The 57,671-nt window shown below is 68.9% G+C and carries 41 protein-coding genes (2 of these 41 running past the window's edge); 11 read left to right on the forward strand and 30 right to left on the reverse strand.

Annotated elements, in window-relative coordinates:
• The 3 genes from ACIP1U_RS13555 to ACIP1U_RS13565 all read right to left on the reverse strand — a co-directional run.
• Positions 1-2,836: the 5' portion of an amino acid adenylation domain-containing protein gene (locus tag ACIP1U_RS13555; protein WP_400315550.1), read on the reverse strand. Its footprint begins 296 nt before the window's first position; 2,836 of the gene's 3,132 nt are visible here — the first part of the coding sequence; it begins with the start codon at positions 2,834-2,836; the stop codon falls past the left edge of the window.
• Positions 2,829-12,248, reverse strand: coding sequence for an amino acid adenylation domain-containing protein (locus ACIP1U_RS13560; protein WP_400315553.1), 9,420 nt, complete (start codon positions 12,246-12,248; stop codon positions 2,829-2,831). Before ACIP1U_RS13560 ends, ACIP1U_RS13555 begins: the two co-directional genes overlap by 8 nt.
• Positions 12,249-12,374: 126 nt before the next feature.
• On the reverse strand, positions 12,375-13,442 hold the full coding sequence (locus ACIP1U_RS13565) for a TauD/TfdA family dioxygenase (protein WP_400315556.1): 1,068 nt from the start codon (positions 13,440-13,442) through the stop codon (positions 12,375-12,377).
• A gap of 274 nt (positions 13,443-13,716) precedes the next feature.
• On the opposite strand from ACIP1U_RS13565, the gene ACIP1U_RS13570 reads away from it, so the two are divergent.
• The 4 genes from ACIP1U_RS13570 to ACIP1U_RS13585 are packed head-to-tail and all read left to right on the forward strand — an operon-like array spanning position 13,717 to position 16,968.
• Positions 13,717-13,923, forward strand: coding sequence for an MbtH family NRPS accessory protein (locus ACIP1U_RS13570; RefSeq protein ID WP_209775599.1), 207 nt, complete (start codon positions 13,717-13,719; stop codon positions 13,921-13,923).
• On the forward strand, positions 13,920-14,753 hold the full coding sequence (locus tag ACIP1U_RS13575; protein WP_400315559.1) for a thioesterase II family protein: 834 nt from the start codon (positions 13,920-13,922) through the stop codon (positions 14,751-14,753). Before ACIP1U_RS13570 ends, ACIP1U_RS13575 begins: the two co-directional genes overlap by 4 nt.
• Positions 14,740-15,489: a 4'-phosphopantetheinyl transferase family protein gene (locus ACIP1U_RS13580; RefSeq protein WP_400315562.1), complete on the forward strand. Its 750-nt coding sequence runs from the start codon at positions 14,740-14,742 to the stop codon at positions 15,487-15,489. The genes ACIP1U_RS13575 and ACIP1U_RS13580 overlap by 14 nt, the downstream gene beginning before the upstream one ends.
• 54 nt (positions 15,490-15,543) lie before the next feature.
• Complete coding sequence (locus tag ACIP1U_RS13585; protein WP_400315564.1) at positions 15,544-16,968, forward strand: diaminobutyrate--2-oxoglutarate transaminase; 1,425 nt, start codon at positions 15,544-15,546, stop codon at positions 16,966-16,968.
• 625 nt (positions 16,969-17,593) lie between these two features.
• Here ACIP1U_RS13585 and aliA read toward each other — a convergent pair.
• From aliA to badH, 4 genes are all read right to left on the reverse strand, one after another.
• A complete protein-coding gene (gene aliA / locus ACIP1U_RS13590; protein ID WP_400315567.1) occupies positions 17,594-19,246 on the reverse strand; it encodes a cyclohexanecarboxylate-CoA ligase in 1,653 nt (550 codons plus the stop codon).
• Between the two features lie 94 nt (positions 19,247-19,340).
• A complete protein-coding gene (gene aliB / locus ACIP1U_RS13595; RefSeq protein WP_400315569.1) occupies positions 19,341-20,492 on the reverse strand; it encodes a cyclohexanecarboxyl-CoA dehydrogenase in 1,152 nt (383 codons plus the stop codon).
• Positions 20,493-20,519: 27 nt separating this feature from the next.
• Positions 20,520-21,302: a 2-ketocyclohexanecarboxyl-CoA hydrolase gene (gene badI, locus ACIP1U_RS13600; RefSeq protein ID WP_400315572.1), complete on the reverse strand. Its 783-nt coding sequence runs from the start codon at positions 21,300-21,302 to the stop codon at positions 20,520-20,522.
• 37 nt (positions 21,303-21,339) lie between these two features.
• On the reverse strand, positions 21,340-22,107 hold the full coding sequence (badH, locus tag ACIP1U_RS13605) for a 2-hydroxycyclohexanecarboxyl-CoA dehydrogenase (RefSeq protein WP_400315574.1): 768 nt from the start codon (positions 22,105-22,107) through the stop codon (positions 21,340-21,342).
• A 139-nt stretch (positions 22,108-22,246) separates the two neighbouring features.
• Here badH and ACIP1U_RS13610 point away from each other — a divergent pair, with 139 nt between their 5' ends.
• Both ACIP1U_RS13610 and ACIP1U_RS13615 read left to right on the forward strand, forming a co-directional pair.
• The gene (locus ACIP1U_RS13610; protein ID WP_400315577.1) at positions 22,247-22,768 is read left to right on the forward strand and encodes a MarR family winged helix-turn-helix transcriptional regulator; all 522 of its coding nucleotides are present in this window, start codon (positions 22,247-22,249) and stop codon (positions 22,766-22,768) included.
• A gap of 265 nt (positions 22,769-23,033) precedes the next feature.
• Positions 23,034-23,327 (forward strand): GYD domain-containing protein, encoded by a 294-nt coding sequence (locus ACIP1U_RS13615; protein ID WP_400315579.1) that lies wholly within the window; start codon positions 23,034-23,036, stop codon positions 23,325-23,327.
• An 84-nt stretch (positions 23,328-23,411) separates the two neighbouring features.
• On the opposite strand, the gene ACIP1U_RS13620 is transcribed toward ACIP1U_RS13615, so the two are convergent.
• The 14 genes from ACIP1U_RS13620 to ACIP1U_RS13685 all read right to left on the reverse strand — a co-directional run bounded on the left by ACIP1U_RS13620 (position 23,412) and on the right by ACIP1U_RS13685 (position 41,051).
• Positions 23,412-24,428: a zinc-binding alcohol dehydrogenase family protein gene (locus ACIP1U_RS13620; protein ID WP_400315582.1), complete on the reverse strand. Its 1,017-nt coding sequence runs from the start codon at positions 24,426-24,428 to the stop codon at positions 23,412-23,414.
• 197 nt (positions 24,429-24,625) lie between these two features.
• Positions 24,626-26,125: an aldehyde dehydrogenase gene (locus tag ACIP1U_RS13625; protein WP_400315584.1), complete on the reverse strand. Its 1,500-nt coding sequence runs from the start codon at positions 26,123-26,125 to the stop codon at positions 24,626-24,628.
• Positions 26,122-27,036, reverse strand: coding sequence for a DMT family transporter (locus tag ACIP1U_RS13630; protein ID WP_400315586.1), 915 nt, complete (start codon positions 27,034-27,036; stop codon positions 26,122-26,124). The genes ACIP1U_RS13625 and ACIP1U_RS13630 overlap by 4 nt, the downstream gene beginning before the upstream one ends.
• Positions 27,033-28,280 carry a Zn-dependent hydrolase gene (locus ACIP1U_RS13635; protein ID WP_400315588.1) on the reverse strand — a complete coding sequence of 416 codons (1,248 nt, stop codon included), beginning with the start codon at positions 28,278-28,280 and terminating at the stop codon, positions 27,033-27,035. Before ACIP1U_RS13635 ends, ACIP1U_RS13630 begins: the two co-directional genes overlap by 4 nt.
• Positions 28,281-28,328: 48 nt before the next feature.
• Positions 28,329-29,402, reverse strand: coding sequence for a histone deacetylase family protein (locus tag ACIP1U_RS13640; protein ID WP_400315591.1), 1,074 nt, complete (start codon positions 29,400-29,402; stop codon positions 28,329-28,331).
• A gap of 33 nt (positions 29,403-29,435) precedes the next feature.
• Complete coding sequence (locus ACIP1U_RS13645) at positions 29,436-31,166, reverse strand: thiamine pyrophosphate-binding protein (protein ID WP_400315593.1); 1,731 nt, start codon at positions 31,164-31,166, stop codon at positions 29,436-29,438.
• Positions 31,163-31,495 (reverse strand): cupin domain-containing protein, encoded by a 333-nt coding sequence (locus tag ACIP1U_RS13650; protein WP_400315595.1) that lies wholly within the window; start codon positions 31,493-31,495, stop codon positions 31,163-31,165. The genes ACIP1U_RS13645 and ACIP1U_RS13650 overlap by 4 nt, the downstream gene beginning before the upstream one ends.
• Positions 31,492-32,973 (reverse strand): NADP-dependent succinate-semialdehyde dehydrogenase, encoded by a 1,482-nt coding sequence (gene gabD / locus ACIP1U_RS13655; RefSeq protein ID WP_400315597.1) that lies wholly within the window; start codon positions 32,971-32,973, stop codon positions 31,492-31,494. Before gabD ends, ACIP1U_RS13650 begins: the two co-directional genes overlap by 4 nt.
• 43 nt (positions 32,974-33,016) lie before the next feature.
• On the reverse strand, positions 33,017-34,279 hold the full coding sequence (gene gabT, locus ACIP1U_RS13660) for a 4-aminobutyrate--2-oxoglutarate transaminase (protein ID WP_400315599.1): 1,263 nt from the start codon (positions 34,277-34,279) through the stop codon (positions 33,017-33,019).
• A 52-nt stretch (positions 34,280-34,331) separates the two neighbouring features.
• A complete protein-coding gene (locus ACIP1U_RS13665; protein WP_400315601.1) occupies positions 34,332-35,969 on the reverse strand; it encodes an ABC transporter ATP-binding protein in 1,638 nt (545 codons plus the stop codon).
• A 32-nt stretch (positions 35,970-36,001) separates the two neighbouring features.
• A complete protein-coding gene (locus tag ACIP1U_RS13670) occupies positions 36,002-36,841 on the reverse strand; it encodes an ABC transporter permease (protein WP_029044537.1) in 840 nt (279 codons plus the stop codon).
• Entirely contained in the window at positions 36,838-37,842 is a 1,005-nt protein-coding gene (locus ACIP1U_RS13675; RefSeq protein WP_400315603.1) for an ABC transporter permease, read from the reverse strand. The genes ACIP1U_RS13670 and ACIP1U_RS13675 overlap by 4 nt, the downstream gene beginning before the upstream one ends.
• Positions 37,843-38,000: 158 nt before the next feature.
• Positions 38,001-39,605 carry an ABC transporter substrate-binding protein gene (locus tag ACIP1U_RS13680; RefSeq protein WP_400315605.1) on the reverse strand — a complete coding sequence of 535 codons (1,605 nt, stop codon included), beginning with the start codon at positions 39,603-39,605 and terminating at the stop codon, positions 38,001-38,003.
• A gap of 90 nt (positions 39,606-39,695) precedes the next feature.
• Positions 39,696-41,051: an ArgE/DapE family deacylase gene (locus tag ACIP1U_RS13685; RefSeq protein ID WP_400315607.1), complete on the reverse strand. Its 1,356-nt coding sequence runs from the start codon at positions 41,049-41,051 to the stop codon at positions 39,696-39,698.
• 172 nt (positions 41,052-41,223) lie between these two features.
• Here ACIP1U_RS13685 and ACIP1U_RS13690 point away from each other — a divergent pair, with 172 nt between their 5' ends.
• Together ACIP1U_RS13690 and ACIP1U_RS13695 are read left to right on the forward strand one after the other, a co-directional pair.
• Complete coding sequence (locus ACIP1U_RS13690) at positions 41,224-42,819, forward strand: PLP-dependent aminotransferase family protein (protein WP_400315609.1); 1,596 nt, start codon at positions 41,224-41,226, stop codon at positions 42,817-42,819.
• A gap of 146 nt (positions 42,820-42,965) precedes the next feature.
• Positions 42,966-44,384: an FAD-binding oxidoreductase gene (locus ACIP1U_RS13695; protein ID WP_400315611.1), complete on the forward strand. Its 1,419-nt coding sequence runs from the start codon at positions 42,966-42,968 to the stop codon at positions 44,382-44,384.
• A 171-nt stretch (positions 44,385-44,555) separates the two neighbouring features.
• Here ACIP1U_RS13695 and ACIP1U_RS13700 read toward each other — a convergent pair whose 3' ends face one another.
• The 5 genes from ACIP1U_RS13700 to gtdA all read right to left on the reverse strand — a co-directional run bounded on the left by ACIP1U_RS13700 (position 44,556) and on the right by gtdA (position 50,046).
• Positions 44,556-45,896 carry an MFS transporter gene (locus tag ACIP1U_RS13700; RefSeq protein ID WP_400315614.1) on the reverse strand — a complete coding sequence of 447 codons (1,341 nt, stop codon included), beginning with the start codon at positions 45,894-45,896 and terminating at the stop codon, positions 44,556-44,558.
• 379 nt (positions 45,897-46,275) lie between these two features.
• Positions 46,276-47,502 carry a 3-hydroxybenzoate 6-monooxygenase gene (locus ACIP1U_RS13705; protein WP_400315617.1) on the reverse strand — a complete coding sequence of 409 codons (1,227 nt, stop codon included), beginning with the start codon at positions 47,500-47,502 and terminating at the stop codon, positions 46,276-46,278.
• A 28-nt stretch (positions 47,503-47,530) separates the two neighbouring features.
• Positions 47,531-48,172, reverse strand: a complete 642-nt coding sequence (maiA, locus tag ACIP1U_RS13710) for a maleylacetoacetate isomerase (RefSeq protein WP_400315619.1) — start codon at positions 48,170-48,172, stop codon at positions 47,531-47,533.
• 36 nt (positions 48,173-48,208) lie between these two features.
• A complete protein-coding gene (locus tag ACIP1U_RS13715) occupies positions 48,209-48,907 on the reverse strand; it encodes a fumarylacetoacetate hydrolase family protein (protein ID WP_400315622.1) in 699 nt (232 codons plus the stop codon).
• Between the two features lie 92 nt (positions 48,908-48,999).
• Positions 49,000-50,046, reverse strand: coding sequence for a gentisate 1,2-dioxygenase (gene gtdA / locus ACIP1U_RS13720; protein ID WP_209757498.1), 1,047 nt, complete (start codon positions 50,044-50,046; stop codon positions 49,000-49,002).
• A 154-nt stretch (positions 50,047-50,200) separates the two neighbouring features.
• On the opposite strand from gtdA, the gene ACIP1U_RS13725 reads away from it, so the two are divergent.
• On the forward strand, positions 50,201-51,142 hold the full coding sequence (locus ACIP1U_RS13725) for a LysR family transcriptional regulator (RefSeq protein WP_400315626.1): 942 nt from the start codon (positions 50,201-50,203) through the stop codon (positions 51,140-51,142).
• 234 nt (positions 51,143-51,376) lie between these two features.
• Here ACIP1U_RS13725 and ACIP1U_RS13730 read toward each other — a convergent pair whose 3' ends face one another.
• A complete protein-coding gene (locus ACIP1U_RS13730; RefSeq protein WP_400315629.1) occupies positions 51,377-52,729 on the reverse strand; it encodes a serine hydrolase domain-containing protein in 1,353 nt (450 codons plus the stop codon).
• A gap of 264 nt (positions 52,730-52,993) precedes the next feature.
• Between ACIP1U_RS13730 and ACIP1U_RS13735 the strand changes: the two genes are divergently transcribed.
• The gene (locus ACIP1U_RS13735) at positions 52,994-53,182 is read left to right on the forward strand and encodes a YjfB family protein (RefSeq protein ID WP_115712842.1); all 189 of its coding nucleotides are present in this window, start codon (positions 52,994-52,996) and stop codon (positions 53,180-53,182) included.
• A 100-nt stretch (positions 53,183-53,282) separates the two neighbouring features.
• The gene (locus ACIP1U_RS13740; protein ID WP_400315632.1) at positions 53,283-54,194 is read left to right on the forward strand and encodes a YihY/virulence factor BrkB family protein; all 912 of its coding nucleotides are present in this window, start codon (positions 53,283-53,285) and stop codon (positions 54,192-54,194) included.
• A gap of 24 nt (positions 54,195-54,218) precedes the next feature.
• Here ACIP1U_RS13740 and ACIP1U_RS13745 read toward each other — a convergent pair whose 3' ends face one another.
• The 3 genes in view from ACIP1U_RS13745 to ACIP1U_RS13755 are tightly spaced (at most 24 nt apart) and all read right to left on the reverse strand, a layout consistent with a single transcriptional unit that may run on beyond the window.
• Entirely contained in the window at positions 54,219-55,190 is a 972-nt protein-coding gene (locus ACIP1U_RS13745) for a CobW family GTP-binding protein (protein WP_400315635.1), read from the reverse strand.
• Positions 55,187-56,845, reverse strand: coding sequence for an amidohydrolase (locus tag ACIP1U_RS13750; RefSeq protein ID WP_400315638.1), 1,659 nt, complete (start codon positions 56,843-56,845; stop codon positions 55,187-55,189). Before ACIP1U_RS13750 ends, ACIP1U_RS13745 begins: the two co-directional genes overlap by 4 nt.
• A gap of 24 nt (positions 56,846-56,869) precedes the next feature.
• On the reverse strand, positions 56,870-57,671 hold the 3' portion of the coding sequence (locus ACIP1U_RS13755) for a sodium:solute symporter (protein WP_400315641.1). Its footprint extends 581 nt past the window's final position; 802 of the gene's 1,383 nt are visible here — the last part of the coding sequence; its start codon lies off the right edge, out of view; its stop codon occupies positions 56,870-56,872.

Raw genomic sequence — 57,671 nt, forward strand, 5'->3', positions numbered from 1 at the left:
CATCAGCCGCGGGGGCTGCGGCGGGGGCTGAGGGCGCACTGCCGGCGGGAACCAGTTCGCGCAACGCGGCGCGGTCGGTCTTGCCGTTGGGCAGGCGCGGCAGTGCAGGCAGCGGCATGAAGCGCGCCGGCACCATCGCGTCGGGCAGCATAGCGGCCAGCACGTGGCGCAGCGCGGCGGCGTCGATGGTGCTGCCTGCCGCAGGCACAAGGAAGGCGCACAGCACGGCCTCGCCACCAGGCCCCGCCACCGCGCTCACGGCGGCCTGCGCAACCGCCGGCTGCGCCAGCAGCGCGGCTTCGACTTCCGCGGGCTCGACGCGGATGCCGCGGATCTTGACCTGCTGGTCGGCGCGGCCCAGCAGTTGCAAACCGGCGGGCGTGGCGCGCGCGAGATCGCCGGTGCGGTACAGGCGCTCGCCGGCAACGAACGGATCGTCGACAAAGGCCACGGCATCCAGGTCCGCACGGCCGAGATAACCGTGTGCGAGCTGCGGGCCGCCTACGTAGAGCTGTCCGGCCACACCGGCCGGTACCGGCCGCAGCGCGTCGTCCAGCACACGCACGCGAGTCGCGCCCAGCGCCCGGCTCAGCGGCGCCGTGCCGGCGGGCCACGCCGGCGCATCCGCGCCGAGCGCATGGACCATCACGCCGATGGTGGTTTCGGTCGGGCCATAGTGGTTGAAGATGCGGCACGCGGGCGCATGGCGGCGCAGCGTGCCAACCAGGTTGGCCGGCAACGGCTCGCCGCCCAGGATGACGGTAGACGGCACCGCGGGCGACTCCGTTTCCAGCAGCGCCGCCAGGTGCGACGGCACGATCTTGACGGCATCGACCGCGCGGCCGCGCAGGTAGCGCGCAAAGGCCGCGGGATGGGCCATGTCGTCATCGCTGGCGACGACCAGGCAGCCGCCCTGCCACAGCGCGGCGAACAGCGTGGTGTTGCCAAGGTCGGCGGCCACCGACGACGTCAGCCCGAAGCGTTGGCACGACGACAGCGACAGCGCATCGCAAACCGCCGCGGTGTAGTGGCTGATCTGCGCGTGGCCGATCACCACGCCCTTGGGTTCGCCGGTGGAGCCTGAGGTGAACAGCACATAGGCAGCGGCAGCGGGCGGTACGGTCACTGCATCCTCTGCCGCCGCCGTCTCCGTCGCCGTCGCCAGCAATGCATCGGCACTGATGAGCCTGTCGTCGTCCGGCGAAGCCTGTTGCGCAATCGTCAGTACCGGAGCGGCCTGCGCCAGCACGCTGCGGCGCCGCGCCTGCGGCCAGGCCGGGTCGAGCGGCACGTAGGCACCGCCCGCGGCCCAAACCGCCAGCAGGCTGACCACCAGCGCGCCGCTGCGCGGCAAGGCCAGCGCCACGCGCGTGCCGGGGCCGACGCCCAGCGCGCACAGCCGTTGCGCGGCGGCATGCACCGTGCGCTGCAGGCCGGCATAGTCGAGCATGAGGTCGGCGGCATCCAGCGCAGGCGCCATCGGCGTGCTATGCGCATGCTGCGCGATGCGATCCAGCAGCGAACCGCCCGCATCCGTCGGCTTTTCACCGGTCCAGCATTGCGGCACGCGCAAGGTATCGTCGGCCGGCCACCACAGCGACGACAGCGGCGCGTCCAGTGCAGCCGGCAGCGCGCCGATCAGCGCAGCGAGATGAGACAGCAGCCACGGCGCCACCCTCGGATGCAGCGCGCCGGCTTGCGCATGCAGCGCCAGAGCGGCCATGGCCTGCCCGTCGTCCAGTGCCTCGCACACCAGATCGAAGCCGGGCCACGCCTGGCTGGCCAGCGCAATCCCGTGGGCGGGCAACGGCGATACCGCAAACCCGATGCGCGGGCCGGCATCACCGGGCAGCCACGCTTCCTGCCACGCGGCGTGGCCGTCCAGCGCCGGCAGCCACGCCTGCCAGTGGCTGCGCAGGCTGCGCTGGTCACCCCATTGTTCGTCATCCCATTGCACGGGCAGCGGCAGTGCCTTGACGAATACGCCGGCGGCGCCGGCCATCACGTCGTAGTCGCGGCGGCAGTCGTGCAGCCACGTGGCGCTGAATGCCGGCTGCGCGCACACGCGCGCCAGCATGGTCCACCATGCGGCCTGCAGCACGCGCTCTGGCGTGGTGCCGAACTGGCGCGCGGTCTCGGCCAGCGCCTGGCGGTGGGCGGCGTGCAGCGTGTGGCGCCAGCTGTCAGCGGGCGTGGCGGAGGCAGCAGCGAGCGCGTCGGGTAGGCGCAGCGGCGCCGGCAGGCCGGCCGCCTGGGCTTGCCAGTAGCCGCGGCCGGCGTTGCCGGTACCGTCCTCGCCCAGGCGCGCCCCTACCTGCCAGTCGGCATATTGCGCGTATTGCAGCGGCGGCTCGGCGTCGTCCGCGGCCGGGGTCTCCAACGCGGCGCCTACGGATTCGGCGAGGCGCAGCACGCTGTTGCGGTCTGCCGCCAGCGGGCTGACCAGCAGCCACAGCGTGGCACCGCCGGTGGCCAGCGGGCACAGGCAGGCGCGCAGCACATCGCCCTGCGCCGGATTGAGCGCAGGCAGCGCCTGCGCATCGCCGTCCGCGACGATGATGGTGCCCACGCCGCCCACGCCACCCACGCCACCCACGCCGTTACTGCCTTGCGGCACGCATGCCACCAGCTGGCTGCCATCATCAATGTAGGCCGTGCACAGCACGTCGTGGCGCTCGCGCAGCACGGCCAGCGCGGCGTCCACCGCGGCAGGCTCAGGCTGGCAACGCAACGCGATGCGCGCCACATGCGCGTGCGGCGCGGGCGCATTGCGCCATTGCTGCCAGGCGGCCTGTTGTTCGGGAGTAGGGCTCCAGGTGTCGTGCATCTCAGGCATCGGCGTTCTCCTGCGGGAGCACGGCGGCAAGCTGGCCGTCCAGCTGCTTGCGGTCGAACATGTCGCCCATCGCCACCACGATCTTGCGCGGGCCTTCATACGGGTCCCGCGCATGCGCGGCCAGCATGTTGTCGAGCATCACCACGTCGCCGCGCTGCCAGTCGAAGCGCACGGCGCAGGCTTCATACAGCTCGCCGATCAGCGCCATGGCCTCGTCGGGAATCGGCGTGCCGTCGCCGAACATCACGTGGCGCGGCATGCGTTCCAGGCCGGCCATCTCCAGCAGGTCTTCGCGCACGTCGGCCTCCAGGCACGAGACGTGGTGCAGTTGCACCTGGTTGAAGAAGCTGCGCTCGCCGGTGACCGGGTGGCTGACGATGGCCGGGCATACGGTGCGGGTCTGCAGTACGTCGCCATCCAGCCAGCGGCAGTCGATGCCGGCGGCGCGGCAGCGGGCTTCCACCTCGGCGCGGTCGTCGGTCTTGTAGAAGTCGCGCCAGTCCACGTCGAGCCGCGGCGTAAAGGTGCGCACGTACATCAGCTGCTTGCTGGCGAACTCCTCCGCCAGCGCGGGCGGCAGGCGGCGCAGCAGTTCGCGGCAGTCGACGATCGGCGTGGCCCCGCCCACGGCCGACGGCAGCTCGCAGAAGAACCACTGCTTGCGCGGCCAGCGCTCCAGGTGGGCGCTTTCGTTGTGGTACAGGATCATCTGGCGCTCGGGGTACGGCGTGGAGCGGTAGGTGTTGCGCCCGCCCTCCTTCTTGGGCAGATCGCCGTAGCTGCCGTACAGGCCGGGGTGCATGGCTTCGGCGAAGGCTTCAAAGGCCTGCGGGCCGGGCAGGTCGAAGCCACGGAAGACGATGCCGGCGTGCCGGTGCAGCGTCGCGGCGACCAGCTCGCGCGCGCGCGCGGCCCACGCCACCGGGTCCAGGCCCGGCACCGCCGGCTCGATCACGATGGGGAAGACTTCGCCGGGGCGCAGCGGGCGCAGCCGCACCTGGCTGGCCGGGTCGGCTGGAGCCGCCTGCGGCACCGGGGGTGCGGCGGGATCGGCGAGAGCGGAGGCGGCCGGGCGCGGCCGGGCCAGCGACTTGAGCTGGTCTAGCTTGGCCGCCATGCGTTGGCTGGTTTCCATGGTTCGGGACTCCTCGGGTTTCGGTTGGGGCGGGCGCGCGGCGCCCGCGACGGGTGCGGTGGCGCGGTCGGCGGGCTGGTCCGGCGCGCGCAGCACCGCCTCCAGCGTGGCCAGCCATTCGGCGGCGAAGCGCGCCACGGTGGCGGATGTGAACAGCGCACTGGCAAAGACCCAGTCGCCGCGCAGCGGCGCCGCTTCATGGTCGCGTACCTGTTCGCTCTCGGGTTCCAGGAACAGCGCCATGTCGAACTTCGACGTGCGCTCGACCGGCGGCAGCATCTCGGCCTCCACCCCGGGCATGCCGAACTGCCCCGCCGGCGTGTTCTGCAGCACGAACAGCGCCTGCACCAGCGGGTTGCGGCTGCGGTCGCGCGGCGCGCCCGTTGCCTCGACAATGCGGTCGAACGGCAGGCCGTCATGCTCGAAGGCGGCCAGCACGTCGCGCCGGCACGCCGCCAGCACATCGCGGAAGCTGGCGCCGGCGACGCGGCGCGAGCGCAGCGGCAGCACGTTGACGAAGAAGCCGATCAGCGGCTCGAGCGCGGCGTCGTGGCGGCCGGCGACATCGGTGCCGAGCACCAGGTCGTCCATGCCGGTCGCGCGGTGCAGCCAGCACTGGAAGCTCGCCAGCAGCACGATAAAGGGCGTGACCTGCTCGGCGCGCGCCAGCGCATGCACCTGCGCCATGCGCTCGCCGTCGATCCGCAACGCCACGGCATCGCCTTCCATGCGCGCTACCGGCGGGCGGGCGCGGTCGGCCGGCAACGCCAGCGCCGCCGGTGCGCCGGCAAGCGCGCCGCGCCAGTAGGCGGCGAGCCGCTCCAGCGCGGCGCCGCGCAGCCAGTCGCGTTGCCACGCGGCATAGTCGGCGTATTGCAGCGCCAGCGGCGGCAGCGGCGCGACCTGTTCCGGCGCCAGCGCGTGCCGGTAGCCGTGGGTGATCTCATTGACCAGCAGCCCGACCGACCAGCCGTCCGACACCAGGTGGTGCATGGCGACCAGCAGCACGTGTTCCTGCGGCGCGCAGCGCAGCAATGTGGTGCGCCACAGCGGCGCGTGGCCGAGGTCGAACGGGCGCGATGCGTGTTCCTGCATGGCTTCGCGCAGCGCCGCCTTCCGCGCTTCGGGCGCTTCAGGTGCCAGCGCCCGCAGGTCGATCACGGGCAGGCCGATGTCGGCGTCGGCATCGAACCATGCGTAGGGCTCGCCATCGTCGTCGGGATAGGCGGCGCGCAGGACCTCGTGACGCGCCGCCACCGCGGCCAGCGCCTGGCGCAGCGCGGCGAGTTCCAGCGGCCCGCGCAGGCGCAGCGCGCCGGCCATGTTGTAGGCGGCGCCGGCGTTGCCCTGCAGGCGTTCGACCAGCCACAGCCGCTGCTGCGCCAGCGATACCGGCATGCGCGCGGTACGCGGCACCGGGACCAGCGCGGGCATCGCCCCCGCTGGCGCGGCGCCATCCAGCCGCGTGCAGAAGTCCCGCAGCACCGGCGCCTCAAAGACATCGCGCAGCGTGGCCTGCCGATGGCCGGCGGCGCGCAGCCGCGCCACCACGCGCGTGGCGATCAGCGAATGGCCGCCCAGGCGGAAGAAATGGCTGTCGCGGCCGACGCGCGCGCCGGGCAGCAGCGCTTCCCAGATGCCTGCGACGGTTTGCTCGGTGGGCGTGGCAGGCGGTGCGCCCTCCTCCGCCACGACCTGCGGCGCGGGCAGCGCCTTGCGATCGATCTTGCCATTGGCATTGAGCGGCCACGACGGCATGCACACCCATGCGGCGGGCACCATGTAGGCAGGCAGACGCGACGCGACGCTGGCGGACAGCTCGGCTTCCAGTGCGTCATGCGCGGGCTGCACGTGGCCGGCTTGAGGCTGCCAGTACGCGGTCAGCCATTCGGTGCCGGCGGCACGGTGCACCGTCACCAGCGCCTGGCGCACCGCCGGATGCGCGGCCAGCACGGCCTCGATCTCGCCCAGCTCGATGCGGTAGCCGCGCAGCTTGACCTGGAAGTCCTTGCGGCCGATGTATTCGAGCACGCCGTCTTCGCGCCAGCGGCCAAGGTCGCCGGTCAGGTAGCAGCGGCTGCCCGGCGCGCCGGTCGGGTCGGGCACGAAGGCCGCCGCGGTGCGGCGCGGGTCGGCCAGGTAGCCGCGGCCGACGCCGGCGCCAGCCACCGCGATCTCGCCCACCACGCCGGGCGCGGCGGGATTGCCGTCGGCATCGAGCACCTGCAGCACGGCATTGGCGGTCGGGCGGCCGATCGGCACAGTATCCATCGCAAGCGCCGCTTGCACCGCTTGCACCGCTTGCGCCGGCGCGTCGGCGCGCAAGGGATGGAACGCCACGTCGTCCGAGCATTCCGCCGGTCCGTAGGCGTTCATCAGCGGCACGCCCGGATAACGGCTCAGCCAGGCTTGCGCTGTGGCAGGCGGCAGCGCCTCGCCGGTAGGCAGCACCCAGCGCAGCGCGGGCAGCGGCGCCGGCTGCGATGCCGGCTGCGATGCGTCGAGGCCTTCGGCGTCCTGGCAGTCGAGCATGGCCTGCAACAGCGACGGCACCGGCTCGAACAGCGTTACCCCGCGCTGCGCCAGCAGCGCGGTGAGTCCGGTGGGATCTCGCACCATGTCGTCGCCGATGATCTCCACGCGGGCGCCGAACACCGGCGCGGCCAGCGCCTGCCAGACCGAGATATCGAAGCACGGCGGCGCGGTCTGGGCAATCACGTCGCCCTCGCCAAGCCCCAGCGGGACGACCTTGGCCAGCATGTTGTTGAGCATGCCGGTGCGCGTGACCATCGCGCCCTTCGGCACGCCGGTTGAGCCAGAGGTGAACAGCACGTAGGCGAGCTGGGCGGGATGGGCGGGATGGGCGGGATGGGCGGGATGGGCGGGATGGGCGGGATGGGCGGGATGGGCGGGATGCGTGGGCACGTCTGCCGCAGGCGCCGCCCCGGCTTCCAATGCCGCCAGTGTCGTAGCACCGTCAACGCCGGCAGCGTCCAGCGCGGCCGCGCCAGAGGCGTCCGTCAGGACCTGCGCTGGCCTGGCCTGCGCCAGCACCTGCTGCCAGCGTGCCGTGGGATGGCTGACGTCCAGCGGCACCCATGCGGCACCGGCGCGCAGGATGCCGGCCAGCGCCACCAGCCAGTCCAGCCCGCGCGGCAGCAGCACCGCGACGAGATCGTCCGGGCGCACGCCGGCGGCGCGCAGGCTGCCGGCGACGCGGCCGGCGCGCTGCCACCAGTCGCCATAGGTCAGCGCCTCGGCGCCGCAGTGCGCCAGCACCCGCTGCGGATGTGCGGCCACCTGGCGCGCGACCCGCTGCACGTAGTCGTCCTGCAAGGCGGCGGGCGCCACGCTGGTGTCGTCGCTCGCGCTCCATCCCTGCACCTTGGCCTGCGTGGCGCCATCGAGCATGTCGACGGCGCCCACGTGAGCGGTGCCCGCGGTCAGCGACGCCAGCACGGCGGCGTAGGCGTCCATCCATTGCGCCAGCCGGTGCGCTTGCACACGCGAGGCGTCGCAGGTGAAGCGGATGGTGAAGCGGCTGTCGGGCATGACCTCCAGCGTCAGGCCGTAGTGGGTCTGCTCGATGTTGTCGTGCTGGCGCAGGCGCAGGCCGGCCACCTCGCGGGCGCGGTCGCCCAGGTCGGGCAGGTTCTGGAACACCATCAGCGTATCGAACAGGGCACCGCCGATGCCTGACTGGGCCTGGATCTCGGCGAGTGCCGCGTGCTCGAACTCGCGCATCGCCACGGCGGCGTGCTGGGTCGCTTGCAGGTAGTCCGCCACTGCCAGCGCGCCTTGCGGACGCAGCCGCAACGGCAGCGTGTTGATGAACACGCCCAGCATGCGCTCGGCGCCTTCCAGCCCCGCGGGGCGGCCGGCCGAGGTCACGCCGAAGACGATATCGTCGCTGCCGGCGTGGCGCGACAGCACGATGCCCCACGCGGCCTGCATCACGGTGTTGAGCGTGACGCGGTGCGCGGCGGCCAGCGCGCGCAGGCTCGCGTCGAGGCCGGCTGGCAGCACGAGGTCGCGGCATAGTGGCGCTGACTGGCCGTGCGTGCTGGCCGGCGCAATGCCCGGCAGGACGGTCGGGCCGGCAAGGCCGGCGAACGCCTCGCGCCAGAAGGCCTGCCGTGCGGTCGCGGGCTGTGCCGCCAGCCAGGCGATGTAGTCGCGGTACGGGCGGCGCGGCGCCGGGGCATGCGCGGGATCGGCATAGCGGGCCAGCGCCTCGTCGAGCAGCTGCACCGAGCCCCAGCCATCGACGATCAGGTGGTGCCGGCTCCAGACCAGCCACCAGCCCGCGTCGGCGGTGCGCAGCAGTGCCAGCCGCATCAGCGGCAGCACCCCCGGATCGAAGCCGCGCGAGCGGTCGGCGCGGCACCACGCCGCCAGCCGCGCCGCTTGCCCGTCGGCATTGGCTCCACGCCAGTCTTCCACCGACACAGGCAGCGTGGCGCGTGCATGCACGCATTGCAGCGCGCGGTCGCCGCCCGCTTCGCCTGCCGCGGCAAAGGTGGTGCGCAGGATCGGGTGGTCATCCAGCAGCGCCTGCCAGGCGGCGGCCAGGCGCGCGGTGTCGAGCGGACCGTCGATCTGCAGCACCAGCTGGTTGACGTAGGCACCGTTGCCGCCGTCGCGCAGGTGGTGGAACAGCAGCCCTTCCTGCAGCGGCGACAGCGGATAGGCATCTTCGATGCTGCCGTGCGCGCTACGCAGGCGCTCCAGCATCTGCGCATCGCAGCCGCTCAGCGCAAAGGGCTGCGGCGCAGCGGGCGTGGTCGCCGCGCTGGCCGGCTTTGCGCGCTCGGCAAGATGGCCCGCCAGGCGTGCCAGCGTCGGGTGCGCGAACAGGTCCTTCGGCGCGAGCACCAACTGCTGCGCGCGCGCCCTGGCGACGATCTGCAGCGCCAGGATGGAATCGCCGCCGAGCGCGAAAAAGTCGGCATCGCGGTCGATCTGCTCGCGTTGCAGGATTTCACGCCACAGGCCTGCCAGCACCTGTTCGACGGCGGCCGCCCGCGTGTCAGCGGGTGCCGCGCTCGCACGCAGCACGGCGGCCAGCGCCGCCGGCGTGGGATGCGCGAACAGCAGCTTGGGCGTCAACGGCAGGCCCGCCTTGCGCGCCTGCGCGACCAGTTGCAGTCCAAGGATGGAGTCGCCGCCGAGCGCGAAGAAGTTGTCGTCGGCGCCCACGTTCTCACGTCCGAGCACGCCGGCCCACAGGCGCGCCAGCGTGGCCTCGGTCTCGTCGCGCGGTGCCGACGGCGACGATGGCGACGATGGCGCGGCTTCGCCGGGCACCGGCGGCAGCGCCTTGCGGTCGACCTTGCCGTTGCGCAGGCGCGCGAAAGCGTCGCACGTCACGAACGCGGCAGGCAGCATCGGCGCCGGCAAGGCGGCAGCCATGGTGGTACGCAGCGTATCGAGATCCAGGCCGGCGTTGGGCACGAGGTAGGCGACCAACCGAAGCCCTTCCCCTGCCGGCGACGGCTGCGCCAGCACCACGGCATCGCCCACGCCCGGCGCCTGGCGCAGCCAGGCTTCGACTTCGCCGGGCTCGACGCGGAAGCCCCGGATCTTGACCTGTGCGTCGGCACGTCCGAGGAATGCGATGGCGCCGTCTTCGTCCACGCGCACGCGGTCGCCGGTGCGGTACAGGCGGCCGCCCGGCTGGAACGGATCTGGCACGAAGCGCTCGGCGGTCAGCGCGGGGCGGCGCAGGTAGCCGCTGGCGACGCCGGCGCCGCCGATATAGAGCTCGCCCACCGCGCCGCGCGGCACGCGGTTCAGATGGCGGTCGAGCACGTAGGCACTGACTCCGGCTAGCGGGTGGCCAATGGCAATCGCACCCGTAGCCGCCGCGGGCACCGCATGTGTCAGGCACCCGACCGTGGTTTCCGTCGGGCCGTAGTGATTGACAACCCGGCATGCCGGGCGCAGCGCCTGCACGCGTGCCACCAGCCCCGCGTCGAGCGCCTCGCCACCGAACACCACGCACTGGCGCGGCAGCAGCCGCGCCGGATCGGCCACGGCCAGCAGCGCGCGCAGGTGTGACGGAACGATCTTCAGGCAATCGACTGGCCGCGCCGCCAGGGCTGCGGCGAGCGCTTCGGGATCGTCGCCGAGCGCGTCGTCCAGCACGCGCAGCGTGTGGCCGCCCAGCAACGCGCCGAACCACGCGGTGTGACCCAGGTCAGCGGTCACCGAGGACAGCGACGCCAGCGACGACCCTGCCGGCAGCGCCAGTGCATGCAGCACGCCGGCAGCGTAATGCGCGAGGTTGCCTTGCGTGACCACCACGGCCTTGGGCGTGCCGGTCGAGCCGGAGGTGTAGATCAGGTAAGCGGGCTGTACCGGAGCGGCGGCAGGCCACGCAGCAGCGCTGGTTGCCGCAGCGCCCGCGAGCGAGGCGACATGCCAGGCGGCGCCTGGCACGGATTGCGCCAGCCATGGCGGCCGCTCGCCCTCGCCCACCATGGCGGCAAGGCCCGCATCCGCGGCCAGTTGCGCCAGGCGCGCCCCAGGCATGCCGGCGTCCAGGCACAGGAAGGCGGCGCCGGCCTTCCATGTGGCAAGCATGGCGGCAGCCATGCGGGCGCCGCGCGGCAACAGCAAGCCGACCACGTCGCCGGGTCGGACTCCACCGTCGCGCAGGCTCGCGGCAAGCGCGCTCGCGGCGCGATCGAGCGCGGCGTAGTGGCATTGCGCATCGGGGGCATCGACGGCGACGCGCTCGGGATGCGCGCGCACGCCGGCCTCGAAGGCCGCCAGTGCGGTGGGATGCCGTTCGATGCCGTCGGCGCGCATATCGGACAGCAGCGCCGCCTTATGCAGCGACAGGTCGCCGACACGCGCGTCGGCGTTGTCGAGCACCGCATCCACCGCGGCGCGCAGCGTGGCGATCAGGCGCTGGACGGTGTGCGCCTCGAACCGGTCGGCGTCATAGCGCCATTGCCCGCGCAGGCGTTCGCCTTCGTCCTGCCAGCGCAGGTTCATGTCGTTGGCCGCGCCGCGCTGCGTGGCGAGGTATTCGCGCAACAGGTAGCGGCCCAGCACGTTGCGCGGGCCCACCGGCACGAAGGTGGTCATATGCCGGAACAGCGGCCCCTCGCCGCCCATGCGCGCCAGCGGATACTGCTGGTGGCGCAGCGCGCCGCGCATCTGCCGGGCGCAGTCGCGCACCACCGCGGCAAAGGCCGGATTGGCGGAGAAATTTGCGCGCAGCGGCACGGTGTTCAGCGTAAAGCCGATCAGGTCGGCGGACTGCGCGCCGGAGCGGCCCGCGGTCGGCGTGCCGACCAGGAAATCGTCCTCGCCACTGGCGCGATGCACGACGGTCTTGAACAGCGCCAGCATCACCACGAAGACGCTCACCTCCAGCCGCGTTGCCAGTTCGCGCAGGCCTGTGGTCTGCTGCGGCGTGAGGTGGAATTCGAGTTCGGCGCCGCGGTGGCGCGGTTCCGCGTTCAGCGTGCCGGGCAACGCCGGCGCCGCGGGCGCGTCTTCGAGCACGCCCTCCCAGTGCGCGCGCAGCGAGGCGCCGCGCGGGCCTGCCAGCAGTTGCCGCTGGCGCACCAGCCAGTCGCGGTAGCGGCCGACTTGCGACGCCATCGGCGCTTCGTCGGCGCGCAGCGCGTCATAGGTGGCGAAGATCTGGTCGCAGACCAGTTCGAAACCGAGGTAGTCGCCGGCGATATGGTGCATGCCCGCACACATCCACATACGGTCGGCGCCATCCGCCTGGCGCGACACCAGGAAGCGGAATCGGCAGACCTGCCCCGCATCGGGATCGAACGGCTCGTCAGCCTCGCGCTCGAACCAGTCGTGCAGGCCGGCTTCATCGAGGCCGTCGGCGCGGGTCAGCGACACCTCCGCGGCAAAGCCCGCGGGGCGTGCCATCACGATCTCGCCGTCTTCCTCGACAAAGCCGCTATGCAGCGCCTCATGGCAGTCCACCACATGGCGCACGGCCTCCTCGAGCAGCCCGAAGCGCAGGCCCGGCGGGATCTCGATCGCGAACACCATGTTGTAGGCCGCGCTGTGCGGATGGCGGCGATGAAAGGCCAGCAGCGCGAGCTGGCCGGGGCCGGCAGGATAGCGGTCGAAGTAGCCGGGATGCGCGGCCAGCCAGGCATCGGCCTCGGCGGCGCGGGTGGCCAGCAACTCAGCCGCGGCCTGCTGCGCATCGGTGCCGGCCGCGCTGTCGCCAGCCACTCGCCAGCGCCCGTCCTGCAGGCGCAGGCGCACGCCTTCGGCGCGCAGGGTTCGCATCAGGGCGCCAGTTTCGGCCGGCAAGGGAGCTTCGGAAGACGACATGGCGAAAACGTGGGAGATGACAGGTCCCCACCTGGCAGGCGCAACCTGCCAGGCACGGAGTGATCAGACGGAAAGCGCGCCTCAGCCCAGTCCGGGCGGCGCGGGCTCGGCCATGGCGACGATCACGCGGCGCGCGCCGGTGAAGGTGCCGCGCCCGTGGGCGGCAAGCATGTTGTCGAGCATCAGCACGTCGCCCTGCTGCCAGGGAAAGCGCACCGTGCATTGGTCCAGCGTGGCGCGGATCGACGCCAGCGCATCGTCTTCCAGCGGCGCGCCGTCGCCGTAGACCACGTTGCGCGGCAGTTCGTCGACGCTTCCGACCACGGCCAGCAAGGCCTCGCGCACGTGCGGCGCCAGGTTCGACACATGGAACAGGTGGGCCTGGTTGAACCACACCATCTCGCCAGTCACCGGATGGCGCGCGACCGCCTGGCACAGCTGGCGCGTGCGCAGCTCGCCGTCCGGCTTCCATTCGAAATCGATCTGCTGCGCGCGGCAGAAGCGCTCCACCTGCGCACGGTCTTCGGTATTGAAGGCGCGCTGCCAGCTCAGGTCGAGACCGTTGCCGTAATTGCGCACGTACATCAGCCGGCGTTGCGCAAAGCGCTCGCGGATGGCGGGATCGAGGCGCTGGTAGACCAGGCGGCTGTCGGCGATCGGCGTCTCGCCGCCGGTTTCGCTCGGCTGCACGCAGTGGAACCAGATCTTCATCGGCCACTGCAGCGTGTACGACTGCTCGTTATGCAGCGGGATCACCTGGTGCGCCGGGTATTCGGTCGAGGTGTAGACCCCCTCCTTGACCTGCGAGCGCGGCGTGGAGCCGAACTCGTAGCTGAGCAGCGGATGGCCGAAGGCGCTGGCAAAGGCGCGGAACGCGGCATCGTCATCGAAATGGAAGCCGCGGAACAGCACGCCGCCGACACGCGGCAGATGCTCGGCGGCAAGCGCCGCCATGGCATGGAACTGGCCGCGCCAGTCGGTGCCGCCTTCCGGCGTGACCAGCAGCGGCAGCGCGCCGTGCGCGGACAGCGGGGCGGTGCGCAGTCCGCTTGCCCTGGCGCTGCTTGCCGAGCTGGCTGTGGTTGCGGCGGGAGCCACGCCGGCGCGATGGTCCGCCTGGAGGTCGGCGATGGTACTGGTCGTGTCCATATCCCTGTTGCCTCTACGGGTGCGTTCGCGAGGCCGATTGCGGCCTGAGAGTCAATGGAGGCCAACGGGGGCAGCCACGCGAACAATGTCTGCACATTGAAAGTGTGAAGCGAGTGTAGCGGAATTATTTACGAATGGAAATACAAATCATTATCATTTACGATGTTGCTCTAGAGCTGTCTCCGAGTTGTCTCTCATGACCGCAACGCCATCGCGGCGGACTGACTTGCCTGCACCGCGATGGCGTTTCCATACCACTTGAAGGAGCATTGCCATGAGCTGGGACCATCCCGACACGCGTTTCCACGTCGTCCGCAATGAAGAGGGCCAGTACTCGATCTGGCCCGACTACAAACCCGTACCGGCAGGATGGGAAAGCACCGGCTTCCAGGGCAGCCGCGATGCATGCCTGGCCCATATCGACACGGTCTGGACCGACATGCGCCCGCTCAGCCTGCAGCGCGCGCTGGCCGGCGCATGAGCGCGCCGCAGCCAGTGCGCGAGCGCTGGTTTGCCGTGATGCCCGGGCGGGCAAGCGATGCCGCAAATGGCGCGCAAGCCGAGGCTGCGCGCGTGCGCCTGTACTGCCTGCCCTATGCGGGAGCCGGCCATACCGCGTACCACGGCTGGCGCGACGCGCTGCCGGCGCAGCTAGAGCTGGCGCCGGTATGCCTGCCCGGACGCGGCATGCGCACGGCCGAAGCGCATGCGGCTTCGATCGAAGAACTGGCCACGGCCCTGGCCGCTGCGATCGTGCGCGCGGCACGCACCGAGGCGCCGCGCTTTGCGCTGTTCGGGCACAGCATGGGCGCCCTGCTCGGCTTCGAAACCGCACGCGTGCTCGAGACCGTGCATGGCCTTTCTCCCACGGCGCTGGTGGTGTCCGGGCGCGGCGCGCCGGCGCTGCCGTCGGCGCGGCCGCCGTTCAGCACGCTTCCTGACGGGGCCTTTGCCGACGTCATCGCCGCGATGGGCGGCATGCCGGCAGAGATCCGCGAAACCCCGGAAGCGCTGGCGTTTTTCCTGCCGGTGTTGCGGTCTGATATCGCGCTGTGCGAGCGCTGGCGCTACGCCCGCGGCCCGCGCCTGGGCTGCCCGATCACCGTGCTGGGCGGCCAGGACGACGTTCACGCGCCGCCGGCCACGCTGGCGGCCTGGCGCGACGAAACCCTGCACCATTGCCACCAGCAAGTCTTCGCAGGCGGGCACTTCTTTCTGCACGAAGCGGCGCCCGCGGTGCTGGACGCTATTGCGCAGGCGGTGCTTGGCACCGCGGCGCTCAGCGGAGAAGCCGGCCATGCACTTGCCTGACTTCGCCGCGCCATCGCACGACGACATCCACGTGTGGCACGTAGCGGCCGACGCGCCGGTGGATCCCGCCGTGCTTTCGGCCGTGCTTTCGGCCAACGAGCACGCCCGCGCCGCCGCGTTTCGCCAGGCCGCCGATCGCCACCGATTTATCGCGGCGCGCACGGCGTTGCGCACGCTGCTGGGCGGTTGCCTGGGCCTGCCGCCCGCCGCCGTCCCGCTGGCCGCCAACGCCTTCGGCAAGCCCGTGCTGGCCACGGCCTCGGACGACCCGCCCCTGCACTTCAACGTCAGCCACAGCGGCGAGCGCGCGGTGATCGCGCTGTCGCGCGTGCCGGTCGGCATCGACATCGAAGCCTGGCGTGCCGGCATGGACTGGACAGCTTGGCGCGACAGCGCCGCCGTCGCCTGCGCGCCCGATGAGATGCACTGGCTCGCCGGACTGGCGCAGCGGCAGCCGGAACACGCCATGTTGGGCTTCCTGCGGCTATGGACCGCCAAGGAGGCGTGCAGCAAGGCGGTCGGCACCGGCCTGTCCGCATCGCCGCAAACGGTGCGCGTGGCGCTGCCCGGCAGCGCCGAATGCATGCCGCCGCTGGCGCGCGCCGGCGCCGGTGTCTGGTATCTGCACGATGCCGGAGGCGGTCCGCGCTATGTGGCATGCCTGGCCACCCCGCTGGCGGCCGTGCGCGTGGTGCAACGGCAATACCCTTCGCGCTCCGTCAGCGCCAACCCTTGATCCAGTCCTTGCAGTCAACGCCCCTGTACAACGCCCTCCGCTAGGAATGACACCATGACGCCTCCCTCGCTCGCCACGCTCGCCCACGGCCAACCCGCGCCGTTCTCGGCCGGCGCCTTTGCCCGGCAAGCACCGATCCGGCTCGACGACAACGCCTACCTGCAGCGCCAGTGCGCCCGCGAATCCAATGCCCGCTCCTATCCGCGCCGCATCCCGCTGGCGCTGGAACAGGGCTACGGCGTGTACCTGCGCGACACCAGCGGCCAGCTCTTCATCGACTGCCTGGCCGGTGCCGGCACACTTGCGCTCGGCCACAACCACCCGGCGGTAGTGCGCGCGCTGCGCGACACACTCGACAGCGGCCTGCCGCTGCATACGCTGGACCTGGCCACGCCGGTCAAGGACCGGTTTATCGACGACCTGTTCGGCCTGCTGCCGGCGGAGTTTGCCGCGCGCGCCCGCATCCAGTTCTGCGGCCCGACCGGTGCCGACGGCATCGAAGCCGCGCTCAAGCTGGCCAAGACGGCCACCGGCCGGCACACCGTGCTGAGCTTTGCCGGCGGCTACCACGGCATGACGCATGGCACGCTGGCGCTGATGGGCAACCTGGGGCCCAAGGCCCCGCTGGGCGCGCTCGGCGCCAGCGTGCAGTTCCTGCCGTACCCGTATGACTACCGCTGCCCGTTCGGCCTGCGCGGCGACGCCGGCATCGATGCGGGGTTGCGCTATATCGAGCAGATGCTGTCCGATCCCGAGTCCGGCGTGTTGCCGCCGGCGGCGGTCGTGGTGGAAGCGGTGCAAGGCGAAGGCGGCGTGATTCCCGCGCCGGCGCGCTGGCTGCGCGAACTGCGCCGCATCACGCGCGCGCACGGCATCGCGCTGGTGCTGGACGAAGTGCAGACCGGGCTGGGCCGCACCGGGCGCACCTTCGCGTTCGAGCATGCCGGCATCGTGCCCGACGTGCTGGTGCTGTCCAAGGCCATCGGCGGCGGGCTGCCGATGTCGGTGGTGATCTACGACAGCGCGCTCGACGCGTGGCAGCCGGGCGCCCATGCCGGGACCTTCCGCGGCAACCAGCTGGCGATGGCGGCGGGCTCGGCCACAATCCGCACCATCGCTGCGCAGGGGCTGGTGGCGCATGCCGAGGGCATGGGCCAGCGGCTGGCAACCCGGTTGCGCCATCTGCAGCCGGACTTTGCCGCAATCGGCGAGGTGCGTGGGCGCGGCCTGATGCTTGGCGTGGAACTGGTGGATGAACGTGCCGAGCCTGACGTGGTCGGCGCCTGCCCCGCCGATGGCGGCTTCGCGCGTACCGTGCAGCGCGAATGCCTGCAGCGCGGGCTCATCGTCGAGCTTGGCGGGCGCCATGGGGCGACGGTGCGGTTCCTGCCGCCGCTGGTGATTGACGAGGCTGAGGTGGATCTGGTGGGGGAGTTGTTTGGTGAGGCGCTTGGCGCGGCAACGCGGATGTTACGGTAGGCGTGCTTGACACGCGCCGGCCCTCTCCCCCTGCCCCTCTCCCGCAAGCGGGAGAGGGGAGCGAACCGGTAGTGGATCAACGATGCCTACTGCACTTGCCGCAGGCACTGGTGAATGCTCCTCCTCTCCCGCAAGCGAGAGATAGAAGCAAACCGGCAGTGGATCAACGATGACGCCCGGGCTTGCCGCAATCACTGGTGAACGCTCCCCTCTCCCGCGAAGTGGGAGAGAGAAGCAAACCGGCAGTGGATCAACGATGCCGCCCCGGACTTGCCGCAGGCACTGGTGAACCCTCCCCTCTCCCGCGAAGTGGGAGAGGGGTGGGGAGAGGGCCGGAGCATCAACGGAGTGCAGCGGGTCGGCATAGCCACCGCCCGCCCTCTCCCCCTGCCCCTCTCCCGCAAGCGGGAGAGGGGAGCAAACCGGCGGCAAATCAATGATGTCGCCTGGACTCGCCGCAATCACTGGTGAACGCTCCCCTCTCCCGCGTAGTGGGAGAGGGGTGGGGGAGAGGGCCGGAGCATCAACGGAGTGCAGCGAGGCGGCATAGCCACCGCCCGCCCTCTCCCCCTGCCCCTCTCCCGCAAGCGGGAGAGGGGAGCAAACCGGCGGCAATAGCACAGTTTTACAGCGCATCCCGCAACAGATCGCGCAGCCTGAACTTCTGTATCTTCCCTGCCGGCGTCGCCGGCAAGGCGTCGCGCACGACGAGCTTTTCCGGGATGTACTGCAGTGCCATCTTCTGCTCCTTGAGCCAGTCCACCATCGCCGCGTGGTCGAAGTCATGCCCGGCGCGCGGCACCACGAAAGCACAGGCACGCTCGCCCAGCCGTTCGTCGGGATAGGCGACGATCGCCACCTGCGCCACCGCGGGATGGCGGTATAGCAGGGTCTCGACCTCCAGCACGGGAATGTTCTCGCCGCCCCGGATAATCACGTCCTTGCTGCGGCCGGCGATGCGCAGGTACCCATCGGCATCGAGCCGGGCCAGGTCGCCGGTGTCGAACCAGCCGTCGGCATCGGTGCCATTCAGTTGCGGGCGCTTCAGGTAGCCGCCGAAGTTGGAGCAGGCGCGTACCAGCAGCCGTCCGGTCTCGCCGACCGGGACGTCCGTATCGGTGCCATCGACCACGCGGATCGCCACGCCGGGCAGCGGGCGGCCGTCGGTGGTGGACGCGCGTTCGTCGCTGTCTTCCGGCAGCGTCGTGGTCACCGCGCCGTTCTCGGTCATGCCCCATGCCGATACGATGTTCGCGCCTAACGCGTGCCGTGCCTGCTCGACCAGCGCACCCGGTATCGGCGCGCCCGCGCACAGGAAGATGCGCAAGCTTGGCACTGGTGCGCCGGACTCGGTCACCACTCGGGCCAAGTCGGTGAGGAACGGCGTGGAGCCCATGGTAAACGTCACGCCCTCGTCGCGAATCAGCGCGGCGGCACGCGCAGGGTCCCAGATATCCTGCAGCACCGCATGCGCGCCCAGCATCACCGGCATCATCAGGCCATACATGAAACCGGTCTGGTGCGCCATCGGCGAGGCCATCAGCACCACGTCGTTGCCGGTGAGATGCAGCCGGCCGGCATAGGCGACGATGTTGGAGAACAGCGTGTTCGCGGTATGCATCACCCCCTTCGGCTCGCCGGTGGTACCGGAGGTGTAGATCAGCTGCGTGACGTCGTCCGGACCCGGGCGGCTGCGCAGCAGGATGGTGGCGGCATCGGGGGCGTCTTCCCAGGCTGGCCCGCTGAGCAGCGCCTCGAAGCTGTCAGCGCCATCTCCATCCACCACGACGATATGGTGCAGCGCGGGCAACGCCGCGGGCAACGCTTCACGCAAACCCCGCAGCATCCGCGCATGATCGAAGCCGCGGAAGACCTGCGGCACCACCACCACCTTGCTTTGCGCATGCGCCAGCATGAACGACAGCTCGCGCTCGCGGAAGATCGGCATCACCGGATTGAGCACGGCGCCCAGGCGCGCGCAGGCCAGGTACAGCACGCTCAGGTGCCAGCTGTTGGGGAGTTGGCATGAGACCACGTCGCCCGCGACGATGCCGAGGCGGGACAGCCCAACCGCCACGCGGTCGGCCATGCGCGCCAGTTCCTGCCAGGTGAAGCGCGTCACGCGCTGCCGGTCGATGCTGAGCGCCGTCAGCGCAGGCGCGTCGGGCCGGTCGCGCACGCAGACGGCAAGATAGTCGTTGATGGTACGGTCCTGCCAGTGCCCGGCGGCAATGCTGGCGGCACGGCGCGGCGCAATCAGTACGGCGTCGAAATCCATGGCGGTCTCCTCGTTATTGTGTGCGGCCAGTTGTATGTGCAGCCGGCCGTGTGCAGCCAGTCGTGCGATAGGCGTGCGATGCGCGCGCGCCGCGTCAGGCCGGTACCGCTTCGCGACCCGCGCGCGTGCGCGCGATGATGGTCTTCATGATCTGCGCGGTGCCGTCGCCGATCTGGAAGCCGAGCACGTCGCGCAGGCGCTGCTCCATCGCGCCGCGGTCATAGCCGCCATGGCCGAACGACAACAGGCACTGGTGCACCACGTCGTACGCCAGCTTGGGCGCCCACCACTTGCACATCGCAGCTTCGGCGGTATGCGGCAGGCCACGGTCCTTCAGCCACAGCGTCTGCAGGCACAGCAGGCGCGCGCCCTGCACCTGGGTCTCGAAATCGGCCAGCGGGTGCGACACGCCCTGGAACGCCGACAGCGGCTTGCCGAAGGCCTGGCGCTCGGCCACGTAGGCCCAGGTCTCGTCCAGCGCCATCTGCGCCACGGCCAGCACCTGCAGGCCGATCAGCGCGCGCGAGAAATCGAAGCCCTGCATCACCTGCACGAAGCCCTCGCCTTCCTTGCCGAGAAGGTGGCTCGCCGGCACGCGCACGTTCTCGAAGAAGATCGAGCCGCGGCCGATGGCGCGCTGGCCATGGCAGTCGAAGCGGTTGCGCGTGATGCCCGGCAGGTCCATCGGCACCAGCAGCGCCGACACCCCGCGCGCGCCCGCCTCGACCGGACCGCTGCGCGCGAACACCACCGCGGCATCGGCCTGGTCTGCGGCGGAGATCGAGGTCTTCTCGCCGTTAAGCACATAGTGGTCGCCATCGCGCTCCATGCGCAGGCGCAGGCCGGCCGCGTCCGAGCCGCCGCGCGGCTCGGTCAGCGCAATCGCCAGCAGCGCTTCGCCGCGCGTCAGGCGCTGCAGCCACGGGCCGGCGATCTCCGGCCGCGCATGGTGCGCCAGGATCTGCCCGTTCAGTGAAGCCAGCAGGTTGATGTACGACAGGCTCAGGTCGGCGCGCGCCACCGCTTCATGGATCACGCCGGCCGCGAGCGAGCCCATGCCCTGACCGCCGTACTGTTCCGGCAATTCGGGCGCGATAAAGCCCATCTCGCCCATTTCGCGCATCAGCGCGCGGTCGAGGACGCGGGTGCGGTCGCGCTCCAGGTAGCCGGGCGCGACGCGCGCGTCGGCAAAGCGGCGGGCATGCCCGGCCAGCGCCGACAGGTCTTCGTCAAGGTAGGGATTCATGATCGTCTCCGCGCGGTCCGGTGGGGCTTACTTGGCGTACTTGCGGAACTCGGGCTTGCGCTTTTCCTGGAAGGCGCGCACGCCCTCGCGCGATTCCTCGGTGTCGTAATAGAGCTTGAGCGCATACATGCCCATGCCCGCGATGCCGCTCTGGTGCGCGGTGTCCATATTGAACGAGCGCTTGGCAATGGCGATCGCGGTCGGGCTCTTTTCCAGGATCTCGTCGCACCACTTCTGCACTTCGGCGTCGAGCTGCTCGTGCGGCACCACGGCGTTGACCAGCCCCATCGCCAGCGCCTCGGCGGCGGGATAGCGGCGGCACAGGTACCAGATCTCGCGCGCCTTCTTCTCGCCGACCACGCGTGCGAGGAACGCGGTGCCATAGCCCGGGTCGACCGAGCCGACACGCGGGCCGACCTGGCCGAACATGGCCTTGTCCGATGCGATGGTGAAATCGCAGATCGTGCACAGCACGTTGCCGCCGCCGATGGCATAGCCCTGCACGCGCGCGATCACCGGCTTGGGCACGTCGCGGATGGCGTTGTGCAACTCTTCCATCGGCAGGCCGATGGTGCCGCGGCCGTCGTACTGGCCTTCGTGCGCGGACTGGTCGCCGCCGGTGCAGAAGGCCTTCTCGCCGGCGCCGGCCAGCACGATGGCTCCGATCTCGCGGTCATAGCCGGCGCGGTTGATCGCGTGGATCAGTTCGTCGCAGGTGCGGCCGCGGAAGGCATTCATCTTTTCCGGGCGGTTGATGATGATCCAGGCCGCGCCGTTGCGCACTTCATAGCGGATGTCTTCGTATTGCATGGTCGTCTTCTCCATTGTCTGGTTGGATGGGTTGCGCTCAGCCGTTCATCGTCAGGCCGCCCGACACGCTCAGCACCTGGCCGGTGATGAATGCCGCATCGTCGCCGGCGAAGAACAGCACCGCGCCGGGCAGGTCGTCGGGCTGGCCGATGCGGCCCAGCGGGATCGAGCGGGTGAAGGCTTCCACCAGCTTCTCGGGGTTGCCCGCGCCCTGCTTGTAGTCTTCGAACAGGGCGGTCTCGGTCGGGCCCGGGCACACCACGTTCACGGTGATGCCGTGGCGCGCATGCTCGCGTGCGATGGTCTTGGAGAACGACACCAGCCCGCCCTTGCAAGCGGCATACACCGCCTCGCCGGAGGAGCCCACGCGCGCGGCGTCGGAGGCGATATTGACAATGCGCCCGCGCTTGCGCGCCACCATGCCCGGCAACACCGCGTGGTGCATATGCAGGGCGCCGGTCAGGTTGATGGCAATGAGCCGCTCCCATTGCGCCGGCTCGGTCTTGACGAACGGACGGAATACGTCCCAGCCGGCGTTGTTGACCAGCACGTCGATGAGACCCAGTCCCTGCTCCACCGCCGCCACCGCCGCGTCGACGCTGGCGCGATCGGTAATGTCGCAGCGCACGGACAACGCGCGGCCGCCGGCATCGCGGATCTGCGCTGCCACGCGTTCGCCGGCCTCCGGGTTCAGGTCGAGCACGCCGACCGCCGCACCCGCATGCGCGAAACGCAAACAGGTTGCGCCTCCGATACCGCCACCACCGCCGGTCACGATGACCGTCTTGCCTTCGAGTCCTTGCACAGCCGTTCTCCTTTCAGGGTTCCGGTGCTATCGTGCCGGCGGTGTCGCCGCCACATGCCCCGTCAATTACGTAAATATATTGACGTATAATAGGAGCGGTCGGCGCCCTGCGCAAGGCATCAACACTGTGGAAATGACTATGGTTAACCCCGACAAAGGCGGCGAACTTCCCGCCAGCGCCCGCATGGAACTGGCCAACCGGCTATTCTTCCGCCTATACCAATGCGCAAACATGTTGCATAAAACAGGATCGCGAGCGGTCGAAGCCGAAGGCCTGACGACGCAGCAGTGGGCAGTGCTGGGCGCACTGTCGCGTCCGGAAGCCGCCGATGGCATGAGCGTCGGCGACCTGGCGCGCTATCTGATGGTGAGCCGCCAGAACCTGTCCGGGCTGGTCAGCCGGATGGAACGCGACGGTCACGTGACGCTGGCGCCGGACGGGCGCGACCGCCGCTCGCGGCTGGTGCGGATGAGCGAGCCGGGCCGCGAAGTGTGGCTGCACCAGGCGCAGCCGAAGATCCGGCAGTACTACGAGCAGGCGCTGGACGGGTTCTCGACCAACGACCTGACGCATACGCTGCATTACCTGCTGAAGCTGCTGGACAACATGCGCGCGCTGGATACGCCGGAGGGCGCCGACAGTCGTCCAACGCAGGACTAACGCGGGCCGCTGTATCAGGGCTGATACACACCGGCCCGCCCCGCGGTGGCCGGCACGGCGGCGTCTCCCGCTACGCGGCGCACCACGGCAGCTGGCGCGCGATATGCATCGGGAAAAGGTTGCTCAGGCGCCCCGGTGCTGCGCCCGGAAGTCCTGAACCACTGCCCCGGCTTGCTGCGTTGGGTTACGGCGTTGGGTTGCTGCGATGGGTTGCATGCACGCGGCCGGGACGGCGTTCGATCGATCCTTTTCCGGAGATCCCGCCATGACCCGCTATATCGTGCTAGCCAACTTCACCGACCAGGGCATCCGCGCCGTCAAGGACACCACCAAGCGCGCCGCCGCGGTGCGCGAGATGGGCGCGCGCTTCGGGGTGGAGATGAAAGACATCTACTGGACACTGGGCAAATACGACATTGTGCTGACCGTCGAGGCCCAGGATGACGCCAGCATGACCGCGTTCGGCCTGGCGATCGGCGCGCTGGGCAACGTCCGCACACAAACGCTGCGGGCATTCAATGTCGACGAGATGCAAGCGATCCTCGGCAAGATGAGTTGAGCTGCCTTCGCCCTGTGCGCGCAATGAAGTACGCCCGCCAGGGTTCCTGGCGGGCGTTGTCGCTTCTGGTTTGTGCGCGCGGGTTCAGAACCCTTCCAGCACCAGCTTGCCGATGGTGCGGCCGCCCTCCAGCATGGCGTGTGCGCGGCGCAGGTTCTCGGCGTTGATGCGGCCCAGGTGTTCGCCCAGCGTGGTTTGCAGCCGTCCGGCGTCCACCAGCCGCGCCACTTCGTTGAGCAGCCGGTGCTGCGCGATCATGTCGGGCGTGTGGAACATCGCGCGCGTAAACATGAATTCCCAGACGAACGTGGCGCTCTTGCTCTTGAGCAGTTCGACCGGCAGCGGGCGGGCGTTCTCGACGATCGTGCAGATCTTGCCCTGCGGCGCAATCAGTTCGGCCATGGCCGGGAAATGGCCGTCGGTGTCGTTGAAGCAGAGGATGTAGTCGACATGCGCAAAGCCCAGGGCCCTTACTTGCGCCGGCAGGTCGCCACGATGGTCGACGGTATGGTCGGCGCCGAGCTTGCGGCACCAGTCCTGCGATTCGGGGCGCGATGCGGTGGCGATGACGGTAAGTCCCGCCAGCTCCCTGGCGAGCTGGATGCCGATCGAGCCTACGCCGCCGGCGCCGCCGATGATCAGGACCGAGCGGCCGGCGTGCTCGCCCTTGGGGGAGATGGCAAGGCGGTCGAACAGCGCTTCCCATGCGGTGATCGCAGTCAACGGCAAGGCTGCGGCGTTGGCGAAGTCCAGCGAGGCAGGCTTGTGGCCGGCGATGCGTTCGTCGACGAGGTGGAATTCTGCGTTGGTGCCTGGGCGGGTGATGCTGCCGGCGTAGTAGACGGGGTCGCCTGGCGTGAACAAGGTGACGTCGGGGCCGACAGCCTCCACCACACCGGCAGCGTCCCAGCCCAGGATGCGGGGAGCCGCTTCGGTCTGGGGCTTGGGCGCGCGGACCTTGGTGTCCACCGGATTGACGGCGATGGCTTCGACCCTGACCAGCAGGTCGCGGCCTGCCGGCGTGGGCTTGTCGATCTCCACGTCCCGCAGCGAGCGGGGATCGGCAATGGGGAGGTATTGGGTCAGGCCGATGGCTTTCATTTGCTTGGACTCCGGTTGGGATGTGAGTCAAGCGTAGCGCGTGGGGATGCGAATGATTAGTGGGATGATGTGGTAATCAATTTCCTGGAAATCGGGATACTACCCAATGTCCGTGCAGGTACGGGCGACGAATACGGGCGACGAAGCCAGCGGCGACGGGGGTTCGCCGCCATTTCCAGCCAAGTGGTTCTGGGCGCTTATTCCAGACTAATCCACGTAGTCTTCAAATCGGTGTACTTGTCCAGTGCGTGCAGCGACTTGTCCCGTCCCGACCCCGACTGCTTGACCCCGCCGAACGGCACCGTAACATCCCCATCCATATAGCAGTTGACCCACACCAGGCCCGCCCGCAGCCGACGCGAGACGCGGTGCGCACGCGACAAATTGGCGGTCCATAGCCCTGAGCCCAGCCCATAGGGAGAATCATTGGCCATGCGCACGACCTCTTCCTCGGTGTCGAACACAGTCACGGCCAGCACCGGCCCGAAGATCTCCTCGCGCACGATGCTGAGCGACTGGCTCGGGCACTCAAAGATGGTGGGCTGCAGGAAGTAGCCCCCGGTGTCTGTACGGACGCGTTCGCCGCCCAGGCGCAGCCGCGCGCCTTCGCGCTGCCCGCCGTCCACATAGGACATCACGCGATCAAGCTGGCGCGCGTCGACAATGGCGCCCATGGCGGAGGCCGGGTCGAGCGGATCGCCGGGCTGCATCGTTCTGGCGTGGGCCTCCAGCTTCTCCATGAAGGCGTCGTAGATGGCACGCTGGACATAGAGACGCGAGCCGGCGATGCAGATTTCGCCCTGGTTGTTGAAGATGCCGATGGCGGCCGCCTGCGCGGCGCGGTCGAGGTCGGGGCAGTCGTCGAACACGATGTGCGGCGACTTGCCGCCGCATTCGAGCCACACACGCTTCAAATTGGACTGGCCGGAATATTCCATGAAGCGCTTGCCGGTGGCCGTGGAGCCGGTGAAGGCGATGCAATCCACATCCGGATGCAGGCCGAGCGCCTGACCGGCCTGCGCGCCCAGTCCGGGCAACACGTTGAAGACCCCGGGCGGAATGCCGGCTTCAGCGGCCAGCTCAGCAAGCCGCAGCGCGGTCAGCGGCGACTGTTCGGCGGGCTTGAGGATGACGCTGTTGCCGGCGGCCAGCGCCGGCGCCACCTTCCAGCTGCCCATCAGCAGCGGATAGTTCCAGGGCACCACGGCTGCCACCACGCCGAGCGGCTCGCGCGTGATCGTGGCGAGCACGTTGCCGCCAGTGGGCGCGATCTCGTCGTAGCGCTTGTCGATGGCCTCGGCGTACCACGCGAAGGTGCGCGCCGCTTCCGGAACGTCGTAGGCCAGCGTGTCGCCGATGGGCTTGCCCATGTCGAGCGTTTCCAGCAGCGCCAGTTCCTCGCGATGGGTTTCGATCAGCGCCGCCAGGCGCAGCAGCACGGCCTTGCGCTCGCGCGGCGCCAGTCCGGACCAGACGCCTTGCTCGAAGGCCTGGCGCGCTGCCGCGACGGCGCGGTCGACGTCGGCCGCCCCGCATGCCGCCACCTTGGCCAGCACGGCGCCGTTGGCGGGGTTGATGGTGTCGAAGGTGGCGCCGTCTGCGGCGTCGGTCCATTCGCCGCCGATGCAGGCGCGGCTTTGCGGGCGCAGTGCGGCCGCCCGAGCCTGCCAGTAAGGCAGATCGCGTGTTTCGCTCATGGGGTTCCTCGTTTGGTTGAAAGGGCCGCGGGCAACGGCAGCGTCTGCGTCAGGCCCGCGACCACGATCAGGGCGATGCCGGCCAGCGCCAGCGCATCGGGCCAGCGGCCGAACCACAGCGCGCTATAGACCAGCGCCAGCAGCAGATGGAAATAGTTCAGCGGCGCCAGGCGCGAAGCCGGGGCGCGCTGCAGAGCCAGGATCAGGAGCACCTGCGCCGCCGCGCTCATCAGGCCCATGGCCAGGATCGCCAGCCAGTCGGCCAGGTCGGGCCACACCGGCGGCGGGAAGAACGGCGCCGGCACGCCGGTAGCGACCATGCAGATCAGCGCGGCAAAGCCGTATTGCACGCGGGCATCGACCTGTCCCGCCATGCGCCGCGTCAGCAGTTGCAGCATGGCATAGGCCAGCGTGGCGGCCAGCATCAGCACGGTCCCAAGCCAGGACACCGCGCCGCCGGGGCGTACGATCAGCAGCATGCCGCAGAAGCCCGCCGCTACCGCCAGCCACTGGCGCGGGCCGACTTTCTCGCCCAGCATCCACGGCGACAGGCCCACCACCATCAGCGGCGCCATGAAATAGATGGCGGTGGCTTCGGCCAGCGGCATCCAAAGCAGCGCGGTCATGAAGCAGGTGCCGACCACCGCCAGCATCAACCCGCGCAGCACCAGGAGGCCGCGGTGCGGCGTGCGCCAGAAGCGCAGCTGGCCGCTCAGTTGGCCGGACATGGCGAGCATGGCCACCGCTACCGCCAGCGTGGCGCCGTAGCGCACCGCGTTGAGAAACGGCGCGGGATAGCGGCCGACAAGGTGCTTGGCGGTGGCGTCCACGGTAGCGAACAGCGTCACCACGCACAGGAACAGCAGCCCGCCACGCCACCAGTCGGGCCTGCCCCGCGCCGCGGCGGTCATGCGCCGGCCTGCGCCACCATCGCGCCCAGCAGCACGTTGGCGCCGGCTTCCAGGTGCTCGGGGCGGGCGTCTTCCACTTCGTTGTGGCTGATGCCGTCCTTGCAGGGCACGAAGATCATCGCGGTCGGGGTCACGCTGGCCATGTAGACGGCATCGTGGCCGGCGCCGGTGACGATGTCCTGCTGGCTGTAGCCGCGCGCCACGGCTTCGCGGCGCACGTGGTCGACCAGTTCTGGCGCGAACGGGGTCGGCGGGAAGTACTGCACGTCGTCGATCTTCACGTCGAAGGTGGCACCGGTGGTCTTGCCCTGCGCCAGCGCCTCGCACGCGGCGCGGAAGCGAGCGTCCATCTCCGCCAGCTTGGCGGCGTCTTCGTGGCGCAGATCGACCGTGAACTTGACCGCGCCGGGGATCACGTTGCGGGAGCCGGGGTGGAGATTGACCACCCCCACCGTGCCACGGCCGTGCGGCGCGAAGTCGTGGGCGATGCGCACCACTTCCTGCATTACGTGGGTGGCGCCATAGAGCGCGTCGCGGCGCAGCGGCATCGGCGTGGGGCCGGCATGGGCTTCCATGCCAGTCACGGTCACGTCGTACCAGCGCAGCCCCAACGAGCCGGTGACTACGCCGATCACGTTGTCCGCGGCTTCCAGCACCGGGCCCTGCTCGATATGCGCCTCGAAATAGGCCCCCACCGGCCGCCCGCCTACTTCGTCGGTGCCGGCGTAGCCGATGGCCTGCAGTTCGTCCGCCACGCGCTTGCCTTCCGTATCGGTGGCGTCCAGCGCGGTCTGCAGGGGGAAGATGCCGGCGAACACGCCCGAACCCATCATCACCGGCACGAAGCGCGTGCCTTCCTCGTTGGTCCAGATGGCCAGTTCGAGCGGCGCTTCGGTAGTCACGCCATGGTCGTTGAGCGTGCGCATGACTTCCAGCCCGGCCAGCACGCCGAAGCAGCCGTCGAACTTGCCGCCGGTCGGCTGGGTATCGATATGGCTGCCGGTCATCACCGGCGGCAGCGCATCGTTGCGCCCGGCGCGGCGTCCGAAGATATTGCCGACGCGGTCCACCGTCACGGCCAGGCCGGCGTCGCGCATCCAGCCGCATACCAGGTCGCGGCCCTGGCCGTCGAGCGCGGTCAGCGCCAGCCGCGCATTGCCGCCCTTGGGGGTGGCGCCGATTTTTGCCAGGTCCATCAGCGATTGCCACAGGCGCTGGCCGTTGATGGTGATCTTGCTAGTCATTGCAGTTCTCCCAGTATTGGTGATTGCGGGTGATTGCGCCATGCAGGCTTATGCCGTCGCGGGCGCGAAACCCGCCAGAAACGCATCCAGCCCGCGACCGATCGCCTCGACCTCATAGCCGCCCTCCTGCACCACCACCGTCGGTAGCCCCAGCGCATGGATGCGTTCGCCGATGCCGCGGTAGCCATCTATGCTGACCTTCAGGACGCTGATGGGATCGTTCTCGTAGGTATCGAAGCCCAGCGCCAGCACCACCGCCTGCGGACGGTAGTCGCGCAGCGCGTCCAGCGCGCCGTCCAGCGCCGACAGGAACTCGGCGTCGCCGCTGCCATGCGGCAGCGGGAAGTTGAGGTTGTAGCCATAGCCCGCGCCATACCCGCGCTCGTTCGCATAGCCGGTGTAGAACGGGTAGTAGCCGGCCGGATCGGCGTGCAGCGAAATCGTCATCACATCGGAACGGTGATAGAAGATCTGCTGGGTGCCGTCACCGTGGTGCGCGTCGACGTCGAGCACCGCCACCTTGCCGAAGCGGGCCAGCAGCGTCTGCGCCGCGATGGCCGAGTTGTTGACGTAGCAGAAACCGGCCGCGCGGTCGCTGTGGGCGTGGTGGCCGGAGGGGCGGCACAGCGCGTAGGCCATGCCGGCGCCGTCCTGCCGCTCACACACATGGCGAGCCGCCGCGACCGCGCTGTGCGCGCCGCGCAGGATCGCGCGCCAGCTGTCCGGCCCTAGCGGGCAGCTAAGGTCGCCCAGGTAGTAGCCGGCCTGGGCGATCACCGAATCGGTCGGACACGCGGGCCGGCGCGGCTCGCCGACCTTGCCGTTGTGATACGGCGAAAGATTGGGCAGGACTTCGATGCCGGGCTCGAAGCCGGGGCGCGCCAGTTCCTGCCAGCGCGCGTAGACGCTGGCGAGGAAATCGAGATAGGCCGGACTGTGCACCGCCTCCAGTGGCGCGCGCCCGCAATCGGGCGGCGCCGCCAGTTCGATGCCGCGCGCGGCAAGCGCGTGCTGCAGTGCCGCCGCGCGGGCCGGCACGTCGGTCGGCGCGCACAACCGCCCCGCGCGCATGAACTGACGGGGCTCGTGCAGCAACTGATCATCCGAGAAGAAGGCACGCATGGTCTAGATAGGGTTTTGAAGGAAATCGCCGGTTCAGCCTGCCGCCTGGCGCGCGAGCGCCGCCGCGCGGATGCCGGAGAGCGTCATGCCGGGCGCGATGCCGTCGGGGTCGTAACGCAGTTCCAGCAGCGCCGGCATGCTGTGCGTGCCGGCAAAGTCGAGCGCGCGATCCAGAGCAGGGCCGAATTCGGCGTCGCTGGCCACCACTTCGCCGTAGCCGCGGTAGGCGCGCGCCAGTTCGGCGAACTCGGGGTTCTCGAAGCCCAGCGCAATGGTCCGGCCGGGGAATTCGCGCTCCTGGTGGGCGCGGATCGTGCCCCAGATGCCGTTGTTGAACACCAGCACCACGATGCCGAGGCGGTACTGCATGGCCACGCCCAGCTCCTGCAGGTTCATCTGGAAGCAGCCGTCGCCCGCGTAGCAGACCACGGTGCGTTCCGGATGCTCCAGCTTGGCCGAGATGGCCGCCGGCAGGCCGTAGCCCATCGAGCCCACGGTGGGCGCAAGGCTGGTGCCCACGCCCTTGTAGCGGTAATAGGTATGCGGAAAAACGGCGTAGTTGCCGGCGCCGACGGTAATGCAGGCATCCTCGGGCAAGCGCTCGCGCACAAGGCAGGCGGCCTGGTTCAGGTTCAGCGGCCCTGGCGCGGGCAGCGCCTTCTGGCTTTCGAGGTAATCGTGCCGCGCGCGCTCCACCAGTGCCGCGCGGTTGTGTTCGCGCGCCGGGCGCAGGCCGTCCACCGCGGCCGCGAACGAGACGACGTCAGCAACGACAGGCACTTCCGCGCGGAACACGCGGCCCAGCTCCTCCGGATCGGGATACACATGCACCAGCCGCTGGCGCGGCAGCGGGCTTTCCACCACGGTATAGCCCTCGGTGGTGGCCTCGCCCATGCGGGTGCCGACGGCGATCAGCAGGTCCGACTCGCGGATGCGCGCGCGCAATGCCTCGCCCATGCCCCAGCCAACATGGCCGGCATAGTTGGGATGATGGTTGTCGAAGCACTCCAGCCGGCGCCACGCCAGCCCCACCGGCAGGCCGAAGCGTTCGGCGAAGCCTTCCATCTGCCGCATCGCCTCGGGGGTCCAGCCGGAGCCGCCGATCATCAGGAACGGGCGCTCGGCCTGTTCCAGCATCGCGGCCAGCGACGCCAGCGCCAGCGGCGCCGGGGCCGCGTGGCTGCGCACGTAGCGCGGCATGTCGGCCACGGTGGCCTTGCCCCACAGCGTGTCCTCGGGCAAAGCCAGCACCACCGGGCCGGGCCGTCCGCTGGTGGCCACGGCGAAGGCACGCGCGATGAACTCGGGGATGCGGTCAGTGCGGTCGATCTGCGCGACCCACTTGGCCATCTGGCCGAACATGCGGCGGTAATCGATTTCCTGGAAGGCTTCGCGCTCGTAGAAGTCGTTGCCGACCTGCCCCACGAACAGGATCATCGGCGTGGAGTCCTGGAATGCGGTATGTACGGCGATGCTGGCATTGGTGGCGCCGGGGCCTCGCGTGACGAAGCAAACGCCGGGCTCGCCGGTCAGCTTGCCGTGGGCCTCGGCCATATAGCCGGCGCCGCTTTCCTGACGGCAGACGATCGGCGTGATCGCGTCCTGGTGGTCGTACAGCGCATCGATGCAGGGCAGGTAGCTTTCGCCCGGCACCAGGAACACGCGCCGCACGCCCTGGATGCGCAGTTGCTCGACAAGGATCTGCCCTCCGTTGCGTTCGCGCAGGGCGGAATGCTCGCGCAGGGTTGGATTGGCTTGGCTCATTGGCAACTTCCCCCCGCCGCGGCACCGGCCGCCGGCTTGATCTCGATCTCCACGAACATGCATTCGCCTTCGTGGGCATTGATGACGTTGTGCTCCACGCCGGCCGGACGGTAATAGGCCTGGCCGGCGACCAGCTGGCTGACCGCCTCGCCCGCCGGCGTCTGCAGGCGCAGCGCCCCGGTGGTCATCGGCACCACCACGTAGTCGTAGTCGTGGCGATGCTGGCCGGTCTCGGCGCCGGGCGCGAAGCGCCACTCGGTCACGACCACGCGCTCGTTGTCGACCTGCACCGTGCCGACGGCCCTGGGCCGGTCTTGCGGCGCGCTCATCGGCCCACCCCGTGGCCCACCCCGCGGTCCAGCCCGCCCATGCACAGGTACTTGATCTCCAGGTATTCGTCGAGGCCGTACTTCGAGCCCTCGCGGCCCAGGCCTGACTGCTTGACGCCGCCGAACGGCGCCACCTCGTTGGAGATCAGGCCGGTGTTGATGCCGACCATGCCGTACTCAAGCGCCTCGGCCACGCGCCACACGCGGCCGATATCGCGGCTGAAGAAATAGGAGGCCAGTCCGAATTCGGTATCGTTGGCCATCGCGATCGCTTCCTCGTCGGTGGAAAAGCGGAACAGCGGCGCCAGCGGACCGAAGGTTTCCTCCCGGGCCACGCGCATCGCGGGCGTCACGTCGGCCAGCACGGTTGGCTCGAAGAACGTGCCGCCCAGCGCGTGGCGCTTGCCGCCAGCCAGCAAGCGCGCGCCCTTGCCGAGCGCGTCGGCGATATGCGACTCCACCTTGGCCACCGCATCTTCGTTGATCAGCGGGCCTTGCAGCACGCCCGGCTCCACGCCATGGCCGACCTTCAGTTTCGCCACTGCCGCGACCAGCTTTTCGGCGAACGCGTCGTAGACCTTGTCGTGGACATAGAGCCGGTTGGCGCAAACACAGGTTTGCCCTGCATTGCGGTACTTGGAGGCGATGGCGCCCTCCACCGCCGCATCGAGGTCGGCGTCGTCGAACACGATAAAGGGCGCGTTGCCGCCGAGCTCCAGCGACAGCTTCTTGATGGTGTCGGCGGATTGCCGCATCAGGATGCGGCCCACCTCGGTCGAGCCGGTAAAGCTCAGCTTGCGTACCACCGGGTTGGCGGTAAGCTCGCCACCGATGGCAATGGCATCGCCGGTGATCACGCTGAACAGGCCCGCCGGCAGCCCTGCACGCTCGGCCAGCACGGCCAGCGCCAGCGCCGACAGCGGCGTGTCCTCGGCCGGCTTGAGCACCATGGCGCAGCCCGCGGCCAGCGCCGGGCCGGCTTTGCGGGTAATCATCGCGAGCGGGAAGTTCCACGGCGTGATCGCCGCGCACACGCCCACCGGCTCCTTGACCACCACCAGGCGCTTGTCGTTGGCGGGCGTGGCCAGCACATCGCCGCTGACGCGCTTGGCTTCCTCGGCGAACCATTCGAGGAAGGAGGCGGCATAGACGACTTCGCCCTTCGCTTCGGCCAGCGGCTTGCCTTGCTCGGTGGTCATCAGCAGCGCGAGGTCGTCGGCATTGGCCAGCATCAGCTCGTACCAGGCGCGCAGCACCATGGCGCGCTCGCGCGCGGTCTTGCGGCGCCAGCCAGCCTGTGCCGCCTGCGCGGCATCGATGGCGCGGCGAGTTTCCGCCGCGCCCATGCCGGGCACGGTGCCGATCAGGGCGCCGCTGGCGGGATCGGTAACAGTAAAGGTGGCGCCGCTGTCGGCATCCTGCCAGTTGCCGGCGATATAGGCCTGCGCACGCAGCAGGCCAGTGTCCTTGAGTTGCATGGGTAGTCTCTTTGGTATCGATGGTATCGATGGAATGGACAGGTCAGCGCGTCAGTGCCTCGGCCAGGATGTCCAGGCCCTCGCTCATCACTTCGTCCTGGATCGTCAGCGGGAACAGGAAGCGAATCACGTTGCCGTACACGCCGCACGACAGCAGCAGCAGGCCCTTTTCCAGCGCGCGGTTCTGCACCGTGCGCGTAAAGTCGGGATCGGGGCTGCCGTCGGCCTGGCGGAATTCCACCGCCACCATTGCGCCAACGCCACGCACTTCGGCGATCTGCGGCACGCGCGGGCGCAGGCTTTCCAGGCGCGTCATCAGGCGCTGGCCCAGCTCGGCGCCGCGTTCGATCAGCTTTTCGCTTTCGAGCACCTCAAGCACCGCCAGCGCCGACGCCACCGCCAGCGGGTTGCCGGCATACGTGCCGCCCAGCCCGCCGGGCGCGGGAGCATCCATCACCTCGGCGCGGCCGCACACGGCCGACAGCGGCATGCCGCCGGCCAGGCTCTTGGCCATGGTGGTCAGGTCAGGCGCCACGTCGTAGTGCTCCATCGCGAACAGCTTGCCGGTGCGGCCGAAGCCGGTCTGCACTTCATCGGCGATCAGCAGGATGCCGTGCTCGTCGCAGGCCGCGCGCAGTGCGCGCACGAACTCCGCCGGCGCCACGTTGAAGCCGCCCTCGCCCTGCACGGGTTCGAAGATGATGGCAGCCACGCGCTTGGGATCGATGTCCGCCTTGAACAGGTGCTGCAGCGCCTTGAGCGAGTCCCCGGTGCTGACGCCGTGCAGCGCGCACGGATACGGCGCGTGGTAGACCTCGCCGGGGAACGGGCCGAAGCCGATCTTGTACGGCGCGACCTTGCCAGTCAGCGCCATGCCCATCATGGTGCGGCCGTGGAAGCCGCCGGAGAAGGCGATCACGCCGGGGCGGCCAGTGGCGGCGCGGGCGATCTTGATGGCGTTTTCTACCGCCTCGGCGCCGGTGGTGAAGAATGCGGTCTTCTTGGCGGAGCGGCCCGGTGCACGGCGGTTGATCTTCTCGGCCAGCTCGATATAGCTGGCGTAGGGAACGATCTGGTAAGCGGTGTGGGTGAAGCGCCCCAGCTGCTTTTCGACGGCCTCGACCAGGCGCGGATGGCGGTGGCCGGTGTTGAGCACGGCGATGCCTGCGGCGAAGTCGATATAGCGCTTGCCCTCGACATCCCAGATTTCCGAATTCAGCGCGCGCTCGGCGTAGAAATTGCACATCACGCCCACGCCGCGCGGGGTGGCGGCGTCCTTGCGGCGAACCAGTTCGGCGTTCTTCATGACTTCTCTCCAGTTGTCTTTGCAGTTACGACGTGGTTGGTGCCCGCGCCGCTCAGGCGGCGGCGCGGATCAGTGTGGGGTCCCATTCCTTGCCGGGGATCGCCCCGATCAGGCGCTGGGTATAGGCATGCTGCGGCGTGTCGAAGATCTGCCCCGGCGGGCCGGACTCGACCACGCGGCCCTTGTGCATCACGATCACGTGGTGGCAGATCTGCGCGGCGACGCGCAGGTCGTGGGTAATGAAGATCAGGCCGATGTTCAGGCGCTTCTGCAGCTCGGCCAGCAACTCCAGCACCTGCGCCTGCACCGAGACGTCGAGCGCCGAGACGGACTCGTCGGCCACCAGCAGCTTCGGCTCCAGCGCCAGTGCCCGCGCGATGCCGATGCGCTGGCGCTGGCCGCCGGAGAACTGGTTGGGATAGCGGTCGAACGCGGAGGCCTCCAGCCCCACCAGTTGCAACAGCTCACGCGCGCGCGCCTGCGCGGCGGCCAGCGGCACGCCGTTGGCAACCGGGCCATCGGTGATGATGCGCCCGACGGTATGGCGCGGGTTGAGCGAGGCGAACGGATCCTGGAAGATCATCTGCACGTCGCGGCGCAGCGGGCGGAACTGGCGCTCGGACAACCGGGCGATGTCCTGCCCGTCGAACATCAGCGCGCCGCCATCGATATCCGTCAGGCGCAGCAGGCATTTGCCGATGGTGGACTTGCCCGAGCCGGATTCGCCGACGATACCCAGCGTTTCGCCGCGGCGCACCGTGAAGCTGACGCCGTCGACCGCATGCACCACGCGCTTTTTGGAGAAGAGCCCGCCGCCGGTGACATAGGTCTTGCGCAGGTCGCGCACTTCCAGCACGGTCTCGGCCTCATTGCGTCCGCGCTCGCCGGCACGGCCGTGCGGCACGGCGCCGATCAGGCGCTTGGTATAGGGATGCTGCGGACGGTTCAACACCTGATCGGCACTGCCCATCTCCACCAGCACGCCTTTCTCCATCACCGCCACGCGATCCGCGATCTCGGCCACGACGCCGAAGTCATGGGTGACGAACATCACGCCCATGCCCTTCTCGGCCTGGATGCGGCGGATCAGGTCAAGAATCTGCGCCTGCGTGGTGACGTCGAGCGCGGTGGTCGGCTCATCGGCAATCAGCAGCGCCGGTTCCAGCGCCAGCGCCATCGCGATCACTACGCGCTGGCGCTGGCCGCCCGACAGGCGGAACGGATAGGCATGCATCAGCGTGGCCGGATCGGGCAGGCCGACGAACTCCAGCAGGTCGAGCACGCGGCGCGCACGCGCCTCGCCCGGATAGGCGTTGTGCACGCGCATGACCTCGGCGATCTGGTCGCCCACGGTCATCACCGGGTTCAGCGCGGACAACGGCTCCTGGAACACCATGGCCATGTCCTTGCCGCGCATGCCGAGCAGCGTGGCTTCGTCCTGTGTCAGCAGGTCGCGGCCCTTGAACAGGATCTGGCCCTGCTCCGGTTTCAGGTAGGTTGGCAGCAGGCCCATGATGGCGTTGGCGCTCATCGACTTGCCGGAACCGGATTCGCCGACGATGCAGAGGATCTCGCCGGCATGCAGGTCATAGGAGATATCCCGCACCGCGTAGGGCCGGTCGCCGCCCGCGGGCAGCGCGATCGAGAGCTCGCGGATCGACAGCAGGGGCGCTTGGTCGCTGGTCTTCATCACTTTGTCCTTTGCATTTCCAGGGCGGGCGCTCACTCGCCGCGGCGGCGCAGCTGCGGGTTCATGGCGTCGTTCAGGCCCTCGCCGATCAGGTTGATCGACAGCACCGTCAGCAGGATCGCCACGCCGGGCCACACGCTCATCCACCAGGCTTCGCGGATCATGGTGCGCGCCGCGCCGATCATGAAGCCCCAGCTCATCATGTTGCGGTCGCCCAGCCCCAGGAAGGCCAGCGCCGACTCGGTCAGGATCGCGGTGGCGACCATGAAGGACGCCGAGACGATGATCGGCGACATGGCGTTGGGCAGGATCTGCGTGGCGATGATGCGCACCGGCTTCTGCCCGATCACCACCGCGGCCTGCACGAATTCGCGCTGCTTGAGCGACAGGAACTCGCCGCGCACCAGGCGCGCCACGGGTGGCCACGACACCACCGAGATGGCGGCGACGATGGAATAGATCGAGGGATTGAAGATCGCCACGATCACGACTGCCATGGCCAGTTGCGGAATGGTCTGGAAGAACTCGGTGATGCGCATCAGCGCATCGTCGACGCGGCCGCCGCAATAGCCGGCCACCGCGCCCACGGCGATGCCGACGGCCAGCGCCACCGCGGTGGAGATCACGCCGACCAGCAGCGAGACCCGCGCGCCGTACAGCATGCCGGCGGTGATGTCGCGGCCCAGCATGTCGGTGCCGAAGGGAAGCGCCGGGTCGGTGAACGGCTGCACCAGCGGCTCGGCCACCATCAGCCAGGGCGACTCTTCGTAGAAGATCGGCGCAAGCACGGCAAGTGCCAGCACTCCCAACAGCACCAGCAGGCCGATCACCGCGCCATAGTTGCGGCAGTAACGTTGCAGGAAGGCTTTCATGCGGTGGCTCCCTTGGCGCCCGCCGCGATGCGCGGGTCGATAAAGCGGTAGATCACGTCGGTCACCAGGTTGAAGAACACCACCAGCGCCGAGGTCACGAAGAAGATGCCTAGCAGCAACTGGTAGTCGCGCTGCAGCAGCGCATCGAACATCAGCCGGCCGATGCCGGGCCACGAGAACACGGTTTCCGTCAGCACCGCGCCGCCGGCCATCTGGCCCAGCTGGATGCCGGCGAACGTGATCACCGGCAGCAGCGCGTTGCGCAGCACATGCACGCGGATCACGCGGCCGGCGGGAACGCCCTTGGCGCGCGCGGTCTTGACGTAGTCCATGCCCATCACCTCCAGCATGGAAGCGCGCGTCAGGCGCACATACACGGCCATGAAGAAGCAGCCCAGCGACACCGTCGGCAGGATCATGTGCAGCGCCACGTCCTTGACGCGGGCCAGGCCGGTATAGCCCGCGCCGATGGTCTCCATGCCGAAGGCAGGCAGCCAGCCCAGCACCACCGAGAACAGGATGATGGCCATCAGCGACAGCCAGAACAGCGGGGTCGCATACAGCAGCAGCGCGCCGGACATCACCGCGCTGTCGATCCAGCGGCGGCGGTTTTCGTAGCGGGTGCGCGCCGCGATCACGCCGAGCAGCACGCCCAGCACGATGGAAAAGAGGAAGGCCCCGCTCATCAGCAGGAAGGTCGCGGGCAGCCGGTCGAGGATCAGGTCCAGCACCGGCAGGTGGTTGCGATAGGAGTAGCCCAGATCGAGCTGCGCCACGCCCTTGAGATAGATGCCAAGCTGGGTCATCACGGGCTTGTCGAGCCCGAACTGCTCGCGCAGCTGGTTGACGAAGGCGGCGTCGCCGGCACCGGCTTCGCCCGCCATCACGGTGGCCGGGTCGCCCGGCGCCATCCGGATCAGGAAGAAGTTGATGACGACCACGCCAAGGACGACCACGACGGCCTTTCCGAGACGGGCGCCAAGAAAGGATAGAAAGTTCACGGCTTGCTCCACGCTGGCGGCCGGGCTGGCCACCACGGCACTTGGATGCAGCTGGCCCTCGCCGTTACCCTTGCGGGGCGCGGCGATGGCAGCGGATTTCAGGCTTCAGGGCTGACTGCCCGCGCCGGCTCAGGCGCGGGCAGTGGCTCCGGTCTCGCTCAGTTCTTCTCGATCGAGACGTTGTCGAAGGACTCGTTCAGGCCGATGGCGGTGGTCACGAGGTTCTTGACGTGCTTGCGGTACAGCGTGGGGAACTCCACCTCGAACAGGTTGGCATTGGCCACGTCGGTCACCAGGATCTTCTGCAGCTCGCTGTACAGCTTCTGGCGCTCCGCGGTGTCCATGGTCGAACCGGCCTTGGCCCACAGCTCGTCCGCCTTCGGATTGCTGTAGCCCTGCACGTTGGCGAACGGCGTGCCCTTGACGATATTGCGCGTCACGTAGAGCCGCTCCACGCCCAGCGCGGGGTCGCCGTACTGATAGGTGTAGGTGGTGGTCAGGTCGAATTCCCAGTTGCTGACGCGCGCCGACCAGGTGCCGGCATCGGCCGACTCGATGCTGACCTTGAAGCCGATCTGCTCGAGCATCTGCTTGACGTACTCGTCCAGGCGATCCCAGTTGGCGCCGTAGGAGGTCGACAGGATCTTGACCGGGTACTTGCCCACATCCACGCCCGATGCCTTGACCAGCTCGCGCGCCTTCTTCAGGTTGAAGTCGTACTCGGGCATGTTCTTGTCGAAGAACAGCGTGGTTGACGAGAACGGGCTGACCGCCGGCTTGCCCATGCCGAAGAAGATGTTGTTGACGATCATCTTGCGGTTGAGCACGTGCATCACCGCCTGGCGCACCTTCACGTTGTCGAACGGCGGCTTGCGCTCGTTGAGCAGCATGCTGGCCATCGGCGAGAACATTTCCCAGCCCTTGGTGGTGTACTCGACGTTGGGCAGCGCGCGCAGGCGCTTGACGTCGACGTTGTCGACATCGCCGCCGCGCAGCACCTGCACGTCGCCCTTCTCGAAGGCCACGGCGCGCGAGGCGGAATCCGGGATCACGTAGAACACCAGCTCATCCAGGTAGGGCTTGCCCGCCTTCCAGTAGTTGGGGTTCTTCGCCAGCTTGATATAGGCGCCCTTCTTCCACTCCTTGAACATGAAGGGGCCGGTGCCGACCGGCTTCTGGTTGGCCGGGTTGTTGCGGTAGTCGGTGCCGTCGTAGATATGCTTGGGCATCATCGGCATGGTGCCGGTCTCGAACATCGAGATAAACGGCGGGAACGGCTCCTTCAGCTTGATCTCGACCGTGCTGTCGTTGACGGCGCGGATCGACGCCATGTACTTGTTGATGACCGCGCGCGTGCGCACGTGCACGTCGCGCAGCATCTTGTCGATCGAGAACACCACGTCGGCGGAGGTGAACGGCTTTCCGTCATGCCACTTCACGCCCTTCTGCAACTCGAAGGTATAGGTCAGGCCGTCCGGCGAGATGGTCCACGACCTGGCCAGTTCCGGCTGCGGCTTCAGGTCGGCACTGTAGGTCAGCAGGCCCTGGTAGATCTTGCCGGCCACATACTGGGTCGGCGCCTGCGAGTTCATCGCGCTCACCAGGATCGGCGGCTCGGGCTGGACGATACCGGACAGCGTGCCGCCCTTGGTCTGGGCGATGGCGTTGCCGGCCGGCAGCGCCAGCGGCAGCAGAGAGAGGCCGGTGGCGGCGAGCGCCATCGACAGCACGCTCTTGGTCAGTCGCATCGTGAATCGGTTCATCGGGCAGTTCCTCAGTTTGGCTCGCTCAGTTTGGTTCTTTGGGTGATGGCTTTGGGATAACAGCGCCGGTTGTGCTTGCGCGCGGCTTCTTCAGGCCGCGTCGCCGGCCGGTTCCACGCCGCACCAGTCCACCAGGAACTGGGCCAGCGTCGTGGTCACTCGCACCATGCTTTCCAGCGACACCGATTCGTCGATGCCGTGGATATTGCGGGCTTCGGGCCCGTAGCAGGTCACCGGCGTTTCCAGGCCGATGCGGAAATGCCGGGCATCGGTGGTCGCCGTTGTCGCCTCGCGGCGGACCGGCGTGCCATTGACCTTGCGGTGCGCTTCGCCCAGCGCCTGCATGCTGGGCACGTCGAGGTCGAATTCGCAGCCGGGGGCGTGGAAGCCTTCATAGCGGATGCGCAGTTCGAGATTGCTGGCCAGGCGCTCAACGGTGGCGCGGATGCGCGCTGCCACCGTGGCCTTGGCCTCGTCGATATCCATGTTTGGGAAGAAACCGATGCGCACGCCCAGCGTGCAAGTGCACGGCACCGATGAGTTCCACTCGCCGCCCTGGATCTGGCCGAGATTGAAATTGATCGGATGGGCGTGGTCGCGGTACGCCGCCGGGCGGTGCTCCGGACGGTTCCATTCCGCTTCGAGCTGGCGCAGGTCTTCCATCACCGCGATGCCGGCCTCGACCGGGTTGACGCCGCTGGTCATGTAGGCCGCGTGCGCCGGCTTGCCGGTCAGGTCGATGAACATCCAGAACACGCCGACCTGCGCGCTCATCAGGCGCTCGCCCAGCGGCTCGGGAATGATCACGGTGTCGAAGGACGCCAGCTTGCCGGCACCGACCGCGCTGCGCAGCGCCGCCACCGTGGCAAGCGCGCCGTTGCCGGTGTTCTCTTCTTCCAGCACCGCATTGAAGCCCACCGCCCCGGCCGGCTGCAGGCCCAGGCTGGCAAGCGCCTTGAACGCGGCCAGCGCGCACACGATGCCACCCTTCATATCGCCGGCGCCGCGGCCGTAGAGCCAGCCGTCCTTCACCACCGGCGCGAACGGCGACTGGCTCCACATCGCTTCCGGGCCGGTCGGCACCACGTCGAGATGGCCATTGAACAGCACCGAGCGGCCGCCTTTGCGGCCGGGCCGGTGCGTCGCCAGCAGGTTGTAGCGGCCGCCGTCCGGGCAGCACGCCGGCGAATACATCGGCAGGTGGCGGATGTCTTCGGTGCGCAGCGCGATGCGCTCGGAGGCCAGGCCCAGCTCGGCCAGCGCGCCTTCGATGAAGTCCGCCGCGGGCTGCTCTTCGCCCGACGGGCTCTTGGCCGCCACGAAGCCAGACAGCGTCTCGACCATATAGGGCAGGAGGCCGCGCACGGCTTGCGAGAGCTCAGCGGTGGTGGGTACCACCACCGGGTCGGAGGACGGGCTGGCCGTGAGGGAATCGGGACCTGACATGAAAGCTCCTGGCAAACGTGGGCGCATGAGGGGGGCGCATGAAGGGGACGCAAAGCCAACGCATCAGGCGCCACCCACAAAAATTTCGCGATGACGCCGACCACGGATGGAAAATTAAACGATCGTTGGTACCATAGATAGGTCCATATTCACGATATTTGCTGGAGCCACTTTGAAGGAAACGATTCTGTCCGAGTTGTTGCTGCAGCGGCTGGAGCGTCCGGCGGGAATGCAGGCGGAGCGCAACGGGACGCATATGAACCGCCAGCTGTATGAGCTGATTCGCCAGGAAATCCTTGCTGGCTCTATCTCTGCGGGCAGCAAGCTGCCCGCATCGCGGCTGCTGGCGACGGAGATAGGGGTTTCCCGCAATACCGTTTTGTACGCGTATGAGCAGTTGCTGGCGGAAGGCTACGTCACGGCATCGACCGGACGTGGCACCTTTGTCTCGCAGACTTTTCCCGACCATAGTGCATTGCACAAGCCTGGTGCCCGAATTGGCACCACGCCTGTGCCTGCAGTGCAGCAAAATTCAAACCGCTTCGATCTGTCGCGGCGCGGGATGCACCTCGTGTCCAACGCCGGCGCGTCGGATCGGCAGTGGGGCGCCTTCATGGCGGGTGTGCCCGATGTTTCGCTGTTCCCCCATGCGACCTGGGCCCGGCTGCTGAACAAGCACTGGCGCAATCCGCGCCCGGAGTTGCTCACCTATGCCCATCACGGCGGCTATTTGCCGCTGCGGCGCGTGCTGGCCGAGCACCTGCGGCTGGCGCGTGCGGTGCGCTGCGAGCCCGAGCAGATCATCCTGACCACCGGCATCCACCAGGCCATCGACCTGATCGCGCGCCTGCTGGCCGATCCGGGCGACAAGGCATGGATGGAAGATCCCGGCTACTGGGGCACGCGCAGCCTGCTGACCAATGCGGGCGTCGATGTGATTCCCGTGCCGGTGGATGACGAAGGCATCGCGCCCGACGCCGCGACGCTGCAGGATCCGCCGCGCTTTATCTTCGCGACGCCCTCGCACCAGTACCCGCTTGGCACCGTGATGAGCCTGACGCGCCGGCGCATGCTGCTGGAATACGCGCGGCAGCGCGGCGCGTGGATCGTCGAGGACGACTACGACAGCGAGTTCCGCTTCGAGGGGCGGCCGCTGGCTTCGCTGCAGGGCCTGGACGAGCACGACCGGGTGATCTACATGGGCACCTTCTCCAAGACGCTCTTTCCCGGACTGCGCATGGGCTTCATGGTGCTGCCCAAGCCGCTGGCGCCGCATTTCGCCACCGGCCTGTCGGAGCTGTTCCGCGAGGGACAGCTGATGCAGCAGGCGGTGCTGGCGGACTTTATCGAGGAGGGCCATTACGCCACGCACCTGCGCCGCATGCGCCAGCGCTATGCGCAGCGCCAGGGCCTGCTGCGCGAGGCCATCGCGAAGCGCTTCGGCCAGGACTGGCCCACCTCCACGCATGAGGCCGGGCTGCACCTGGTGATGCACTTGCCGCCGGGCGCCGACGATCTCGGCATCAGCATGGCGGCGCGTACGCAGGGCCTGTCGGCACGTCCGCTGTCGCGCTACTACAGCGACGAACAGCGGGCGCGGCAGGGGCTGCTGCTGGGCTACGCCTGCGTGCCGGAGGACGATATCGGCCCCGCCTTCCACAAGCTTGCCGAAGTCATCGAGCCGGCCCTGGAGCACCTGGCCCGCACACGCCAGCCCCCACGCGAATTCAGCGCGCGCATCAACAACGAAGCGTGGAGCGGTGCATAAGGCAAGCACCTGAAGCCGGGGCGCGAGGCGTGGTGCCACCGCGCCGGCGCCGATTGGCTCTTATCATCGTGCGCGGCCTTGCCCTAGCATTCGTGGCTGCGCTCAAGCACTCTCCCCGCTCACCCACGCAACCGGAAAAACCCTCGATGGCACCCGTGCTAGACCCCTCCGCCCTGCTGGCCGACCTGGCCGGCGTCCTCGACCCCGCCGGCTTGCAAGTTGGCAATGCCATCGAAACCCGCTTCCGCAAGGACTGGTACGCGCCGCTCGATCCCCAGCCGCCGGTGGCGGTGGCGCGCCCGCGCAGCACGGCCGAAGTGTCGGCGGTACTGGCGATCTGCAACCGCCACCGGCAGCCGGTGGTGCCGCAGGGCGGCCTGACCGGGCTGGCGGGCGCGGCCACGCCAGCCGGCGGCGAGCTGGTGCTGTCGCTCGAGCGCATGCGCGGCGTGGAAGAGATCGACGCGCAGGCCGGCACCATGACCGTGCTGGCCGGCACCACGCTGCAGGCCGCGCAGGACGCCGCGCGCGCTGCCGACTGGCTCTTTCCGGTGGACCTGGGCGCCCGCGGCAGTTGCCAGATCGGCGGCAATATCGCCACCAACGCGGGTGGCAACCGCGTGATCCGCTACGGCATGATGCGCGAACAGGTGCTCGGGCTGGAGGCGGTGCTGGCCGATGGCACCGTGGTCAGCTCGCTCAACAAGATGCAGAAGAACAACGCCGGCTACGACCTGCGCCAGCTCTTTGTCGGCAGCGAAGGCACGCTCGGCGTGATTACGCGCGCCGTGCTGCGTCTGGCACCTTTACCGAGTTGCACGCAGACCGCCCTGTGCGCACTGCGCAGCTATGAAGACGTGGTCGCGCTGCTGCGCCATGCGCAGCGCCGGCTGTCCGGCCGCGTCTCGGCCTTCGAGGCGATGTGGGCCGATTTCTATGAACTGGTGACCACGCGCGTGCCAGGCGTGCGTGCGCCGCTGCGGGCCGGCTCACCCTTCTATGTACTGGTCGACCTGCAGGGCAATGACGCCGGACAGGACGGCGCGGCCTTCGAAGCCATGCTGGAAACGGCGATGGAAGCCGGCCTGATCACCGACGCCGCGGTGGCATCCAGCGAGAAGGAAGCCGAGAGCTTCTGGAAGCTGCGCGACGCGGTCGCCGAGTTCCCGGTGATGTGGGCACCGAATGCCGCCTACGACGTCAGCCTGCCGATCGGCCAGATCGGCCGCTTCGCCGAGAGCCTGCGCACGGCGCTGCTGGCGCGCTGGCCGCACGCCGAGCTGGTCAACTTCGGGCATGTGGGCGACAGCAACCTGCATGTCAGCGTTTATCTCCCCGGCACGACAGCCGAGGACTTTCCCGAGCATGAGATCAGCGAGGTGCTCTACCCCAAGGTGCGCGAGTTCGACGGCAGCATTTCCGCCGAGCACGGCATCGGCACGCACAAGAAGCCATTCCTCGGGCATTCGCGCACGCCCGAGGCGCTGGGGTTGATGCGGCTGCTCAAGCGGTCGCTGGATCCGAATTTGATTTTGTGCCCGGGGCGGGTGATTGACGTGGAGTGAGATGGCGCGGCAATGAAGCGCTATGCCTGCCTCTCGGTTTTCTCCCCTCTCCCGCTTGCGGGAGAGGGGGGCACGCAATCAGCCGTTTGGCGCCGCTTCTCGGTTTTCTCCCCTCTTCCGCAAGCGGGAGAGGGAGCACGCAGTCAGCAGTTTGGCGCCGGTCGTGGCATTTCAAACCGCCAGCCGCTCCGCCACCCGCTCCCGCCTGACCACGCCCAGCGAAAGCATCGACATCCCGGCAATCAACGCCGGCACCCCGATCAGCACGAACAGCGCCGGCATTCCCAGCCCCATCGACAGCATCGTCGCGCCGCCCACGGAACCCACCACGGAGCCCATCCGCCCCACCCCGTTGGCCCAGCTCACGCCGGTCGCACGGCAATCCGTCGGATAGAAGCTGGCCGACAACGCATTGGCGCCCACCTGCGACCCGGAGATGCAGAATCCCGCCAGGAACACCGCGATGCCCGCGGCAACCGGCTCGGACGCAACGCTGCCCACCGCCGCGATGCACACCGCTGCCAGCGAATAGCTGGAAGCCAGCACGTAGTGCGGATTGATCCGGTCCATCAGCCAGCCCAACGCGATGGCGCCCACCGTGCCGCCGACCTGGAACATGGTGGTCACCAGTGCCGCCGTGCGCAGCGAATGCCCGGTGCCGCGCAGCAACGTCGGCAGCCAGCTCGACAGCAGGTAGATCACCAGCAGGCTCATGAAGAACGTCAGCCAGAACAGCAGCGTGCCGCGCAGCAGCTCGGGGCGGAACAGGTGCCGCACCGGCGAGGTGGTGGCGCGCTGCTCGCTGACTGCGAAGGTAGCGCTGCGCAGGTCTTCATGCGGGGCGATCTTCCGCAGCGTGGCGACGATGCGCTCGCGCGACTTGCCAGTCATCACCAGGTAGCGCACCGATTCCGGCAGCATCCAGACCAGCGCCACCGCCAGCAGCAGCGGCAGCACGCCACCGACCACCAGCACCGAGCGCCAGCCGAAGGCGTCGATCAGCCCGGCCGAGGCCAGGCCGCCGAAGGCGGAGCCCAGCGTGAAGCCGCAGAACATGGTGGTGACCAGGAAGGAGCGGCGCTTGTCCGGGCAGAACTCGGAGGTCAGCGTGATCGCGTTGGGCATGGCGCCGCCCAGGCCCAGGCCGGTCAGGAAGCGCAGCAGCACCAGCGTCCACAGGTCTTGCGACCACGCCGAAGCCAGGCTGGCCGCGCCGAAGAACAGCACCGACAGCACCAGCACGCCCTTGCGGCCGAACCGGTCCGCAAGCGGGCCGAACAGGAAAGCGCCCGCCATCAGGCCGCCTAGCCCGGCGCCGAACAGCGGCGCCAGCTGTGCCGGCGGCAGCTGCCATTCCGCGCGAATGGCGGGCGCGATAAAGCCGATCGCGGCGGTATCGAAGCCGTCGACAGCGACGATCAGGAAGCACAGTACGACGATAGTCACCTGGAACGCCGACAGTGGCTGGCGGTCGATAAACGCGGTGACGTCAAGCGGTTGGCTGGCAGGCATGGTGTCTCCTCCTTGTTGCCAGGATTAGGGGCGGTAGGGTCTGTTCCCATATAAAACGCACGCGCGTTGGCCCGAGCCGGGGTCAGCTACGCGAAGGGCGTCGCCGCAAAGGGTAATTCCCTTTGCAAGGCGCCCGACAAAGTAGATGGCCCCGGCTCGGGCCAACCCGAAGGGCAAGGGGGATTCGCGGCGCATTGCGTTGTTGCTGCCCGCTTGCTTGGAACAACCAAGCGGCGCGGCCAGCGCCTAGCACTGCGCCGCGAATCCCCCTTGCGCGCGCGCGTTTTATATGGGAACAGACCCTATAGGGCCGGCAGCTTCGTAGGCCGCCAGCTCGATGCAGGGATTTCAACGCGGAAAGAACGCCGCGTTCAGCGGCTTACAGCCACGGCGTGGGGCTCAGGCAGTTCTGCGCGCGCCAGCCGTGCAGCCACTGCAGCGCGTCGTAGAACTGGGACTGGCTGCGGCCGGTCCACAGGCTGTTGCGCACCAGGCGGTCGACGCCCCTGGCGTGGTAGACGCGGCCCATGTCGCGCGCGGCATAGAGCACGCGCGCCGTGCGCGGGATACGGGCCTGCTCGTACAGCTTGAAGGCCGCGGCGTAGTCGCCATCCGCGGCTTTCACCGCGGCGCCCAGGGTCACGGCATCTTCCAGCGCCTGGCAGGCGCCCTGCGCCACGTACTGGGTCATCGGGTGGGCGGCATCGCCGAGGATGGTTGCGCGGCCGAAGCTCCAGCGCTCGACGGGGTCGCGGTCGGCGGTGGCCCAGCGCTTCCATGTGGTCGGGCGGTCCAGCATCTGGTGCGGCAGCGGGTGGATGCCCTCGAAGTACGACAGCACTTCTTCCTTGCTGCCGTCGCGCACGCCCCAGGTTTCCTGTTCGCGGCTGTGGAAGGTCACCACCAGGTTGTATTGCTGGCCGCCACGCAGCGGGTAATGCACCAGGTGGCAGTTCGGGCCGGCCCACACCACCGGGGCGTTGACCTGCAGGTCCTGCGGCATGTTGGCCACGTCGACCACCGCGCGGTAGACCACGTGCCCGGTCACGCGCGCTTCGTCGCCGATCAGCGCCTGCCGGATCGCGGACTTGACGCCGTCGCAGCCGATCACCGCGTCGCCGCGGTGGTGCTCGCCGTGCTGGTCGATCACGGTCACGCCGTGGTCGTCCTGCAGCAGTTGCTCCACGCGCGTGCTGGTGCGGAAGGTGATCAGCGGATGATCCTGCACCGCCTCCAGGATCGACAGGTGGATGTCGGCGCGATGGATCACCGCATACGGGTTGCCGAAGCGCTCGCGGTACGCCTGCCCGACATCGACTTGCGCGATGACGCTGGTGTCGATGGCGTCGCGCAGGCTGAGGTAGTCGGTAAAGACCGCGCGGCCGCGCGCGGCCTCGCCCACGCCCAGCGCGTCCAGCGCTGCGAAGGCGTTGGCGGCCAGCTGGATGCCGGCACCGATCTCGCCGATCTGCTCGGCCTGTTCCAGCAGTTCAATGCGGATGCCCTGGCGTGCCAGCGCCAGCGCCGCGGCCAGGCCGCCGATGCCGCCGCCGATGATGAGGACCTTGCCGGTCGCGTTGTTGGTCGCCTTGTGGGTGCTGTTCATGTCTGTCTCCTGGCCTGCGCCGCTGGCGTCAGGCGCTGTAGTCGGGCTGGCGCGCGGGCGCGGCCTGGACGAAGGCGGGATGGGCGCTGGCGTGGGCGAAGACCGCCATCACGCGCTCGTAGCGGCCCAGGTCGCAACCCATGCGCAGCGCGTTGGCCACCTGCGGCACCAGCGTGACATCAGCCAGCGTGGGCGCGTCGCCGAAGCACCACTTGCCATGGCCGTGGCGCGCGAGCAGCCGTTCCACGCCGGCCATGCCTTCGTCAATCCAGTGTCGGTACCAGGCGTCCTTCTGCTCGGGCGTGACCTTCAGCGTGTCCTGCAGGTAACGCAGCACGCGCAGGTTGTTGACCGGGTGGATATCGTTGCCGATCAGCATCGACAGCTCCAGCACGCGTGCGCGCTGCTCAGGTTCCTGAGGCAGCAGGCGCGGCTCCGGATGGCGCGCGTCCAGGTAGTCGAGGATGGCGAACGACTGGCCCAGCGTGAAGTCGCCATCGACCAGCGCGGGCACGGAAGCGGACGGATTGATGCCGTCGACATACTCCGCCTCGCGGTGCTGGCCGGTGCGGATATTGACGCCGAGGTAGTCGTACGGCAGGCCCTTGAGGGCCAGCGCGATGCGTACGCGGTAGGACGTCGAGCTGTTGAAGAAACTGTAGAGCTGCATGATCGGAATTGCCTGTGTGCTGTGCCTGGCTCGGGGTCAGACCACGCGCACGGTCAGTTCGCCCAGGCCGTCGACGCCGGTGACCATGGTGTCGCCTGCCTTGACCGCGCCCACGCCTTCAGGGGTGCCGGTGAAGATGACGTCGCCCGGCTCCAGGCGGAAGAACTGCGACAGGTAGGCCACGGTCTCGGCCACCGACCAGATCAGGTGCGCCACGGTGCTGCGTTGCCTGGTTTCGCCGTTGACGGTCAGCCAGAGGGCGGCCTGCTGCGGATGGCCAATGTCGCTGGCGCGATGGATCGGGCCGACCGGCGCCGAGGCGTCGAAGGCCTTGCCGATTTCCCAGGGGCGGCCCATCTCGCGCATCTTCATCTGCAGGTCGCGGCGGGTCATGTCGAGGCCGACGGCGTAACCCCACACGTGTTCGAGCGCCTGCTCGACGGGGATATCCGAGCCGCCCTTGCCGATCACGGCCACCAGCTCGGCCTCGTAGTGATAGTTCTGCGTCTGCGCGGGGTACGGCAGGTCGAGCGTGGTGCCGGCCTGCACCGGGACAATGGCGTCTGCCGGCTTGCAGAAGAAGAACGGCGGCTCGCGGTCGGGATCGAAGCCCATTTCGCGGGCGTGGGCGGCGTAGTTGCGGCCCACGCAGTAGACGCGGCGCACGGCGAACTGGTCATCGCTGCCGGCAACGAGGATGGCAACGGTGGCGGGGGGCGTGAAGACGTAGGACATGGTCAAGGCTTCCAGGGATTTGTCAGGTGAGCGCCGGCCCGGCGGTGCCGGCTGGCACCCGCGGGCGGGGGCTCTGGTCAGGGTTGGCGGGCTCAGGTGCGCGATTCGCGCAGCAGGTTCAGCGCGGACAGCACCGGCCGGTCGGAATAGCTGAACAGCACGGCGTCTTCCAGCGCGCCGAGCTGCACCGGCGCCCATGACGGCGCCACGAACACGTCGCGCGGCTCGAACTGGAACTGCGCATCGCCGATGCGCACGGTGCCGCGCCCTTCCACCACGCTGTACACGGTGGCATCGGTGCTGCGATAGGTCTTGCCCTGGAAACCCGCCGGCAGGTACTGCATGAAGGTGGCGATGGTCGGCATCGGCCAGCCGCCGGTAGCCGGGTTGACGTAGCGCAGCTTGACGCCGTCCCAGGGATCGAGTTCGCCGTTGCGGTAGAGCTGGTCCAGCGCCTCGCGCGACCGCGCGTACGGGTAGCTGAAGATCGGCGAAGTGGGATCGGTCACGCGGTGCCGCACCGGCACCATGTTGTGCCCGAAGCGGGCAAAGCTGTCGCCTTCGGCGCGGGTCACGGGTTGCTGCGACTCGGGGTAGTTCTCGGCAAAGCCTGCGTCGAACTGCTGCACCAGCGGGATATCCAGGCCATCGAGCCACACCACCGGCTCGCCGCCGTCTTCCACGCTGGGGTTGCCATGGTCATGCCACGTCCACGACGGCGTGATGATGAAATCGCCGGGATGCATGGTAGTGCGTTCGCCGTTGACGGCGGTCCAGGCGCCCTTGCCTTCGACGATAAAGCGCAGCGCCGACTGCGTATGGCGGTGGCTGGGGGCAATCTCGCCCGGCAGGATCAGCTGCAGGCCCGCGTACAGCGTGGAGGTGATGCTCGACTTGCCGGGGATGCCGGGGTTCTCCAGCACCAGCACGCGGCGCACCGCTTCCTCGGCGCTGATGACGCCGCCGGCCTGCATCACCAGCGGGCGGATCTGCGCGTACTTCCAGATGGCGGGCACGATCTGGGGCCGCGGTTGTGGCGGGACCAGCGCGTGCAGCGACTCCCACAGCGGGGTCATATGGCTGCGGCCGATTTCTTCGTAGTAGGCCACGCGGGCCGGGTCTGGGGTGTGCTCGGACATGCTGTCTCCGTAACTTCTGCTCGGCATTGGGGAGCGCGATTTGTGGGTGCCTGATTGACTGCGCACCGTCTTGTTGTCGTTATACGCCGCACCCTATAAGATTTGAAATGAAGATTTCATCTTATCGATACGATTTACCGTATAGGTCACCCCCATGGATTGGACCCAGAGACTGCGCCTGCGCAACCTGCAGATGCTGCTGAGCCTGGCCGAGACCGGCAACATGAGCCAGTCCGCCGCCATGCTGAACACCACCCAGCCCGGGCTCTCCAAGTGGCTGAAGGACCTGGAGGACGATATCGGCCTGCCGCTGTTCGAGCGCCAGGCGCGCGGCCTGCGGCCCACGCCCTACGGCGAGTCGCTGATCGAGCATGCGCGCCGGATCGAGGCCCAGCTCGATACCGCCCGCGACGACCTGCAGGCCATGCGCGACGGCGGCAGCGGGCTGGTGGTGGTGGGCACCTCCGGCGCCTCGGCGGCGGACACGGTGCCGCTGGCCGCGCTGCAATTGCTGCAGCAGATGCCGCGCGCCAGCGTGCGGCTGCTGGAAACCACCATGGACCGGCTGATGGGGCAGCTCGCGCGCAGCGAGCTGGATATCGTGGTGGGCCGCTCGGCGCCGGAACTGCAGGACGCGCAGATGCGGACCGAATCGCTCTACATGGAGCCGATCCACTTCGTCGCCCGGCCGCGGCATCCGTTGCTACAGGGCGGCAATGTGGACTGGGACGACCTGTACCGCCACCGCTGGGTGGTCTGGCCGCGCGGCACGCCGATCCGCAATGCCCTGGAAGGCGCGCTGGCCAGCGCCGGGCGCGCGCTGCCGGCGGACTGCGTGGAAAGCAATTCCACCGTGCTGAACCTGACCCTGTTCAACAACAGCGACATGGTCGGGCTGGCCTCGCACCGCACCGCGCGCCGGCTCGAAGAGCTGGGAGCGCTGCGCATCGTGCCGCTGCGGCTGGCGGGGTTCGGCTCGGTGTCGATGTACTGGCGCGCGGATGGCGAGTCGCGCGCGGCGGTGGCGGCGATGCTGGATTGCCTGCGGCGCGCGGCGGGGGCGGAGCAGGTGCCGGCGGAGGCGCCGCTGGCGTAGCCGCGGAGGAAGTGCTCCCCTCTCCCTCTGGGAGAGGGGCGGGGGAGAGGGCATGCGCCCGCAGCATCAGGCGAGGCTTGAACTTGCCGGTAGCGTTTTATGGGCGTCGGCATAGCGGGCTGTCACAGCATTTGCGCGCGCTTGCCCTCTCCCCCAGCCCCTCTCCCGCAAGCGGGAGAGGGGAGCAAAAAGCGGTCATTGGAGGCTTGTGGTTCCAGGCCTGACGATGGCCGATCAGCGGCCCGAAGCGCGATGGACCGCCAGCGCGGCGGCCACCAAGGCCTCGGACGACTCCAGCGCGCGAGCGGATTCGTCGCGCTGGCGCACGCCGGCGGCGCTGGTCGGGCGCGCGGCGTTGTCCGGGCTGGCTGACAGCTTCACCACAGTCAGGCCGATGCGCGGATTGATATAGATCTTCTGCCCGAAGCGCCCACTGGCCTCGATGCCGCCATCGCCGTCATTGCGCTGGAACCAGTAGTTGCGGTAGCTGTAGCCGGCGCGGCCCGCCGCGAGGTTGCCGCGGGCAAAGCGCGCCTGGTTGCTGGCGGGCTGCAGTGCGATGCGCGCGGCGCCAGGCGAGACCCCGGCCGACGCATCCCCTGCCGCCGCCCGGCGCACCGCCTCGGCAAAGCGCGCCGCGTCGCGCAGCGTTGAGTTCAGCCCGCCGCTGGCCATCTCGGTGCCTTGCCGGTCGATATGGGTGTACGCATCGTCCTCGGCAAAGCGGGACCAGAGCCGTTCGGTGACGAGTTGCGACCAACTCTTGCCGGTGATCCGCCGAATGGCCCAGGCGACGGCTTCCGGCGATCCGTTCTGGTAATACCAGATGCCGCCCTCGCCCCCATCGCGGGTCGCATGGACCGTCTTCAGGAGGTCATAGATATTGTCCGGCGCATCCGGCTTGCGCGGCACGACACCCACCGCGCCAAACAAGCCGAGGTCAGGGGGCAACGACTCCGCGTAGCCGACCTGCACCTCCATGTCCAGGTTCTGCTGCACTGTGGCCTCGCCGAACGGGTTGCCCGCCAGCTCGGGCACGTACTGCGCCAGCCGGGCCTGCGGATCGAGCTTGCCTTCCTCCACCAGCATCGCCGCCAGCAAGCCCGTCACCGACTTGGTCATCGACGCCCAGATATGCGGCTGATACGGCCCGAAGCTGCCGAAGTAGCGCTCGTACACAATGCGGCCCTGGTGCAGCACGATAAATCCGTCGGTGTGGGTATCGCGCAGGTAGTCGGCCAGCCGCACGGTATTACCCGCCACGTTGAACGTGGCGCCATCCAGCCCGTCGCCTGCCTCCCCGGCGAGCGCCATGGGGTGCGCGGCATGCCGGATGCCGGCCGTCGGCGACATCTCGCGTGCGTGGCTCAGGGCCCAGCGCATGAACGGCGGGCGCAAGCCGCTGCCGCGGCTGACCTGCTTGTCGGGTGGCGGCGGGAAGCCTTGCATGATGCCATCCCCGGCCCCGGCATCCTGCGCCATGTCCCGCGCCAACAAGCCGCCCGAAGGCAGCGCCAGCACCATCGCCGCCACCCATGCCCGAGTTCGCCCGAACCCCGCCTTGCGCCATGCCGAATGCGATCGCATGCTGTCTCCTGTCTTTTGGGGGCGTCCGCACGCACGGTCCGGCGCCACTGTTTGCGTCGAGTCGGGCCGCGCGAGGTAGCCCGCGGGCGCCATATTGTGCGAACCAGGCCATGACCACAATGACGTACCCGGCATAGCGCCATAACCCACGGGAATGTCTCCCGCACCCGCGGCGCTCAAGGTTGACCGGCCGAGGCCGTCATTGGGTGTTGGCGGCAGTTCCGTCCCGCCATCTCCCCCAACCTTCACCAAGGAATCCTCCTCATGGAAATTTCCAACGTCACCGCCGGCCTGGCGGGCGATCCGGGCGCCGATCCGGTGAGCCTGCTGATGCTGCGCAAGTCGCTGGACATGCAAGCGCAAGGCGTGGCTGCACTGCTGCAGGCCATGCCCCAGCCGGTTGCGGCCAGCAACCCGCCGCACCTGGGCCAGACCATCGACGTCAAGGTCTGATCCCGCGCGGCGCAAGCCGCTGCGGCGCGGGCGCTGCCGGTTCCGTTAGCCGGACACAGGAGCGCCCGCCGACGCATAATGTCGGCACCCGCACTCTCCGATGCCCGCCATGCAGCTTCTCGACGCCCGCGTCCGCGACCTGCTCCGTCATCCGGGGCGCTTCCTGTGGCGCACGCTGGTTCAGTTTCGTGCCAACCAGGGCCTGTTGCTGGCCGGCGCGGTCGCGTATTACGCGCTGCTGTCGATCGTGCCATTGCTGATCCTGATGGTTATCGGGCTGTCGCATGTGATCGACCCGCGGCTGTTGCTGTCGACGCTGGCGCGCTACCTGGAGTGGGTGGTGCCGGGACAGTCCAGCGCGCTGGTGCCCGAGCTGGCGTCGTTCCTGCGCAGCCGCGCCACGGTCGGCTGGGTCTTGCTGGGCACGATGCTGTTTTTCAGTTCGCTGGCGTTCACCGTGCTGGAAAACGCCATGTCGGTGATCTTCATCCATCGCGTGGCGATCCGGCGCCGGCATTTCCTGATCTCGGCGGTGCTGCCTTACTGCTATATCGCGGTGCTGAGTGCAGGGCTGCTGCTGGTGACAGTGGTCTCGGGCGGGCTGATCGCCATTGGCGAACGGCACGTGGAAGTGCTGGGCCATGACTGGTCGCTCGACCGGCTTTCCACCACCCTCCTGTACCTGCTCGGCTTCCTGGGCGAGATCCTGCTGCTGACGTCGATCTACATGGTGATGCCGGTCGGCCGGCTGTCTTTGGGGCATGCGCTGTGCGGCGCGGTCCTTGCCGCGGTGCTGTGGGAAATCTCGCGCCATGCGCTGGTGTGGTACTTCACCACGCTGTCGCAGGTGGGACAGGTCTATGGCTCGCTGACCACGGCGATCGTGGTGCTGCTGAGCCTGGAGATCGCAGCAACGCTCTTGTTGCTCGGCGCGCAGCTGATAGCGGAATTCGAGCGCGGCGGCTGGGAGCAGCCTTCCCCGGATGCCCCCACGGGCGAGTTCCATACCTGACCCATACCTGACGCCTGCCCCGCTTCAGGCCAGTGCAGACGCCATGCAGGCGCGGATGGAATCGGCCCCGGCGGCATCAAAGGCGCCGATGAAGACAAGCGCCGACTGGTCGACCTGGTCGACCTGGCCGCCCTGGCCGCTCTCCCCGTGCGCCAGCGCCTGCATCCGCATCCGGCCCGCGACCACGTGGACCTCGTGCAAACGCGGATCGCCCGCCAGCCTGACCAGGCCTTTCGCGCGCAGCAGGCGCACGGGCAGCGTCGACAGTGCATGCCGCAGCCGCGCCTTGTCGAAGCCGCGGCCGGTCTGGTAGGCGACGCTGCGGATGCCGGCGTGTGGCGTGGGACGGTGCCAGCCTGCTTGCGCCTGCAGCACGCCGGTGGCCGTCGGCGCCGGCACGGCTGCGTCGATAAAGACCGACAGCGGCAGGTCGCCATCGCGCGCATCCAGCACTGTGGCGCGCGGCGCAAGCGTACCCACGGTCTCGGCGACTGCCGCCGCGCCGCCGGCATCGCAGAGATCAGTCTTGGTCACCGCCACCACCGAAGCGCCCGCGATCTGCTGCCGCACCATCTCGCCGACCAGCGGGTCGCGCAGGCTGCCGTGCACGGCGGCGGCATCCACCGCCACCAGCACCGCGTTGAGCCGGAACGCCGGGTCCAGCAATCCGATCTGCGCGATGCGCCGCGGGTCCGACACACCGCTGGCCTCGATCACCAACAGGTCGGGCCGCGCGCCGCGGTCGGCGACCGCCACCAGCGCTTGCGCCAGCCGGCCGCCGATGGAGCAGCACACGCACCCATTCTCCAGCTGGATCACATCGTCGCTGCGCGCGCGGATCAGCGCGGCGTCGATATTGATTTCGCCAAAGTCGTTCACCAGCACGGTAATGCGCAGTCCTTGCGCATTGGCCAGCAGCCGGTTCAGCAGCGTGGTCTTGCCCGCGCCGAGGTAGCCGCCGACAACCACCAGCGGGATCGGAGGCCGGGCGTTCATCGGGAAGGCGCCTCGAACACGCGGCCGCCCAGCACCGTGCCCCACACGCGTACGTCCTTGAGCCGCGCCGGATCCACGGTGGCGGGATCGTCTTCCAGCACGGCAAAGTCGGCCAGCTTGCCGGGCGCGATGCTGCCGATGCGATGGTCCAGTCCGAGCGTGTAAGCCGCGCCCATCGTCACCGCATGGAGCGCGTCGGCCACCGTCAGCCGCTCGGCCTCGCCCATGTCGCGGCCCGACGCGCTCTGGCGCCGCACCGCACACCAGGCGGTAAAGAGCGGGTTCAGCGGCGTGATCGGCGCATCGGAATGGATCGCGAACGGTATGCCGAGGCGCCGCGCGGTGCCCGCGGGATTCATGCGCGCGGCACGCGCCGCGCCCACGGTCTGCGTGGCATGGGCATCGCCCCAGTAGTAAAGATGGTTGGCGAAGAAGTTGATGCACAGCCCGAGGCGCCTCGCCCGCGCCAGCTGCGCGGCATCGGCAAGCTGGCAGTGCTGCAGCGTATGGCGATGGCCGGTGCGCGGATGGCGCGACAGCAGCGCGTCCAGCGTGTCGAGCACGACCTCGGTGGCTTCGTCGCCGTTGGTGTGGATATGCAGCGGCAGCCCGGCGAGGTGGAACGGCGTGAACGCGTCTAGCAGTTGCTCTGGCGGGATCAGCCAGAGACCGTTGGGCTGGCCGCCGGCGTAGCCGGGCGCGCGCAGCCGCGCGGTAAAGCCCTGGATCGAGCCGTCGACGATGAACTTGATCGGGCCGAAGTGGAGCTTGCCGGAGCCCACCGCCGCCGCAGCCTGCCGCACGCGTTCCGGCCCGCCCTGCGCGTCGCGCTGCGGCGCGAACGCGGGCACGATGCGCAGCGGGAAGCCGTCATCCGACGTCACCGCGTGCAGGGTTTCCAGGCCCTTGGCCGACAGGTCGTTGACCAGGTCCGTTGCCGTGGTCACGCCAGCCAGCTGTGCCACGCACCCGAAGCGGCGCACCGCCTCCGCGTCTTCCGCTGCGGCCAGCGACAGGCCGCGTCCGATCACGCGCTGCACCGGGAACATCGCCGCGAACTCCTGCAGCTCGCCGGTGGGCTTGCCGTCCGCATCCTTGTGCACGCCGTCGATGTCGGTGTCTTCGTCGATGCCGGCCAGCGCCAGCATCGACGAATTGACGTTCATCAGATGCACGCTGGCATGCATCACCACCACCGGCCGCCTCGCCGACACGCGATCCAGCTCGCGCACCGACAGCCGCGCGGTGCCGAAGTAGATCGGGTCAAAGCCCCACGCCAGCAGCGGCGTGTCGGGATCGCGCAGCTGGCCGGCGGCATCGGCGAGGCGGTCGATGACCTCGTCCAGCGTGCGCAAACCGCGCCACAGCCTGCCATCGGGATCGCGGCGGTCAAAGTAGCCGACGTAGACCGCGTCCCACATCGCCCCTTCCATCAAATGGCAGTGGCCTTCGACCATGCCGGGCATCAGCACCTTGTCGCGGAAGGTGTCGACCACCACCGCGTCAGGCCATGGCGCCATCTCCGCCGCGCCGCCGACCGCAAGGACCTGGCCGTCGTGTACCGCGACATGGGTCGCTTCCGGCTGCGCCGCTTCCATCGTGAGAATCTTGCGCGCGACGAATACCTGCGTGCGCGCCGTGTCGTTCTGGGTCATCGCTTGTTGCATGTGTCGTAGGGATCAGGCCGGCTGCACGCGCGCCAGGCGCGGCGCATAGTTCGCTACCGCAGTCACCAGCAGGTTGACCGCAAGGCTGACCAGGCCGAGGTTGATGCCGCCGAAATCGGCCTGCTGCACATACAGCGCGATCGCCAGCCCCTGCCCGCTCAGGATGCCGAGCGCAATTGCCATCGGCCGCACCTTCAGCGAAAACAGGATCGCGATCACGCCGGGGAAGAACTGCGTCACGCCGTAGTAAGTGGTGTTGATCAGCGTCAGCATCAGGTTGGGCGTGGCCAGCGTCATTGCGATCGACAGCACCAGGTACACCACGATCACCACCTTGGCGCCCTGCTTCTGACGCTGCTCTGGCATGCCTGGCAGCAGGTTGCGCGTGACGATCGGGCCGATCGCCAGGCAGATGCCGGCCAGCACCAGCAGCCCCGACAGGGCCGCGCCGGCGGTCACCAGGCCGAGGAGCCAGTCCGGCAGCAGCCGCACCGCCGCCGCGAAGAAGGCTTCGTTGGGCGAGGCCAGCTGCAGGTTCTGGCTGATCGCGTAGTACGACGCCAGCACCAGGAACGGGTACATCAGCATGTACAGCGGCATCGCCACCTGCGTGCGGCGGATGGTGTTGGCGCTCTTGGCGGTAAAGAAGTTCTGCACCGCGAACGGCATCACGTAGAAGCCCAGCGCCTGGAACAGCATGGTGCTCATCGAGAAGCGCAGCTGCGTGTCGTTCATCTGGTTGCTGACCTGCAGGCTGGCGGCATGGAAGACATCGCCCACGCCGGCCTTCCAGCCGACCGCGACGCCGGTGGCG

Origin of the sequence: Cupriavidus sp. NPDC089707 (genome assembly GCF_044748965.1) — a bacterium.
Classification (GTDB): domain Bacteria; phylum Pseudomonadota; class Gammaproteobacteria; order Burkholderiales; family Burkholderiaceae; genus Cupriavidus.

Bases quoted from the DNA above. Each gene is read 5' to 3' on its own strand.
- ACIP1U_RS13735 (WP_115712842.1), top strand. From the start codon at position 52,994: ATGGAAATTTCCAACGTCACCGCCGGCCTGGCGGGCGATCCGGGCGCC.
- ACIP1U_RS13630 (WP_400315586.1), bottom strand. From the start codon at position 27,036: ATGACCGCCGCGGCGCGGGGCAGGCCCGACTGGTGGCGTGGCGGGCTG.
- ACIP1U_RS13650 (WP_400315595.1), bottom strand. From the start codon at position 31,495: ATGAGCGCGCCGCAAGACCGGCCCAGGGCCGTCGGCACGGTGCAGGTC.
- ACIP1U_RS13745 (WP_400315635.1), bottom strand. From the start codon at position 55,190: ATGAACGCCCGGCCTCCGATCCCGCTGGTGGTTGTCGGCGGCTACCTC.
- maiA (WP_400315619.1), bottom strand. From the start codon at position 48,172: ATGCAGCTCTACAGTTTCTTCAACAGCTCGACGTCCTACCGCGTACGC.
- gtdA (WP_209757498.1), bottom strand. From the start codon at position 50,046: ATGTCCGAGCACACCCCAGACCCGGCCCGCGTGGCCTACTACGAAGAA.
- ACIP1U_RS13580 (WP_400315562.1), top strand. From the start codon at position 14,740: ATGCACTTGCCTGACTTCGCCGCGCCATCGCACGACGACATCCACGTG.
- ACIP1U_RS13705 (WP_400315617.1), bottom strand. From the start codon at position 47,502: ATGAACAGCACCCACAAGGCGACCAACAACGCGACCGGCAAGGTCCTC.
- ACIP1U_RS13610 (WP_400315577.1), top strand. From the start codon at position 22,247: ATGGTTAACCCCGACAAAGGCGGCGAACTTCCCGCCAGCGCCCGCATG.
- ACIP1U_RS13730 (WP_400315629.1), bottom strand. From the start codon at position 52,729: ATGCGATCGCATTCGGCATGGCGCAAGGCGGGGTTCGGGCGAACTCGG.
- ACIP1U_RS13635 (WP_400315588.1), bottom strand. From the start codon at position 28,280: ATGACTAGCAAGATCACCATCAACGGCCAGCGCCTGTGGCAATCGCTG.
- ACIP1U_RS13565 (WP_400315556.1), bottom strand. From the start codon at position 13,442: ATGGACACGACCAGTACCATCGCCGACCTCCAGGCGGACCATCGCGCC.
- ACIP1U_RS13725 (WP_400315626.1), top strand. From the start codon at position 50,201: ATGGATTGGACCCAGAGACTGCGCCTGCGCAACCTGCAGATGCTGCTG.
- ACIP1U_RS13680 (WP_400315605.1), bottom strand. From the start codon at position 39,605: ATGAACCGATTCACGATGCGACTGACCAAGAGCGTGCTGTCGATGGCG.
- ACIP1U_RS13585 (WP_400315564.1), top strand. From the start codon at position 15,544: ATGACGCCTCCCTCGCTCGCCACGCTCGCCCACGGCCAACCCGCGCCG.
- ACIP1U_RS13620 (WP_400315582.1), bottom strand. From the start codon at position 24,428: ATGAAAGCCATCGGCCTGACCCAATACCTCCCCATTGCCGATCCCCGC.
- aliB (WP_400315569.1), bottom strand. From the start codon at position 20,492: ATGAATCCCTACCTTGACGAAGACCTGTCGGCGCTGGCCGGGCATGCC.
- ACIP1U_RS13740 (WP_400315632.1), top strand. From the start codon at position 53,283: ATGCCCGCCATGCAGCTTCTCGACGCCCGCGTCCGCGACCTGCTCCGT.
- ACIP1U_RS13715 (WP_400315622.1), bottom strand. From the start codon at position 48,907: ATGTCCTACGTCTTCACGCCCCCCGCCACCGTTGCCATCCTCGTTGCC.
- badI (WP_400315572.1), bottom strand. From the start codon at position 21,302: ATGCAATACGAAGACATCCGCTATGAAGTGCGCAACGGCGCGGCCTGG.
- aliA (WP_400315567.1), bottom strand. From the start codon at position 19,246: ATGGATTTCGACGCCGTACTGATTGCGCCGCGCCGTGCCGCCAGCATT.
- ACIP1U_RS13700 (WP_400315614.1), bottom strand. From the start codon at position 45,896: ATGCCTGCCAGCCAACCGCTTGACGTCACCGCGTTTATCGACCGCCAG.
- ACIP1U_RS13615 (WP_400315579.1), top strand. From the start codon at position 23,034: ATGACCCGCTATATCGTGCTAGCCAACTTCACCGACCAGGGCATCCGC.
- ACIP1U_RS13695 (WP_400315611.1), top strand. From the start codon at position 42,966: ATGGCACCCGTGCTAGACCCCTCCGCCCTGCTGGCCGACCTGGCCGGC.
- ACIP1U_RS13645 (WP_400315593.1), bottom strand. From the start codon at position 31,166: ATGAGCCAAGCCAATCCAACCCTGCGCGAGCATTCCGCCCTGCGCGAA.
- gabT (WP_400315599.1), bottom strand. From the start codon at position 34,279: ATGAAGAACGCCGAACTGGTTCGCCGCAAGGACGCCGCCACCCCGCGC.
- ACIP1U_RS13560 (WP_400315553.1), bottom strand. From the start codon at position 12,248: ATGCGAACCCTGCGCGCCGAAGGCGTGCGCCTGCGCCTGCAGGACGGG.
- ACIP1U_RS13625 (WP_400315584.1), bottom strand. From the start codon at position 26,125: ATGAGCGAAACACGCGATCTGCCTTACTGGCAGGCTCGGGCGGCCGCA.
- ACIP1U_RS13685 (WP_400315607.1), bottom strand. From the start codon at position 41,051: ATGTCAGGTCCCGATTCCCTCACGGCCAGCCCGTCCTCCGACCCGGTG.
- ACIP1U_RS13665 (WP_400315601.1), bottom strand. From the start codon at position 35,969: ATGAAGACCAGCGACCAAGCGCCCCTGCTGTCGATCCGCGAGCTCTCG.
- ACIP1U_RS13575 (WP_400315559.1), top strand. From the start codon at position 13,920: ATGAGCGCGCCGCAGCCAGTGCGCGAGCGCTGGTTTGCCGTGATGCCC.
- ACIP1U_RS13670 (WP_029044537.1), bottom strand. From the start codon at position 36,841: ATGAAAGCCTTCCTGCAACGTTACTGCCGCAACTATGGCGCGGTGATC.
- ACIP1U_RS13750 (WP_400315638.1), bottom strand. From the start codon at position 56,845: ATGACCCAGAACGACACGGCGCGCACGCAGGTATTCGTCGCGCGCAAG.
- ACIP1U_RS13570 (WP_209775599.1), top strand. From the start codon at position 13,717: ATGAGCTGGGACCATCCCGACACGCGTTTCCACGTCGTCCGCAATGAA.
- ACIP1U_RS13640 (WP_400315591.1), bottom strand. From the start codon at position 29,402: ATGCGTGCCTTCTTCTCGGATGATCAGTTGCTGCACGAGCCCCGTCAG.
- gabD (WP_400315597.1), bottom strand. From the start codon at position 32,973: ATGCAACTCAAGGACACTGGCCTGCTGCGTGCGCAGGCCTATATCGCC.